Annotated in this window: 57 protein-coding genes, 1 tRNA gene and 1 pseudogene (1 of these 59 running past the window's edge); 9 read left to right on the forward strand and 50 right to left on the reverse strand. The window is 53.3% G+C overall.

From position 1 onward, the window contains the following. Window positions 1-172 precede the first annotated feature (172 nt). From V7028_RS07715 to V7028_RS07755, 9 genes are read right to left on the reverse strand one after another with little or no spacing between them, the layout of a single operon-like run. The gene (locus tag V7028_RS07715) at window positions 173-991 is read right to left on the reverse strand and encodes an MBL fold metallo-hydrolase (protein WP_334119508.1); all 819 of its coding nucleotides are present in this window, start codon (window positions 989-991) and stop codon (window positions 173-175) included. Between the two features lie 5 nt (window positions 992-996). Further along, entirely contained in the window at window positions 997-2,154 is a 1,158-nt protein-coding gene (bamC, locus tag V7028_RS07720) for an outer membrane protein assembly factor BamC (RefSeq protein WP_334119509.1), read from the reverse strand. 24 nt (window positions 2,155-2,178) lie between these two features. Continuing rightward, on the reverse strand, window positions 2,179-3,057 hold the full coding sequence (gene dapA, locus V7028_RS07725) for a 4-hydroxy-tetrahydrodipicolinate synthase (protein WP_334119510.1): 879 nt from the start codon (window positions 3,055-3,057) through the stop codon (window positions 2,179-2,181). Window positions 3,058-3,066: 9 nt separating this feature from the next. Further along, a complete protein-coding gene (locus V7028_RS07730) occupies window positions 3,067-3,618 on the reverse strand; it encodes a class I SAM-dependent methyltransferase (protein WP_334119511.1) in 552 nt (183 codons plus the stop codon). A gap of 1 nt (window position 3,619) precedes the next feature. Beyond that, entirely contained in the window at window positions 3,620-4,657 is a 1,038-nt protein-coding gene (gene trpS / locus V7028_RS07735; protein ID WP_334119512.1) for a tryptophan--tRNA ligase, read from the reverse strand. Between the two features lie 6 nt (window positions 4,658-4,663). Continuing rightward, complete coding sequence (locus V7028_RS07740) at window positions 4,664-5,320, reverse strand: site-2 protease family protein (RefSeq protein ID WP_334119513.1); 657 nt, start codon at window positions 5,318-5,320, stop codon at window positions 4,664-4,666. Continuing rightward, window positions 5,320-5,976: an L-threonylcarbamoyladenylate synthase gene (locus V7028_RS07745; protein ID WP_334119514.1), complete on the reverse strand. Its 657-nt coding sequence runs from the start codon at window positions 5,974-5,976 to the stop codon at window positions 5,320-5,322. Before V7028_RS07745 ends, V7028_RS07740 begins: the two co-directional genes overlap by 1 nt. An 11-nt stretch (window positions 5,977-5,987) precedes the next feature. Next, window positions 5,988-6,872 (reverse strand): 3',5'-nucleoside bisphosphate phosphatase, encoded by an 885-nt coding sequence (locus V7028_RS07750; protein ID WP_334119515.1) that lies wholly within the window; start codon window positions 6,870-6,872, stop codon window positions 5,988-5,990. A gap of 15 nt (window positions 6,873-6,887) precedes the next feature. Beyond that, complete coding sequence (locus V7028_RS07755) at window positions 6,888-7,706, reverse strand: ferritin-like domain-containing protein (protein WP_442918709.1); 819 nt, start codon at window positions 7,704-7,706, stop codon at window positions 6,888-6,890. Between the two features lie 81 nt (window positions 7,707-7,787). Here V7028_RS07755 and V7028_RS07760 point away from each other — a divergent pair, with 81 nt between their 5' ends. Beyond that, a complete protein-coding gene (locus V7028_RS07760; protein ID WP_334119517.1) occupies window positions 7,788-8,312 on the forward strand; it encodes a gamma carbonic anhydrase family protein in 525 nt (174 codons plus the stop codon). Between the two features lie 23 nt (window positions 8,313-8,335). Then, on the forward strand, window positions 8,336-9,256 hold the full coding sequence (gene hslO / locus V7028_RS07765) for an Hsp33 family molecular chaperone HslO (protein ID WP_334119518.1): 921 nt from the start codon (window positions 8,336-8,338) through the stop codon (window positions 9,254-9,256). An 18-nt stretch (window positions 9,257-9,274) separates the two neighbouring features. On the opposite strand, the gene ftsB is transcribed toward hslO, so the two are convergent. The 6 genes from ftsB to V7028_RS07795 form a co-directional block, all read right to left on the reverse strand. Continuing rightward, on the reverse strand, window positions 9,275-9,595 hold the full coding sequence (gene ftsB / locus V7028_RS07770) for a cell division protein FtsB (protein ID WP_334119519.1): 321 nt from the start codon (window positions 9,593-9,595) through the stop codon (window positions 9,275-9,277). A 46-nt stretch (window positions 9,596-9,641) separates the two neighbouring features. Next, window positions 9,642-10,925, reverse strand: a complete 1,284-nt coding sequence (eno, locus tag V7028_RS07775) for a phosphopyruvate hydratase (RefSeq protein ID WP_334119520.1) — start codon at window positions 10,923-10,925, stop codon at window positions 9,642-9,644. A gap of 34 nt (window positions 10,926-10,959) precedes the next feature. Continuing rightward, window positions 10,960-11,817, reverse strand: coding sequence for a 3-deoxy-8-phosphooctulonate synthase (gene kdsA, locus V7028_RS07780; protein ID WP_334119521.1), 858 nt, complete (start codon window positions 11,815-11,817; stop codon window positions 10,960-10,962). A gap of 25 nt (window positions 11,818-11,842) precedes the next feature. Further along, a complete protein-coding gene (locus V7028_RS07785) occupies window positions 11,843-13,489 on the reverse strand; it encodes a CTP synthase (protein WP_334119522.1) in 1,647 nt (548 codons plus the stop codon). Window positions 13,490-13,600: 111 nt separating this feature from the next. After that, window positions 13,601-14,245 (reverse strand): 3-oxoacid CoA-transferase subunit B, encoded by a 645-nt coding sequence (locus tag V7028_RS07790; RefSeq protein WP_334119523.1) that lies wholly within the window; start codon window positions 14,243-14,245, stop codon window positions 13,601-13,603. A 12-nt stretch (window positions 14,246-14,257) separates the two neighbouring features. Then, the gene (locus V7028_RS07795) at window positions 14,258-14,962 is read right to left on the reverse strand and encodes a CoA transferase subunit A (RefSeq protein ID WP_334119524.1); all 705 of its coding nucleotides are present in this window, start codon (window positions 14,960-14,962) and stop codon (window positions 14,258-14,260) included. 211 nt (window positions 14,963-15,173) lie between these two features. On the opposite strand from V7028_RS07795, the gene V7028_RS07800 reads away from it, so the two are divergent. Next, window positions 15,174-16,826, forward strand: a complete 1,653-nt coding sequence (locus tag V7028_RS07800; protein ID WP_334119525.1) for an electron transfer flavoprotein-ubiquinone oxidoreductase — start codon at window positions 15,174-15,176, stop codon at window positions 16,824-16,826. Window positions 16,827-16,976: 150 nt separating this feature from the next. On the opposite strand, the gene V7028_RS07805 is transcribed toward V7028_RS07800, so the two are convergent. The 25 genes and pseudogenes from V7028_RS07805 to V7028_RS07925 form a co-directional block, all read right to left on the reverse strand. Further along, complete coding sequence (locus V7028_RS07805; protein WP_334119526.1) at window positions 16,977-17,408, reverse strand: hypothetical protein; 432 nt, start codon at window positions 17,406-17,408, stop codon at window positions 16,977-16,979. Window positions 17,409-17,483: 75 nt separating this feature from the next. Next, window positions 17,484-17,786, reverse strand: coding sequence for a DUF2818 family protein (locus V7028_RS07810; RefSeq protein ID WP_334119527.1), 303 nt, complete (start codon window positions 17,784-17,786; stop codon window positions 17,484-17,486). Window positions 17,787-17,816: 30 nt separating this feature from the next. Next, window positions 17,817-19,286 (reverse strand): NADH-quinone oxidoreductase subunit NuoN, encoded by a 1,470-nt coding sequence (gene nuoN / locus V7028_RS07815; RefSeq protein ID WP_334119528.1) that lies wholly within the window; start codon window positions 19,284-19,286, stop codon window positions 17,817-17,819. A gap of 22 nt (window positions 19,287-19,308) precedes the next feature. Continuing rightward, the gene (locus V7028_RS07820) at window positions 19,309-20,790 is read right to left on the reverse strand and encodes an NADH-quinone oxidoreductase subunit M (protein ID WP_334119529.1); all 1,482 of its coding nucleotides are present in this window, start codon (window positions 20,788-20,790) and stop codon (window positions 19,309-19,311) included. Window positions 20,791-20,829: 39 nt separating this feature from the next. Continuing rightward, a complete protein-coding gene (gene nuoL / locus V7028_RS07825) occupies window positions 20,830-22,824 on the reverse strand; it encodes an NADH-quinone oxidoreductase subunit L (protein WP_334119530.1) in 1,995 nt (664 codons plus the stop codon). A gap of 6 nt (window positions 22,825-22,830) precedes the next feature. Beyond that, window positions 22,831-23,136 (reverse strand): NADH-quinone oxidoreductase subunit NuoK, encoded by a 306-nt coding sequence (nuoK, locus tag V7028_RS07830; RefSeq protein WP_008251215.1) that lies wholly within the window; start codon window positions 23,134-23,136, stop codon window positions 22,831-22,833. 16 nt (window positions 23,137-23,152) lie between these two features. Then, a complete protein-coding gene (locus V7028_RS07835) occupies window positions 23,153-23,785 on the reverse strand; it encodes an NADH-quinone oxidoreductase subunit J (RefSeq protein WP_334119531.1) in 633 nt (210 codons plus the stop codon). A 30-nt stretch (window positions 23,786-23,815) separates the two neighbouring features. Further along, a complete protein-coding gene (gene nuoI / locus V7028_RS07840; protein WP_334119532.1) occupies window positions 23,816-24,307 on the reverse strand; it encodes an NADH-quinone oxidoreductase subunit NuoI in 492 nt (163 codons plus the stop codon). A gap of 13 nt (window positions 24,308-24,320) precedes the next feature. Continuing rightward, complete coding sequence (nuoH, locus tag V7028_RS07845; RefSeq protein ID WP_334119575.1) at window positions 24,321-25,370, reverse strand: NADH-quinone oxidoreductase subunit NuoH; 1,050 nt, start codon at window positions 25,368-25,370, stop codon at window positions 24,321-24,323. A gap of 14 nt (window positions 25,371-25,384) precedes the next feature. Continuing rightward, the gene (nuoG, locus tag V7028_RS07850; protein ID WP_334119533.1) at window positions 25,385-27,661 is read right to left on the reverse strand and encodes an NADH-quinone oxidoreductase subunit NuoG; all 2,277 of its coding nucleotides are present in this window, start codon (window positions 27,659-27,661) and stop codon (window positions 25,385-25,387) included. 20 nt (window positions 27,662-27,681) lie between these two features. Beyond that, on the reverse strand, window positions 27,682-28,977 hold the full coding sequence (gene nuoF / locus V7028_RS07855) for an NADH-quinone oxidoreductase subunit NuoF (RefSeq protein WP_334119534.1): 1,296 nt from the start codon (window positions 28,975-28,977) through the stop codon (window positions 27,682-27,684). Next, the gene (nuoE, locus tag V7028_RS07860) at window positions 28,974-29,453 is read right to left on the reverse strand and encodes an NADH-quinone oxidoreductase subunit NuoE (protein WP_334119535.1); all 480 of its coding nucleotides are present in this window, start codon (window positions 29,451-29,453) and stop codon (window positions 28,974-28,976) included. The genes nuoF and nuoE overlap by 4 nt, the downstream gene beginning before the upstream one ends. A gap of 15 nt (window positions 29,454-29,468) precedes the next feature. Further along, window positions 29,469-30,722 (reverse strand): NADH-quinone oxidoreductase subunit D, encoded by a 1,254-nt coding sequence (locus V7028_RS07865; RefSeq protein WP_334119536.1) that lies wholly within the window; start codon window positions 30,720-30,722, stop codon window positions 29,469-29,471. 2 nt (window positions 30,723-30,724) lie between these two features. Then, complete coding sequence (locus tag V7028_RS07870; protein WP_334119537.1) at window positions 30,725-31,324, reverse strand: NADH-quinone oxidoreductase subunit C; 600 nt, start codon at window positions 31,322-31,324, stop codon at window positions 30,725-30,727. Window positions 31,325-31,336: 12 nt separating this feature from the next. Beyond that, window positions 31,337-31,813, reverse strand: coding sequence for a NuoB/complex I 20 kDa subunit family protein (locus tag V7028_RS07875; RefSeq protein WP_305561850.1), 477 nt, complete (start codon window positions 31,811-31,813; stop codon window positions 31,337-31,339). Between the two features lie 41 nt (window positions 31,814-31,854). Further along, entirely contained in the window at window positions 31,855-32,214 is a 360-nt protein-coding gene (locus tag V7028_RS07880; protein WP_334119538.1) for an NADH-quinone oxidoreductase subunit A, read from the reverse strand. Window positions 32,215-32,301: 87 nt separating this feature from the next. Then, a tRNA-Leu gene (locus V7028_RS07885) sits at window positions 32,302-32,387 on the reverse strand. 7 nt (window positions 32,388-32,394) lie between these two features. Beyond that, on the reverse strand, window positions 32,395-32,757 hold the full coding sequence (gene secG / locus V7028_RS07890; RefSeq protein ID WP_334119539.1) for a preprotein translocase subunit SecG: 363 nt from the start codon (window positions 32,755-32,757) through the stop codon (window positions 32,395-32,397). A gap of 7 nt (window positions 32,758-32,764) precedes the next feature. Further along, window positions 32,765-33,550, reverse strand: coding sequence for a triose-phosphate isomerase (tpiA, locus tag V7028_RS07895; RefSeq protein WP_334119540.1), 786 nt, complete (start codon window positions 33,548-33,550; stop codon window positions 32,765-32,767). 2 nt (window positions 33,551-33,552) lie between these two features. After that, window positions 33,553-34,578 carry an NAD(P)H-quinone oxidoreductase gene (locus tag V7028_RS07900; protein WP_334119541.1) on the reverse strand — a complete coding sequence of 342 codons (1,026 nt, stop codon included), beginning with the start codon at window positions 34,576-34,578 and terminating at the stop codon, window positions 33,553-33,555. Continuing rightward, window positions 34,578-36,722, reverse strand: coding sequence for a polyribonucleotide nucleotidyltransferase (pnp, locus tag V7028_RS07905; RefSeq protein ID WP_334119542.1), 2,145 nt, complete (start codon window positions 36,720-36,722; stop codon window positions 34,578-34,580). The genes V7028_RS07900 and pnp overlap by 1 nt, the downstream gene beginning before the upstream one ends. A 132-nt stretch (window positions 36,723-36,854) precedes the next feature. Continuing rightward, window positions 36,855-37,118: a 30S ribosomal protein S15 gene (rpsO, locus tag V7028_RS07910; RefSeq protein ID WP_008251166.1), complete on the reverse strand. Its 264-nt coding sequence runs from the start codon at window positions 37,116-37,118 to the stop codon at window positions 36,855-36,857. Window positions 37,119-37,240: 122 nt separating this feature from the next. Further along, window positions 37,241-38,783 (reverse strand): annotated as a pseudogene (locus tag V7028_RS07915) (2-isopropylmalate synthase). Between the two features lie 134 nt (window positions 38,784-38,917). Beyond that, complete coding sequence (pssA, locus tag V7028_RS07920) at window positions 38,918-39,688, reverse strand: CDP-diacylglycerol--serine O-phosphatidyltransferase (protein WP_334119576.1); 771 nt, start codon at window positions 39,686-39,688, stop codon at window positions 38,918-38,920. A gap of 50 nt (window positions 39,689-39,738) precedes the next feature. Then, a complete protein-coding gene (locus tag V7028_RS07925; RefSeq protein ID WP_334119543.1) occupies window positions 39,739-40,383 on the reverse strand; it encodes a phosphatidylserine decarboxylase in 645 nt (214 codons plus the stop codon). 214 nt (window positions 40,384-40,597) lie between these two features. On the opposite strand from V7028_RS07925, the gene V7028_RS07930 reads away from it, so the two are divergent. Next, window positions 40,598-42,673: an inositol phosphate phosphatase SopB gene (locus tag V7028_RS07930; protein WP_334119544.1), complete on the forward strand. Its 2,076-nt coding sequence runs from the start codon at window positions 40,598-40,600 to the stop codon at window positions 42,671-42,673. Window positions 42,674-42,690: 17 nt separating this feature from the next. On the opposite strand, the gene V7028_RS07935 is transcribed toward V7028_RS07930, so the two are convergent. The 4 genes from V7028_RS07935 to V7028_RS07950 form a co-directional block, all read right to left on the reverse strand. Further along, on the reverse strand, window positions 42,691-43,161 hold the full coding sequence (locus tag V7028_RS07935) for a cupin domain-containing protein (RefSeq protein WP_334119545.1): 471 nt from the start codon (window positions 43,159-43,161) through the stop codon (window positions 42,691-42,693). Between the two features lie 229 nt (window positions 43,162-43,390). Next, window positions 43,391-44,407: a ketol-acid reductoisomerase gene (gene ilvC / locus V7028_RS07940; RefSeq protein ID WP_334119546.1), complete on the reverse strand. Its 1,017-nt coding sequence runs from the start codon at window positions 44,405-44,407 to the stop codon at window positions 43,391-43,393. 80 nt (window positions 44,408-44,487) lie between these two features. Continuing rightward, entirely contained in the window at window positions 44,488-44,979 is a 492-nt protein-coding gene (ilvN, locus tag V7028_RS07945) for an acetolactate synthase small subunit (protein ID WP_305564722.1), read from the reverse strand. 16 nt (window positions 44,980-44,995) lie between these two features. Next, window positions 44,996-46,708: an acetolactate synthase 3 catalytic subunit gene (locus V7028_RS07950; RefSeq protein ID WP_334119547.1), complete on the reverse strand. Its 1,713-nt coding sequence runs from the start codon at window positions 46,706-46,708 to the stop codon at window positions 44,996-44,998. 40 nt (window positions 46,709-46,748) lie between these two features. Between V7028_RS07950 and V7028_RS07955 the strand changes: the two genes are divergently transcribed. From V7028_RS07955 to V7028_RS07975, 5 genes are all read left to right on the forward strand, one after another. Beyond that, window positions 46,749-46,880: a hypothetical protein gene (locus V7028_RS07955; protein WP_008251157.1), complete on the forward strand. Its 132-nt coding sequence runs from the start codon at window positions 46,749-46,751 to the stop codon at window positions 46,878-46,880. Between the two features lie 249 nt (window positions 46,881-47,129). Then, complete coding sequence (locus V7028_RS07960; RefSeq protein ID WP_334119548.1) at window positions 47,130-47,690, forward strand: RNA polymerase sigma factor; 561 nt, start codon at window positions 47,130-47,132, stop codon at window positions 47,688-47,690. Continuing rightward, complete coding sequence (locus tag V7028_RS07965; RefSeq protein WP_334119549.1) at window positions 47,687-48,175, forward strand: DUF3619 family protein; 489 nt, start codon at window positions 47,687-47,689, stop codon at window positions 48,173-48,175. Before V7028_RS07960 ends, V7028_RS07965 begins: the two co-directional genes overlap by 4 nt. Window positions 48,176-48,195: 20 nt before the next feature. After that, on the forward strand, window positions 48,196-48,618 hold the full coding sequence (locus V7028_RS07970; RefSeq protein WP_334119550.1) for a DUF3106 domain-containing protein: 423 nt from the start codon (window positions 48,196-48,198) through the stop codon (window positions 48,616-48,618). Window positions 48,619-48,663: 45 nt separating this feature from the next. Beyond that, window positions 48,664-49,131 (forward strand): RDD family protein, encoded by a 468-nt coding sequence (locus V7028_RS07975; RefSeq protein ID WP_334119551.1) that lies wholly within the window; start codon window positions 48,664-48,666, stop codon window positions 49,129-49,131. Here the strand turns inward: V7028_RS07975 and V7028_RS07980 are convergent. The 6 genes from V7028_RS07980 to V7028_RS08005 form a co-directional block, all read right to left on the reverse strand. Then, entirely contained in the window at window positions 49,128-50,105 is a 978-nt protein-coding gene (locus V7028_RS07980) for an aminotransferase class I/II-fold pyridoxal phosphate-dependent enzyme (RefSeq protein ID WP_334119552.1), read from the reverse strand. The genes V7028_RS07975 and V7028_RS07980 overlap by 4 nt on opposite strands. Continuing rightward, on the reverse strand, window positions 50,095-51,561 hold the full coding sequence (locus tag V7028_RS07985) for a SpoVR family protein (protein WP_334119553.1): 1,467 nt from the start codon (window positions 51,559-51,561) through the stop codon (window positions 50,095-50,097). The genes V7028_RS07980 and V7028_RS07985 overlap by 11 nt, the downstream gene beginning before the upstream one ends. 11 nt (window positions 51,562-51,572) lie before the next feature. Continuing rightward, window positions 51,573-52,835, reverse strand: a complete 1,263-nt coding sequence (locus V7028_RS07990) for a YeaH/YhbH family protein (protein ID WP_334119554.1) — start codon at window positions 52,833-52,835, stop codon at window positions 51,573-51,575. 27 nt (window positions 52,836-52,862) lie between these two features. Further along, window positions 52,863-54,827: a PrkA family serine protein kinase gene (locus V7028_RS07995; protein ID WP_334119555.1), complete on the reverse strand. Its 1,965-nt coding sequence runs from the start codon at window positions 54,825-54,827 to the stop codon at window positions 52,863-52,865. Between the two features lie 206 nt (window positions 54,828-55,033). Next, window positions 55,034-56,833 (reverse strand): MFS transporter, encoded by a 1,800-nt coding sequence (locus tag V7028_RS08000; RefSeq protein WP_334119556.1) that lies wholly within the window; start codon window positions 56,831-56,833, stop codon window positions 55,034-55,036. 116 nt (window positions 56,834-56,949) lie between these two features. After that, on the reverse strand, window positions 56,950-57,671 hold the 3' end of the coding sequence (locus V7028_RS08005) for an acyl-CoA dehydrogenase (RefSeq protein WP_334119557.1). Its footprint extends 1,774 nt past the window's final position; 722 of the gene's 2,496 nt are visible here — the last part of the coding sequence; the start codon falls outside the window, past its right edge — the gene reads right to left on this strand; the stop codon is at window positions 56,950-56,952.

Consider the following 57,671-nt stretch of genomic DNA (forward strand, 5'->3'; position numbering starts at 1 on the left):
AGCACCTGCTGAGCCAACACCTGCAGAACCAGCAGCAACTGAGCCAGCAGCAACTGAGCCAGCTGCAACGCCTGCTGAAGAAGAAAAGAAGTAATTTCAATTCGCTTGTAAAAGCGGTTGAAACAAAAACCCCACGCGCAAGCTGTGGGGTTTTTTTATGCCGGAATGTGTTTCAAGCCGCCAGCTGGCCGGGATCCAAAGTCACCCAGTCCACACCTTCGGCCTGGCAGGCAATCTCGAAGGGGATGCCCCGCGGTTGCAGCACCTCGTTCCACATGCTTTGCACAACATCCGGGCAATTGGTTGTTTTGCTCAAATGCGCAGCCACCACAAACTTCAAATTGCCGGAATCCAGACTGCGAAGAATTTCACACGCCACTTGATTGCTTAAATGCCCATAGTCACCCCCTACCCTTTTCTTCAGGCTGGGCGGATAAGGCGAATTGGACAGCATTTCCGGACAGTGGTTGGATTCCAGAATCAAGGCATGTGCACGGTTCAGCATGCCCACCAAATGCGGCGTAGCGCTGCCACAATCGGTCAGAATGCCCGCAATGAATCCGGACAGGGATTCAATCAGCAATTGAACAGGCTCGGCTGCATCATGCGGCACAGGAAAGGGATGAAGCTTGAGGTGTTTGATCTGAAAAGGCGAATGGCTGTCAATTAACACCACCCGCCCCGAATGAAGATAGTCGTTGTCGGTTAATCTGGATCGCAGGGCAGCGCGCCAGGTGCCGTGCGTAAGGTACACAGGCGTTCCGAACTTTCGGCTGAACTTGAATACACCGCTGATGTGGTCGCCGTGCTCATGGGTAACCACAATGGCATCCACTTGCGTCGGGGGCACACCCACCCTTTCAAGTCGGCTTACGGTTTCCTTTACGGCAAAACCACAGTCAACCATCAAGCGGGTGGGGGCACTGCCCAGCCGGCATTCAAACAGCCAACTGTTGCCCTCACTGCCACTGCCTAAGCTTGCAAAACGCACACCAGTTACCGCAATTTGCCCGCAAGCTTCGTCGCTGCTTCCTCTGATATTGCAGCATCCACCGCCGCACCGCGTTCAGAAGTAAATTTCACTGAAGTGGACTTGTCGCCCTCGGGTGCTACAACCACCTGGAAGCGTTGATCTGCTTTCAGACTTTTGTCATCGGATGAACCACCAAATACTTTCCCGAAGAAACCTTTCTTTTCACTTTCCTTGGCGGCTGAGTCTGGAATGTACTTCACGTAATACACGCCATTGGAACGGTCACGATCTTCAACAATGAAACCCGCGCGGTCCAGGGCAAACCCCACACGGCGCCACGCCAGGGGGAAGTCTTCAGCAAGAATAATGGATGTGCCTTCGGACTTTTTCTGAACCGAAACAAGCTCTTGGCCAGCAGGTCGTCCAGACGCAGCGGCGGCTTGCTCATCGCCAGTCAGCTTGGCCATCAAACGGTTCAGCATTTCGGCTTCAAGTTCGGGGTCGGACGGACGATTCATCCAGATCAGGTTGGATTGAGCCTGATCTGTGTAGTTTTCTTCCATGCCGCGGTGGGTCACGAAAATTTCCACACCACCCTCAATGGGCTCGACACGGGTGCGGTAACGGTCGCGGGTGTTACTGGAATAAATGCCATCAAACACCGTACCGATCACCTTGCGAATGCCGTCCATTGGAATGTTCGCGCGGTTCTCGGCCCAGTTGGTTTCCATCAGGCCAATCTTGGGATCGTCCACAGACAATTCAAAACCGGTTTCTTTCCAGAATTCGCGCAACTTGGGCCACAGTTGTTCCGGAGGCATTTTTACCTCCAGAGAACGCAAGTTGCCCACACGCTTGATTCTCACATCCTCGGAAGCGACCAACACCGGCTCAGTGGGTGCCTGGGCACGCGTTCCCGAAGGTCGGGTGCCACCACCGCTGTAAAACTCGGTAGCAGACACGGCGCCTGAACCAGACTCGCCGGGAATCAAAAACTGTTCATCGGCAGACTGTGCAGTCAAATCTGGAGGTACTTCCAGCCCCTGCTCGCGTTTCTCGGCGGTGCGGTAAGCCGTTTTCTGGCCCTCTACGGCCTCTTTGTAGGAGGCGCAGCCCGCAGCGGAGGAAACTGCCACGGCGATCAGCAACAGCTTGTAAGGGGTTGTCTTGTTCAATTCCATGTCTTTAACAGCCTTAAGTGATCTTTAGTCAATCAACCGATGCGCGCGCAAAGCAACGTCTACGGTCTGGTGAAAATTCGATTCCAGTCGGGTCAAGGGCAGGCGCACGCCGGGTGCCATTCTGCCCATTTTGCTTAATGCGTACTTCACGGGAATCGGGTTGGCCTGCACAAACATGGCCTGGTGCAAATCCAGCAGGCTCAGGTTCAGGGCGTGCGCTGTTTTCGCATCGCCTTCAATGGCGGCTGCGCACAATTCGTGCATCAGCTTGGGGGCCACGTTGGCAGTCACCGAAATATTGCCCTTGCCACCCATCAACATCAGGTGCACTGCAGTGGGGTCATCACCGCTGTAAACCGCAAAATCGGGCGACGTGTCGCGGATCAACCAGGCACCACGTTCCAGATTGCCTGTGGCTTCCTTGATGCCCACAATGCCATCGACCTGGCTTAAACGCACCACGGTGGAATGTGCCATGTCGGCAACCGTACGGCCGGGCACGTTGTACAAAACAACCGGCAAATCCACGGCCTCGGCGACCTTGCGCATGTGCAGGTAAATGCCTTCCTGTGTGGGCTTGTTGTAGTAAGGCACAACCTGCAGACTGGCGGCGGCACCCACCTTGCGGGCGTATTCGGTCAGCTCGATGGCCTCGGTGGTGGAATTGCCACCAGTGCCCGCAATAATGGGTATGCGCCCCGCTGCCTGTTCCACGGCCACGCGAATCAATTCGCCGTGCTCTTCCACATCCACAGTCGGCGATTCGCCGGTGGTGCCTACGGCCACGATGGAATCGGTGCCTTGTTCAATGTGCCAATCAATGAGCTGACGGTAGCTGTCATAGTCCAGTGAACCGTCTTCAAACATCGGCGAAACAATCGCGACAATGCTGCCAGTGATCATTTAATCCCTTTAAGTGAGTGTTATTGTTTCAGATTGTATCCCAGACCATGCGCCTGTAATGCCCATGGCCCGTTGAATCATTGCAGGGCTTGGAATGCCTCGCAGCCCCTGTTCAAAACGCAGAATGTTCAATGACGACATACGCGCCAGCAACTCCCCCGGTTGAAGCAGGAATTCAGGGCTTCGGGGCGCCCCGAATTGCGCATTGCCATCCATGAAAGTTTCGTACACCAACACTGCATTTTCAGACTTCAGGTTTTGCAAAAAGTTCGCAAAATGTGGCCGGTGCAGGTAGTTGGTAACCACAATCAAATCATATTGCTGCCCTGCCAGCGGCCAGTGTTCCTGCTCCAGGTCCAGGGCTTCAAACTGTACATTCGCAGGCCACACCTTTTCCGGCGTGTTTTTGTCCACAGCGTGCACGCTGTAACCCAGGCTGGCCAGGTACAAGGCATGGCGGCCGCCACCGCAAGCAAGGTCAAGCGCCCGCAAGCCTGGCTTGACCACGCCATCCACGTGAAGACGTTCAAGGCAACCACGGACCCAAGATGAAGGGGCCATGTCAGGAATAGTCCAGGCCCATGTGCTTGCGCACGTCTTTCATGGTGTCATTGGCCATGGCGCGTGCCCGCTCGCACCCTTCGTCAATGATTTTTCGCACCAATGCCGGGTTTTCTATATAGGCGGCGGCACGTTCACGCATCGGGGCCAACTCGTTGGTCACGGCTTGAATAACCGGCTCTTTGCACTGAATGCAACCAATGCCAGCCGACTTGCAACCTTCTTGCACCCACTGCTTGGTGCTGTCATCGGAATACACCTGATGCAACTGCCACACGGGACACTTGGCAGGGTCACCTGGGTCGGTGCGGCGCACACGGGCCGGGTCGGTGGGCATTTTGCGAATTTTCCGGGAAATGTTTTCCGGCGTTTCGCGCAAAGCCAGGGTGTTTTGGTAGCTCTTGGACATTTTCATGCCGTCCAGCCCGGGCATCTTGCTGGCCTCGGTCAACAAGGCTTTGGGTTCCAGCAAAATCGGCTTGCGGCCAATTTCAGCGCCCTTTGCATCCAGCAATTTTTCTTTGCTGTAAAAGTGGTTGAAGCGCCGTGCAATTTCGCGCGTCAGCTCGATGTGCGGCACCTGGTCTTCGCCCACTGGAACTTGTGTTGCGCGGTAAATCAAAATGTCAGCCGACTGCAGTAACGGATAACCCAAAAAGCCGTAGGTACCCAAGTCTTTGTCGCTCAACTTTTCCTGCTGGTCTTTGTAGGTGGGCACGCGCTCGAGCCAGCTCAAAGGCGTATTCATCGACAACAGCAAATGCAGTTCAGCATGCTCAGGCACTTTCGACTGAATGAACAAGGTGGCCTTTTCCGGGTCAACACCCGCGGCCAGCCAGTCAATAACCATGTCCCACACGTTTTCCTTGATCACTTCCGGCGTTTCATAGTGCGTGGTCAACGCGTGCCAATCGGCCACGAAGAACAGGCAGGGAAATTCGTTTTGAAGTTTCACCCAGTTTTTCAACACACCGTGGTAATGGCCAAGGTGCAGCAAACCGGTTGGGCGCATGCCCGACAATACGCGTTCAGGAAACATGGTGACTTAAAAGTTAAACAAAAAAGTTAACGCACCCAGCCCGATGCTGACAATGGGCTGAATGAACATGGGCAAAATACCCAGCATCAAGAGTGCGATGAGCACGATCATGCCATAGGGCTCGGTTCTGCTGAAACTGTACGCTGCAGAACTGGGCAGGAAGCTGAACAGAATTCGGCCCCCGTCCAGCGGCAAAATCGGCAACAGATTCAACGCCGCCAGCACCAGGTTGACCACAATGCCGGCCTTGGCCATTTCGGCAAAAAACGGTTCACTCAGGCCAGTCATGAACTGCAGCTTCAGGCTGAGTGCCCACATCAAGGCCATGAAAAAATTCGCGCCTGGCCCGGCAAAAGCCACGTAACGAATATCTTTCTTCGGGTTCCGCAAATTGCCGAAATTCACCGGCACCGGCTTGGCCCAGCCAAACAGAAAGGCACCAACTCCCATCAGGCTAGAGGACACCAGAATAAGGATCGGCACCACGATGGTTCCAACCGGGTCAATGTGCTTCAACGGATTCAAGGTAATGCGCCCCGCCTCCAAGGCTGTGTTGTCACCATACATGCGGGCCACATAACCGTGCGCCGCCTCGTGCAGGGTGATGGCAAACAGCACGGGCAAGGCATACACCGCAATGGTTTGAATAATGCTTGCGTCCATCACAGTTCTTCCTGTTCTTCAACGTTCACGGGCTCCAACGGCCCTGTCAACGGACCTGCACCCACGCGCACCACCAGCGGTTCTTCACCGGTCCAGTCAATCACGGTGGTGGGAAATGCGCCACAGTATTCGCCATCATCTACGATCAAATCCACATCGTTGCCTACTGCCTCTTCGGCTTCCCAACCGCTGCGTGCGGGCTCTTCCATGCCTGGCAATTGCAGCGTGGTGGCAATCAGGGCGCCTTCAATGTGTTCCAGCAGCCCCTGTACAACGGCGTGCGCGGGCACACGCAGGCCAATCGATTTTTTGGACGGGTGTGAAACACGCTTCGGTACTTCTTTCGTGGCTTCAAGAATGAAAGTGTACGGCCCGGGAAACACCGATTTCAACAAGCGGTATTGAACGTTGTTCACTTTGGCATAGCTGCCCAGTTCGCTTAAATCCTTGCACAGCAATGCCAAATGCTGCTTCTCGGAAATACCCTTCAGCCTGCGCAAACGCTCCACCGCATTTTTGTCGTCGAGGTGGCACACCAGTGCATAGCAACTGTCGGTTGGAATGGCGGCGATGCCACCTGCATTGATAAGTTCGGCAGCCTGCTTGCACAAACGCGATTGCGGGTTTTGAGGGTGAACATTAAATAACTGCGCCAATGGGGATCCTGTTAGCTGAACAACTTGCCCCAATTATCCCAGATTGGCACGCAACCATCCGGCAAGCGGGGCAATTCACCCAAATTAACCCGTGATTCGGTGGGGCCATGGAAATCGGACCCACGTGAGGCCTTCAAGCCCGACCGCACAGACTTCCTCGCATAGGTGGCGTACTGATCGGTGGTGTGGCTGCCCGTGACCACCTCGATGCCCTCTCCGCCAAGTTTCACAAACTGGTCGACCAGTTCGTCCATCTGCATGGGGTTCAAATCGTAACGACCGGGGTGCGCAATCACGGCCTGGCCATTTGACTCAAGAATCCACTGCACCGCCTGCTTCAGGCTGGCCCACTCATGCGGCACGTAGCCGGGCTTACCGGGTGTCAGAAAGCGCTCAAACACGTCGCGAATGTCGGTGCACACCTTTCGTTCAACCAAACAACGCGCAAAGTGCGTGCGGCTGATCAGGTTCGGGTTGCCCACGTATTTCAGAGCACCTTCATACACGTTGTCAATGCCCACTTTTTCCAGTTGGCGCGACATTTCCATGGCCCGCTCGGTGCGTCCGTTTCGCACGCTGGCCAAACCCTTGTCCAGTGATGAATCGATGTAATCCACATTCAACCCCACAATGTGCAAGGTTACTGCAGACCAAGTCACCGAAATTTCGACACCAGGTACAAAAATCATGTTGTGCCCAGCGGCGGCTTTTGCAGCGCGGGCAAGCCCGCCCACTTCATCGTGGTCGGTCAATGACCACATTTGAACACCATTGGCAGCAGCGCGTGCCGCCAGCTCTTCCGGGGTCAAGGTGCCATCAGACACGGTGGAATGACAATGCAAATCCGCATTGATCAAATGCGGGTCGCTCCAATTGATTTGTGCTGCTATCACCATACTTTTGCAATCGGCTTATTGGGCGGATTGCTCCAATTCAACTTGCATCAACCAGGCCAGTTCTTCTTCCGAAAAACCGGCTTGTGCGCGGGCCTTGAAATTGAATGGCGAGCGGGGATGCGGTGCGGCGTACTCACGCAAACAACGCTCAAACGCTTCAATCGGGTCGCACAGTTCATTGTTGCACACTTCGTTGAACCAGCGGTTGCCTATGGCCACATGGCCTATTTCATCCCGCAGAATAATGTCCAGCACTTCGGCACTCTCCATGTCGCCTGCAACGGCCAGTTTTTCACGAATGGCGGGCGACACATCCAGCCCACGCGCCTCCAAAAGCCTTGGCACCAGGGCCAGCCGCGCCAGCAAACTGCCTTTGGTTTTCTCGGCCATTTGCCAAAGCCCGTCGTGGGCCAGGTAGTCGCCGTAACTCAAGCCGTGTGCAGCAAGGCGATCGCACAACAAGGTGTGGTGGTAAGCCTCTTCTTTGGCCACCTTCAACCAATCGACGTAAAACTGCGTCGGCATGTCTGGAAAACGCACCAGCAAATCAAGCGCCAGATTGATCGCATTGAACTCGATGTGGGCAAGCGAATGCAACAACATGCCGCGCCCTTCGGGCTGACTTATCTTGCGGGTGGGAACACGGGCCGGGTGTACCAGTTCGGGCATGTCTGGGCGCCCCACCGTGGATTGCAGAACTTCGCGCGCGCCGATTGGCAGATCACCTTGAATTGCGTGCACCAAGCGTACCTTTTCCACAGAATTTTTGCATTCCAAGGCCTGCAAGGCGGCACGCCTCAAGGTGACTTCCATTACTTCCTGTTCACTGCCCATGTAAGCACACTGCATAAGGGTTCGATGCATGTTATTTTAAGCCAAACAGGCAAAGGCACCACCCCGAAACAGGAGACGAATGTGGCCAAATACAAAATCAATGGAAAAGAACCCAACATCCACCCCAGTGCGTATGTCGCTGAAATGGCCAGCATCATTGGTCAGGTGCAACTGGACGAAAACACCTCGGTGTGGGATTTCGCCGCCATTCGCGGCGACAACGAACTGATTCACATCATGGAAGGCAGCAATGTGCAGGAAGGCGCCGTGCTGCACACCGACATTGGCTACCCCATGGTGGTTGGCAAGCATGTCACCGTGGGCCATCAGGCTTGCCTGCATGGTTGCACCGTGGGTGAAGGCAGTTTGATCGGCATTCGTTCCGTGGTGTTGAACGGTGCAAAGATCGGAAAAAACTGTATCATCGGCGCCGGCGCCCTGATCACTGAAGGCAAGGAAATTCCCGACCGCTCGCTGGTGGTGGGCTCGCCCGGCAAGGTGATCCGCACCCTGAATGATGATGAAGTGGCCGGCCTGATCGGCGCTGCGTTCTATGTGCAAAAAGCCAAGCTGTTCAAAGACACACTAGAAAAAATTGACGATTAACTTCAGTACCCACTTGCCCACCCATGACAGACACACTACGCACCCTGATATTTGATCAATCCAGTTGCCGTGCACACCTTGTGCACCTGACCGACGCCTGGCAACAGGTGCTCAGCCACAACACCTACCCCGCACCTGTACAAAAAGTGTTGGGTGAACTGGTGGCAGCCAGCACCATGCTGTCGTCCTCGCTCAAATTCGAGGGTTCGTTGATCATTCAAATACAGGGTGATGGGCCCATTCGCCTGTTGGTGGCCGAATGCAACAGCCGCCTGGGGCTGCGCGCCACAGTCAAACTGGCTGAGAACACCCAAATTGCCGAGAACGCGACCTTCAAGGATTTGGTCAACGCCACAGGCAAAGGCATTTGCGCAATTATTCTGGATCCGCGCAACCGCCTCCCGGGACAGGAACCCTACCAGGGTATCGTGCCATTGGCTGGTAACACCGTGGCCGACTCGCTGGAAGCCTACATGCACAGCAGCGAACAGCTTGAAACCCGCCTGATTCTGAATGCAGACGAAAACGCAGCAGCAGGCGTCATGCTTCAACAAATGCCGCAGCATGGCGGCATTGTGTCCAGCAAGGAATTTGATGCCGACGGCTGGGACCGGCTACAAGCCCTGGTCAACACCCTGCAAACACCCGAACATTTGAACACCGACACCGATGAACTGGCCAAACGGCTTTTCTGGGAAGAAGACCCCGATGGGCTGGCACAACGCCAGGCGCATTTTGAATGCACTTGTTCACGGGATAAGGTCGAACGCATGCTGGTGTCACTGGGACAGGCTGAACTGGACGATGCCTTGTCTGAAACGCCCACGGTTGAAATTCAATGTGATTTTTGCAACGCCAACTACTCGTTCACGCGCGATGAATGCAATGCCATGTTTGCAAGCGGCCCAGATTGCCCTGATACACCACCGCCAACCGTGCATTGATTGTTTGGTGCAGCACTGCTATTGGGTTGGGGCTGTCCTGGATTCTGCCCGAGGTTCGCTTCGTGGCTCAATGAGCTGGATAAACAATTCGTTTTTTTTGATCATGCCAAAGTCGTTTCTGGCGCGTTCCTCAATCGCCTCAACCCCTTCAGACAAACTGCGCACATCCCCTTCAAGCTGCTGATTGCGCAAGCGCAAAGACTCATTGACCTGCTTTTGTTGTTCAAGGCGGCCTTCAAGATCGCTCACGCGCAGCAATCCGCCTTTGCCAAACCACAAGGGGTATTGAAGCAAAATCAGCAGTGCAAAAAGGACAAGTGAAATCAGCCTGGGGTTCATATACAAGAAGGCCCCGCAGAGCGGGGCCACCTTCGATTAATACCGATTAATCCAGGTTGTAAAAGGCTGAACGGCCTGGGTAGTAGGCGATATCGCCCAAGTCTTCTTCAATGCGCAACAGCTGGTTGTACTTGGCAACGCGGTCTGAACGGCTCATGGAACCGGTCTTGATCTGCATGGCATTGGTGCCCACAGCGATGTCAGCAATTGTGCTGTCTTCCGTTTCACCGGAACGGTGAGAAATTACTGCGGTGTAACGCGCACGTTTGGCCATTTCAATGGCAGCAAAAGTTTCTGTCAAAGTACCAATCTGGTTAATCTTGATCAGAATGGAGTTGGCAATGTTCTTCTGAATGCCTTCGGCCAGAATTTTGGTGTTGGTCACAAACAAATCGTCGCCCACCAGTTGCACCTTGCGGCCCAGTGTTTTGGACAGGTACGCCCAACCATCCCAGTCATCTTCGGCCATGCCGTCTTCAATAGAAATGATGGGGTACTTGTTGCACCAGCTTTCCAGCATGTGTGCGAATTCCTGCGAACTCAGCTCCATGCCCTCGCCGGCCAGCTTGTACTTGCCGCCCTTGTAGAATTCTGAAGCGGCGCAATCCAGGCCCAAAGCCACCTGAGTTCCGGGCTCAAAGCCAGCTGTTTCAATGGCCTGGATAATCATTTGAATGGCCGCTTCGTGGTTGGCAACCGATGGTGCAAAACCACCTTCGTCACCCACGGCAGTGGACATGCCCTTGTCGTGAATGATTTTTTTCAAAGCGTGGAACACTTCTGCGCCGTAACGAACGGCTTCACGGAAAGAAGGCGCTCCCACGGGCAAAATCATGAACTCTTGCAAGTCCAGGTTGTTGTTGGCGTGTGCACCACCGTTGATCACGTTCATCATGGGCACGGGCAGGCTCATGCCACCCATGCCACCGAAATAGCGGTACAAAGGCAAACCGGTTTCTTCAGCAGCAGCACGGGCCACGGCCATCGAAACTGCCAATGTGGCGTTGGCACCCAGGCGCGATTTGTTTTCCGTGCCGTCCAGGTCGATCAGGTTCTGGTCCAGAAACACTTGTTCCTGGGCATCCAGACCCAGAATCGCTTCGGAAATTTCAGTGTTGATGTGTTCAACCGCGCGCAACACGCCTTTGCCCAGGTAACGGGATTTGTCGCCATCACGCAGCTCGACAGCCTCGCGGGTACCTGTGGATGCACCAGATGGTACGGCCGCACGGCCCATCGCGCCGCTTTCCAGCAACACGTCACATTCCACAGTGGGATTGCCACGGGAATCAATCACCTCACGGCCAATCACGTCAACAATTGCGCTCATAGTTTCCTCTAGGATGGATTAAATTTTTATTGGATTACTGCATCAGGTCTGTTTCAGCCAATGGACCCGACTTGACCAAACGGTCCAGTTCCTGCAACGTGGCCAGCAAAGCCTTCATGCGGGGCAAGGGCCACGCGTTGGGGCCGTCTGACATGGCCTTGGCCGGGTCAGGATGGCTTTCCATGAACAGACCTGCCACACCCACAGCCACGGCAGCACGCGCCAACACCGGCACGAATTCACGCTGACCACCGCTGGCGGTGCCCTGCCCGCCTGGCAATTGCACGCTGTGCGTGGCATCAAACACCACCGGACAACCGGTATTGCGCATGATTGCAAGGCTGCGCATGTCGGACACCAGGTTGTTGTAACCGAAGCTGACGCCACGCTCACACACCATGATGTTTTTGCCGTCACCACCCGCCTCAATGGCAGCAGCACGGGCTTTGTCCACCACATTCACCATGTCGCCGGGAGCCAGAAACTGCCCTTTCTTGATGTTCACTGGCTTGCCACATGTGGCCACCGCTTCAATGAAATCGGTTTGGCGACACAAAAATGCAGGGGTTTGCAGCACATCGACCACGCTGGCCACTGCCGCAATTTCTTCAATCGCGTGAACATCGGTCAACACGTTCACATTCAGGGTTTTTTTCACATTAGCCAGAATATCCAGGCCCTTTTCCATGCCCAAACCGCGGAAACTTTTGCCTGAACTGCGGTTGGCTTTGTCGTACGAGCTTTTGTAGATGAACGGCACGCCAAGCGACTCACAAATTTCCTTGAGTTGCCCGGCCGTGTCCATGGCCATCTGTTCGCTTTCAATGACGCAGGGGCCTGCGATCAGGAAAAAAGGCTGGTTCAAACCCACTTCAAAATTGCAAAGTTTCATACGATATTCTCCTATTGGTTCCAGCTTATAACGCTTTACCCAATTTGTGGGCCAAAGCAGCTTTCACGTAGGCCAGGAACAGGGGGTGGCTGTCCCGTGGGGTGCTGGTGAACTCGGGGTGAAACTGAACACCGAAGAACCACGGGTGATCTGGCAATTCCATGATCTCCGGCAGGTTTTCAGTGGGTGTACGGGCTGAAATGCGCAAGCCTGCGGCTTCAAGCTGCGGCACGAAGTTGTTGTTCACTTCATAACGGTGACGATGGCGCTCATTCACTTCAGGGCCATAAATGGATTCAGCCAGCGTGCCAGGCTTGATCGGGCAACGTTGTGAACCCAAACGCATGGTGCCGCCCAAATCGCTTTGATCTGTGCGCACTTCAACCTTGCCGGTGCTGTCTTTCCATTCCGTGATCAACGCCACAACCGGGGTTTCAACCAAGCTATCGAATTCAGTTGAATTGGCCTTGGGCAGGTTGGCACAATGACGGGCAAATTCAATCACGGCCAGCTGCATGCCAAGGCAAATGCCCAGGTAAGGCACCTTGTTTTCGCGGGCGTATTGAATGGCCTTGATCTTTCCTTCCGTTCCGCGCTTGCCAAAACCACCCGGCACCAGAATGGCATCCAGCTTTTTCAGGGGTTCGGTGCCATGGGCCTCAATTTCTTCAGAATCGATGTAATTGATGTTCACTTTGGTGCGGGTGTGCAAACCGGCATGGTTCAAGGCTTCGATCAAGGACTTGTACGATTCGGTCAAATCCACATACTTGCCCACCATGCCAATGGTAATCGCCTGCTCCGGGTTCTCTTGGGCGTACACAATGTCTGCCCATTTGGACAAATCAGCACGGGGTGCGTCAATGTTAAGCTTCTCCAACACAATGTCGTCCAGCTTCTGGGCTTCCAGCATGGCTGGAATTTTGTAAATGGTGTCCGCATCCCAAACCGAAATAACAGCTTCCAGCTGCACATTCGAGAACATGGAAATTTTTGCGCGCTCGTCGTCGGGAATCCGGCGGTCTGCCCGGCACAGCAGTGCATCTGGATAAATACCGATCTCGCGCAATTTCTGTACGCTGTGCTGGGTTGGCTTGGTTTTCAGTTCACCTGCAGACGCGATGAATGGCACCAAAGTAAGGTGCACAAAGCAGGCGCTATTACGGCCCATTCGCAAGCTCATCTGGCGAACGGCCTCGAGAAACGGCAGTGATTCAATGTCACCCACCGTGCCGCCAATTTCAACAATGGCCACATCTGTTTCACCCCCCCACGCTGCACGGGCACCTTTTTCAATAAAGGCCTGAATTTCGTTGGTGATGTGCGGAATCACCTGCACGGTCTTGCCCAGATATTCCCCACGGCGCTCTTTGCGCAACACGGATTCGTAGATCTGGCCGGTGGTGAAGTTGTTGGACTTTTTCATCTTGGTGGAGATGAATCGTTCGTAATGGCCCAAATCCAGGTCAGTTTCTGCGCCGTCTTCGGTTACAAAAACTTCGCCGTGCTGAAATGGGCTCATGGTGCCTGGGTCCACGTTGATGTACGGGTCCAGTTTCAACATGGTAACTTTCAGGCCACGACTTTCTAGAATCGCGGCCAATGATGCTGCGGCAATGCCTTTGCCAAGGGACGAGACAACCCCGCCGGTAACGAATACATATTTGGTCATGGTGCCAGGCGGCGCTCAGATAGGCGCTCAGTTGGGCGCGCAATTGAACGAATTGTGCGCTGTTTGAAAGCAGAATTATAACCTGAGCGCGCTTGGTTCATGACAGTGAACTTACCTAAACTTCAGCTCGCAAGCTGTTTTTTCTTGCAGTTCTTCTCTGGACACACCCGGCGCAATTTCCAGCACCTTCAAACCTTCCGGGGTCACGTCCATCACGGCCAGGTCGGTGATAATGCGGTTCACCACAGCCTTGCCGGTCAATGGCAATGTGCATTCAGGCAGAATTTTCAGATCGGTTGTGCCGTCTTTCTTGCGGGCCACGTGCTCCATCAGCACCACAACCCGGGAAACACCCGCCACCAAATCCATCGCACCGCCCATGCCCTTGACCAATTTGCCTGGAATCATCCAGTTGGCCAAATCACCTTTCTGACTAACCTGCATAGCCCCCAGAATGGCCAGATTAATGTGCCCGCCACGGATCATTGCAAAGGATTCAGAGCTTGAGAAGAAAGCCGAGCCATCCAGCGTTGTCACGGTTTGCTTGCCCGCGTTGATCAAATCGGCATCTACCTGGTCTTCTGTCGGGAATGGCCCAATACCCAGTAGACCGTTCTCACTTTGCAACATCACATCCATGCCTGCCGGAATGTGGTTGCTCACCAAGGTCGGCAAACCGATGCCCAGGTTCACGTAAAAACCGTCTTGCAATTCACGGGCAGCACGCGCTGCCATTTCGTCGTGATTCCACGCCATTTTTAATTCTCCTTATTGTGCAATGCTGGACAGGGTTCGCTTCTCAATCCGCTTCTCGGGATTGACGTTCAACACCAAACGCTGCACATAAATGCCGGGGGTGTGAATGAAATTGGGATCAAGTGCGCCCACTTCCACAATTTCTTCCACTTCCGCAATCGTAAACTTCGAGGCTGTAGCGCATTCCGGGTTGAAATTGCGCGCAGTCAAACGGTAAATCAAGTTGCCAGACGTATCAGCCTTCCATGCTTTCACCAGCGAAATGTCCGCTTTCAAGCTGTGCTCCAACACGTAATTCTCGCCATCGATCAGCCGTGTTTCCTTGCCATCGGCAATCACCGTGCCAAAACCGGTTTTGGTGAAGAACGCAGGAATGCCCGCGCCGCCCGCCCGAAGCTTTTCAGCCAAAGTACCTTGTGGTGTGAATTCAAGTTCAAGTTCACCACTGAGGTATTGGCGCTCGAACTCTTTGTTCTCGCCCACATAAGAAGAAATCATTTTGTGAACCTGACGGGTTTCCAGCAGGCGGCCAAGGCCAAAGCCATCCACGCCAGCATTGTTTGAAATCACCGTCAGGTTTTTCGCACCCGAAGCACGCACCGCCTCGATCAGCGCTTCCGGAATGCCGCACAGGCCAAAACCACCCACAGCCAGGGTCATGCCATCCCTGATTTTGCTGGCCAAGGCTTCTGTGGCGCTGGCCGAAACTTTGTTCATCCCCATATCCTGATTCCTTATGCTTTGAATTTGTGCAGATAGTTTAACGTTTTAGAGCTTACAATCTTCTTGCTGCAACGCACAAAAGCAAGTTTCTCAGACTAGAGATCAAAGTCAACTATTTTTTCCCGATATGCAATAAGCTTTCGGCTTAAAATCAAAGCTGCACCTCGCTGTAGCACTTGCGACAAACTTTAAGGAGACGCACCCAATGTCGGCTGTCGAAAGAGACATGATGGAATACGACGTGTTGGTAGTTGGTGGAGGCCCCGCAGGCCTGTCAACAGCCATCCGCCTGAAACAAGTGGCCGCTGAAAAGGGCCAGGAAATCAATGTCTGCGTGCTTGAAAAAGGCTCTGAAGTGGGCGCACACATCCTTTCAGGCGCAGTGATGGACCCCCGCGCAATCGCTGAATTGTTTCCCGACTGGAAAGAACGCGGCGCGCCATTGAACACCGAAGTAAGCGAAGACCAGTTTTTGTTCCTGACAGAAACGTCAGCCAAGAAAGTGCCCAACGCACTGTTGCCCGAATGTTTTCAAAACCACGGCAACTATGTGATCAGCCTGGCGAACGTGGTTCGCTGGCTGGGTGAACAAGCCGAAGCATTGGGCGTTGAAGTATTCCCGGGCTTTGCGGGTGCCGAAGTGCTGTACCACGAGAACGGCGCAGTGAAAGGCGTTCAAACAGGCGACATGGGCATAGGCAAGGATGGCGAACACACCCACGCCTACCAGCCAGGCATGGAACTGCACGCCAAGTACACCGTGTTTGCAGAAGGTGTGCGGGGTCATTTGGGCAAGCGGGTCATTGAAAAGTTCAACTTGAACGAAGGCCGTGACCCACAGGTTTATGGCATTGGCTTGAAAGAACTCTGGGAAATTGACCCAGCCAAACACAAGCCTGGTTTGGTAATTCACTCGGGCGGTTGGCCGCTCAATTCCAGCACCTATGGCGGTTCGTTTTTGTACCACCTTGAAAACAATCAGGTTGCTGTGGGCTTCGTGGTTGGTTTGGCTTACGACAACCCCTACCTGTCACCGTTCGAAGAATTCCAGCGTTACAAAACACACCCGGAAATTCGCAAGTATTTCGAAGGTGGCAAGCGCATTTCCTACGGCGCACGTGCCATTGCAGCGGGTGGTTTGATGAGCCTGCCCAAGCTGGTATTTCCCGGTGGCGCACTGGTGGGTTGCGACGCAGGTTTCCTGAATGCATCAAGAATCAAAGGTTCGCATGCAGCGATCAAGAGTGGCATGCTGTGTGCTGACGCGATTGCCGATGCCCTGGCTCAAGACCGCGCTGGCGACGAATTGGAAGCCTATCCAAAAGCATTCCACGATTCATGGCTGTTCGATGAACTGTACCGCGCCCGCAATTTCAAACAATGGATGAGCAAAGGCCTGTACACCGGCACCATGATGGTGGGTATTGAACAAAAGCTGTTCAAAGGCAAGGTGCCCTGGACCTTGCACCACAAGCACGCAGACCATGAATGCCTGCGCCCTGCTTCCGAATTTCAACCGATCAACTACCCAAAGCCAGATGGCAAAATTACGTTTGATCGCTTGAGCTCCGTGTTCATTTCCAACACGAACCACGAAGAAAACCAGCCTGCACACCTGACCTTGAAAAATGCAGAGGTACCCGTGGCCACCAACCTGGCCACGTATGCTGGCCCCGAGCAGCGTTACTGCCCGGCTGGCGTGTATGAATATGTAAAAAAGGAAGATGGCAAAGACCAGTTGCAGATCAACGCCCAGAACTGCGTGCACTGCAAAACCTGTGACATCAAAGACCCGACACAGAACATCGTGTGGGTGACACCGGAAGGTGGTGGTGGGCCGAACTACCCGAACATGTAATTGCAGATGAAACGCCGACCACCTGGTCGGCGTTTTTGCTTGGGTGGTGCGCTCTCGCAAAACCAGCGAGCAAAAATGCATGCGCCGCTAGCGCGGTGCTGTGTTCATTTTGCCGATTCAGGCGCCCCCCCGCATGCCCCGAGCCAGCAATCAAGACGCCAGGTCGCTCGTGGTTTCGTTCAGCAGCCTGGAGTTTTCATTCGCATCAATCTCAAAGGTGTATTCGCCTTTCACGACATGGGTGATGTACGTGAAACGGCCATTCACCGTGACCCGATCCAGGCTCAGCTCGTAATAGCAGCCTGCCGTTTGCCCACACCCATTTTCAAACAGGTAACGGCTGGTTTCTTCATCAATCCAGTTCACCGAATATTTTTGATCATCGATGAAAACCTTCACAGGTTTCCACTCGGTTTCACAAAAATTCTCGATCACTTGCGCGCCACGCGCTTTGTAAACCAACTCACAATCGGTCTTGGCAAGAAACTGCAATTTGCGCGTTGTTACTTCAGGCGAATTCGTGCAGGCAACAAGAATCATCAATACACACGCGCCGACGAGTCCGTTAAGCAAACGTTTCATGATATGAATCCTTGGAAGAGCGTTTACTTTGAACGCAACACAGCGACAGCGGGTGTACAAGGCGGGATCTTGCCTTCAGCCTTTTGGCGAGCGCCACAAGAAGCGGTAAACAAAACCGGGAAATGCGAACACCAGAAACAGGCAAGCCGTGAGCGCGAAAAACTCCCAACGCTGCGGTGTGACCTGGCTTAAGCTGCCCTCAATGGCAAAGCCGATCAAACCCACGATGAAGTAGCCCGCAATGACTTCAAGCACGCGGGTCCAGCCACCTTTTTTGACCACAGGCAGAACACCCATGATGCGGTTGCTCACAAAAGGCAGATTCGCAAACAGCAAGGCCAAGCCAAACAACAACCAATGCCCAATCGTCTGCGTCAAAACCCGCCCCTTGTGAATTCGTGAATACTATTAACCCGCCAGCGTTTGCTGGATGGCAGCCATACAGTATGCCATCAAAGGCGCAGGCAACAAGCCCAGCACGATCACGGCCAAACCATTTATACCAAGCACGGCGCGCGCGTCATTGCCCATCACAATCTCAGTTTCATCCGCGGGTGCTTCAAAGTACATTGTTTTCACAATGCGAATGTAATAGAAGGCACCCACCAGGCTGAACATGACCGCATAAACCGACAACCACACCTGACCAGTGGCCAACAAGGCTTTAAGCACCAGCAACTTGGCAGCGAAGCCAACCATGGGTGGAATGCCTGCCAGCGAGAACATCAAGAGCAACATGATCAATGCCAACCAGGGCGCACGCTTGTTCAAACCCTTCAGGTCGCTGATTTTTTCTACCTCAAAGCCCTTGCGGGACATCACCATGATCACACCGAAGGTGCCCAGTGTGGTCAACACATACGTGATGCTGTAGAACATGGCCGATGAATACGCTTGCGCGGCGTTGCCTGTCTCTTCCCCAGTTACACCGGAGAGAAAACCCAACAACATGAAACCCATTTGCGCAATGGTTGAATAGGCCAGCATACGCTTCAAACTGGTTTGTGCAATCGCTGTCAGGTTACCGATGGCAAGTGAAGCAATGGCCAACACCATCAGCATGTTTTGCCAATCGAAAGCCATGACAAACAGGCCATCGACCAACAAACGCATCAACATGGCAAAGGCTGCCAATTTTGGCGCACCACTGATCAGCAATGTGGCAATTGAAGGCGAACCTTCATACACATCAGGCACCCACATGTGAAACGGCACTACACCCAGTTTGAACGCAAGGCCCGCCACCAGAAACACGATGCCGAAGATGAAGATGATCGACTTCTCACCAGACACCGCCGCAGTGGCTGCGAATGCGATGTCAGAATGATTCAACGAGCCTGTTGCACCGTAAATCATCGACATGCCGTACAGCAAAAAGCCCGAAGCCAAGGCACCCAGCACAAAGTACTTCATCGATGCTTCCGTAGCGCGCACATTGTCGCGCTGCATGGCCACAGCCGCATACAAGCTGAGTGACAACAGTTCAACGCCCAGATACACCAACAACAGGTTGTTGGCAGAAATCATGACCATCTGGCCCAGCAAAGTGAATAACACCAATGCGTGCAACTCGCCTTTGAACATGTCGCGGTCTTTCGCATAGTTCGCCCCCACAATCAGGGTGAAAGCAATGGCCAAGGCGGAAAAGCCTTTCAAGGCCAATGCCATGCTATCTGCGATGTACATATTGGTAAAAGCCAGCTCGGTGCCAGTGGTGGGTACTTGCGCCAGGCAATACACACCCAGGCCGATACAGAACAACACCACGATGTTGTGCAGCATCGGCAAAATGCGACCCTTGGTCACGCTGTCGGCAATCAGAAAAGCGCAGGCGAAAAGCGCCAGGGCAATTTCAGGAATAGCGAGTGAGAGATTCATCTGATCCACGAACATTCCTCAATTAAAGCTTGGACTGAGCCACATGTTGCAACAGGGCATCGACAGACACCTGCAACACATCAGTAAAGGGTTTGGGGTACAGGCCCATGGCCATCACCAGAATTGCCAATGCACCCAACATCAGAAATTCACGGGTGTTCACATCGGTCAATTGTTTCACGTTGTCATTGGCCACTTCACCAAACACCACGCGCTTGTACATCCACAGCGAATAAGCTGCACCTAAAATCAGGGTGCTTGCAGCCAGCAAACCAATCCAGAAGTTGTACTTCACCGCGCCCAGAATCACCATGAATTCACCGACAAAACCACTGGTTGCAGGCAAGCCTGCGTTGGCCATGGCGAACAGCAGAAAGAAGGCTGCAAACTTGGGCATGGTGTTGACCACACCGCCATAGGCTGAAATTTCACGGCTGTGAACGCGGTCGTACAGTACACCAATACACAGGAACATCGCGCCCGACACAAATCCGTGAGAAATCATCTGGATGATGGCGCCCTGCACTGCCAGGTCCTGAAACATGAAGAAACCAAGGGTGACAAAACCCATGTGCGCAATCGATGAATACGCCACCAGCTTTTTCATGTCTTTCTGAACAAGCGCAACCACTCCGATGTAAATGACAGCAATCAGCGACAAGGTGATCATGAAGCCCGCCAGTTCATGGCTTGCATCTGGCGCAATCGGCATGCTGAATCGCAGGAAGCCATAAGCACCCAGCTTCAACATGATGGCTGCCAGTACCACCGAACCACCAGTGGGCGCTTCCACGTGGGCATCGGGCAACCAGGTGTGCACCGGCCACATGGGTACCTTCACGGCAAAGGCCATGAGGAAAGCCAGGAAGATCAGTATTTGCTCGGTCATGCCCAATGGCAGCTTGTGCCAGGCAGCAATTTCAAAAGTACCAGACTGGAATTGCAAGTAAATAAGCGCGACCAGCGTAAGCAAAGAACCCAGCAGCGTGTACAGGAAAAACTTGAACGCTGCATAGATGCGATTGGGGCCACCCCATACACCCACGATGATGTACATCGGGATCAGGGTTGCCTCGAAGAACACATAGAACAACAAACCATCGGTGGCGGCGAATACACCTACCATCAAACCCGACAAAATCAGGAATGCGGCCATGTACTGCGCCACTTTTTCAGTGATCACTTCCCAGGCTGCAACAACCACGAAAACGGTGATCAAGGCGGTCAGGATGATGAACCACACCGACAAACCATCGACACCCAAACCGTAGGACGCACCGAAGGCTTCAATCCATGGCAGATTCTCAACAAACTGCAGTTGTGCAGTGCTGGTGTCAAAACCAAAATACAGGGGCAAGGTGACCACAAAGCTGACCAAGGCAGTCAACAGCGCTGCACCACGAACCATGCCCGCGTTCTTGTCATTGCCCAAGGCCATGATCAGCACACCAAAGGCGATTGGCAGCCAGATCGCCAAACTTAGAAAAGGAATATTGTTAGACATTGATATTTTCCAATCGTAAGAACCGAAGTTCCGCCTTCGTTATTTGAGTGTGATGAAAGTAATGATCATGGCCAACACGCCAAGAATCATCGCAAACGCGTAGTGATAAATAAAACCACTTTGCGCGAAACGAACCACACCCGAGATCAAACCGACCAATCTGGCGCTGCCATTGACCAACAACCCGTCGATCAACATGCGGTCACCGAACTTCCACAGTGCTTCACCCAGGCCGCGTGCGCCGCCCGCGAAAACCACTTCGTTGAATTTATCCATGTAGTACTTGTTGTCCAGCAGCGTGTGCACAGGCTTTAGCACTTTCATGAATGCAGCCGGAATGGCTGGCACCCACAGATAACACACGGCAGCTGCCACCACACCGGCCAAAGCCAGCCAGAATGGTGCTGTTTGCAGGGAATGAACACCCATGGCTGCGGCACCGTGGAAAATGCGGCTAAGGCTGGCCATTGCGCCATGTTCTGGCTTGATGGTGATCACACCTTCAAAGAAGGTGCCATGCAACATGGGTTCGACAGCAATGTAACCAATGATGACGGAAGGAATCGCCAGCAAAATCAAAGGCAATGTAACCACCCAGCGAGATTCATGCGGCTGCACGGGGCCGTGGTGCGCATGGCTGTCGTGATGATCGTCATGGCCATGGTCATCATGGTGCTGAATGTCATGGAAACGTTCTTTGCCATGAAACACCAGGAAGTACATGCGGAAGCTGTAGAAAGCAGTGATAAACACACCTGCAACCACGGCGAAGTACGCGAAATCGGCTGCTGGAAGGGTGCTGAAATGCACGGCTTCAATGATGCTGTCTTTTGAGTAGAAACCCGAGAAGAACGGTGTACCAATCAGCGCCAGCGAACCCAACAAAGAAGTTAGCCAGGTGATTGGCATGTACTTCCACAGGCCGCCCATATTGCGAATGTCCTGATCGTGGTGCATACCGATAATCACAGAACCCGCGCCAAGAAACAGCAAGGCCTTGAAGAACGCGTGCGTCATCAGATGGAAAATCGCAACCGGGTAGGCAGATACACCCAAAGCCACTGTCATGTAACCCAACTGAGACAAGGTGGAATAAGCCACCACACGCTTGATGTCGTTCTGAATAATGCCCAGGAAACCCATGAACAGTGCGGTGATTGAACCAATCACCAACACAAAGTTCAAGGCGATGTCGCTGAGTTCAAACAAGGGCGACATGCGGCTGACCATGAAAATACCCGCGGTCACCATGGTGGCGGCGTGAATCAAGGCAGAAATTGGAGTTGGGCCTTCCATGGAATCGGGCAGCCACACGTGCAGCGGGAACTGGGCCGATTTGCCCATGGCACCGATGAACAGGCAGATACAGGCCACGGCCAGCAAAGGCCAATCGGTGCCGGGCATGGTTTGCCCAGCCAGATTATCAGCTTGTGCAAACACTTCAGCGTAATTCATGGAACCGGCCGATGCCATGATCAAACCAATGCCCAGAATAAAACCAAAGTCGCCGACGCGGTTCACAAGAAACGCTTTCAGGTTGGCGTAAATGGCGGTGGGTTTGGTGTACCAGAAACCAATCAACAAATAGGAAACCAGGCCCACTGCTTCCCAGCCAAAAAACAACTGCAGGAAGTTGTTGCTCATCACCAGCATCAACATCGAGAACGTGAACAGCGAGATGTAAGAGAAGAAGCGTTGATAGCCATCGTCTTCTTCCATGTAGCCAATGGTGTAAATGTGCACCATCAGTGACACACTGGTGACCACCAGCATCATGGTCGCGGTCAGCGTGTCGACAAGGAAACCAACCTCGAACACCAACGTGCCAACCGCAGCCCATTCATAGAGGGTGCCGTTGAAGGTGTTGCCCTCCATCACATCCATGAACACCAGGATGGAGGCAATCAAGGAAATGGCAACGCCAGCGATGGTGACTGTGTGTGCGCCTGTTCGGCCAATCTGCTTGCCAAAAAAACCGGCCAGAATGGAGCCTACTAGCGGAGCGAACGGAACGATCAAATACAAGGGATTCATTCGCGCTTACCCCTTCAGTTGGTCGAGGTCTTCGACATTGATTGAATTCATGTTACGGAAAAGGACCACCAAAATTGCCAAACCAATTGCAGACTCGGCAGCGGCCACTGTGAGAATGAAGAAAACGAACAACTGCCCGGACAAGTCGCCCAGGAAGTGTGAAAACGCGACGAAGTTCATGTTCACGGCCAGCAGCATCAGTTCAATGGCCATCAGGATCACGATCAGGTTCTTGCGGTTCAAGAAAATTCCGATCACGCTGATCGAGAACAAAATCGCGCCCAGCACGAGGTAATGAGACAGTGAAATCATTGTTGTTTATTCCCGGTTAGGCCTGGCGACCGCTGTTGGAGTCGCTCTTGGTTTGTTTGCGGTCCAGCTCTGCAGGCATGCTGACCAGCTTCACGCGGTCAGTTGACTTCACGCGAACCTGGTCTGAAGGCACCTGGCCTTTCGTGTCCTTGCGCTTGCGCAGGGTCAATGCAATTGCCGCAACCATTGCGACCAGCAAAATCAGGGCCGCCACTTCAAACGGATACAAATACTCGGTATACAGCAACTTACCCAGTGCCTGCGTGTTGTTGGCGGCCTGCTCGGGCGTTTCCAGATTGGGGTCCCAAAAGCCGCGCAGCAACACCACCGACATTTGGAAAGCAATCAGCGAACCGACAATCGCGGCCACGGGCAGGTTCTTCCAGAAACCCGCACGAACCTTGTCCATGTTCACGTCCACCATCATCACGACGAAGAGGAACAACACCATCACCGCGCCCACGTACACCAGCACCAGTGAAATGGCCAGGAACTCTGCTTCCAGCAGCATCCACAAGGCTGCGGCAGAAAAGAAAGAAAGCACCAGGTACAGGGCAGCATGCACAGCATTGCTGGCGGTGATCACGCGCAACGCTGCGAACACCAAAATGGCGGCGAACACATAAAAGAAACCGGTTATTGCATCCATTGCATCAAGTCTTCTAAGTTTTGTATCGGTTTAACGGTAGGCCGCATCGGCTTCGCGGCTGGCTGCAATTTCAGCCTCATAACGGTCGCCCACAGCCAGCAGCATTTCCTTGGTGAAGTACAAATCACCACGCTTCTCGCCGTGGTATTCGTGAATGTGGGTTTCAACAATTGAATCAACAGGGCACGATTCTTCACAGAAGCCGCAGAAAATACACTTGGTCAAATCAATGTCGTAACGAGTGGTGCGGCGGGTGCCGTCCTCGCGTTGCTCGGACTCGATCGTAATGGCCAAGGCCGGGCACACTGCTTCACACAGCTTGCAGGCGATGCAGCGTTCCTCGCCGTTTTCGTAGCGGCGCAGTGCATGCAATCCACGAAAACGCGGCGACATCGGCGTTTTTTCCATGGGGTACAACACGGTAATAGGCTGAGTGAACATGTAGCTCATGGTCAACGCCATGCCCTTGAGCATTTCGCGCAACAACAAACTGTTCAAAAACTCTTTAACAACTTGAAACATGGTTCGCTCTCAATTAATTCCAGATGTTCCAGGGAGTTTGCATCCAGGCAGCAACCACCACCAGCCAAACCAGTGTCAGCGGAATGAATACCTTCCAGCCCAGACGCATGATTTGGTCATAGCGATAACGCGGGAATGACGCACGGAACCAGATGAACATGGACACCAGCAGGAAGGTTTTCAAACCCAGCCAGATCCAGCCCGGTATGAAGCTGAGGAATGCAACCGGTGCGTCCCAACCACCGAAGAACATGATTGCAGCCAGGCAGGACAGCAAAATCATGTTGGCGTATTCAGCAAGGAAGAACACGGCAAAGGTCATGCCGGAATATTCAACCATGTGGCCAGCCACAATTTCAGATTCGCCTTCCACCACGTCAAACGGGTGGCGGTTGGTTTCAGCCACTGCGGAGATCATGTAGATCACCAGCAACGGCAACAACGGCAACCAGTTCCAGGACAGGAAGTTCAAGCCCATGTCGGCAAACTGGCCAGTGGTTTGCGTCATCACAATGTCGGTCATGTTCAGGCTGCCTGCCACCAACAACACGGTGACCAGCACAAAACCAATGGCCAATTCATAGGACACCATTTGAGCCGAAGCGCGCATGGCAGCCAGAAACGCATACTTGGAATTCGATGCCCAACCCGCAATGATCACACCGTACACTTCAAGCGACGTAATGGCCATCAGGTACAACAAACCCGCATTCACATCGGCCAGCACGGTTTCAGGGCCGAATGGAATAACAGCCCATGCCGCCAGGGCGGGCATGATGGTCATGATCGGCGCAATGATGAACAAACCTTTGTTGGCGTTCATCGGAATGATGATTTCCTTGAACATCATCTTGACCGCATCAGCAATCGGCTGCAGCAAACCCATGGGGCCCACGTAACTTGGACCCATGCGAATGTGCATGCGACCAATCATCTTGCGTTCCCAATAAGTAAGATAGGCAACCAGGCCCAACAGCGGCAAGGTAATGCACAAAATCTTGACCAAAGTCCACACTGGCACCCAGGCAGGCCCCAGCAAGTCAGCACCCAAGGTGGTGATCATTTCAACCGGTGAAGTCATGCCTGCACCTCACTGGCCACAACTGCTTCAACAGTGGCACCGCCAAATACGGTACGCAGACTTTGGGTTTCAGTGCGGCCCATTGGAACCAACACGGCGTTTTCGGCAATGGTTTTGTTCACAAGTACTGCGGCTTGCAAGGTGCCGCCCTCGGAGTCTGTCAATTGAATTTGATCGCCTGATTTCAATCCCAGCACTTCGGCCGTTTGCACACCGATTTGCGCCAAGGCAGGTTTGGCCGCCTTGGTTTTGCGCAGTGAATCGGCACGGCGAACCAGTGAATCCGTGTCGTAAATGGGTGCAAAAGCAGCCAGTTCCAGTTTGCCATTCAAGGCCACGCCTGCAACGGTTTGTTCGGAAACCGAGTTGTTCAACGTTGCTGCCAAATCAGCGGGCATAAACGCTTTCAACACTTCTTCGGAACTGTTGAATTCGAAGCCATCCAGACCCAACAGGTTACCCAGTACACGCAGCACTTTCCAGCCCGGGCGGGTTTCACCCAAGGGGCGAACAGCCGCCTTGAATGTTTGCGCAGTGCCCGCGATGTTGATGAAGGTACCGGACGTCTCAGTGCTTGGCGCGATTGGCAAGAGCACATCGGCATACTGCTTGGCATTGCCCACAAAGGCACTGGCCTGCACCACGAATTCTGCGTCGATCAGACCGCGCACAATTTTCTGGCCTTGCACGCTGTCCAGGTCGGGTTCAGCACCAAACACAATAGCAGCCTTGACCTTGCCTTGCAGCATGGCTTGTGCATTCTTGCCCCCATGGGCGCTGGCTTGAACGCCAGCCACGAATGAACCCACCCAGTTGGCGCCGTCGCCCAGGAAGCCAAATGTTGCACCTGTCGACTTGGCCAATTCTGCAGCTTTGGCCACAACCTGGCCTGCAAACGGGCTCATCAGCACCTGCTGGCCAATCAACACAAATTTGCTGCCTTCAGGTGCACTCAGCGCATTGGCCACCGCGTCATGGCCCAAAGTGTCTGCCCACTTGGAAGGTGCGGCTTTCAGCCACACCGCTTTTGGCATCAAGGGGTCAAGACCACCTGCGTTTACCAACACGACACGGGCGCCCTGCTTCGCAGCCTGACGAATGCGCTGGGTCAGCAAAGGCTGGTCATTGCGGGGGTCGGTGCCCACCACAACAATCGATTCTGCATCGGCCAGTTGCTGAACAGAGGCACCCAACCAAGGCGTGGCGCCAGTCAAATTCAGGTTCGCGCTTTGGCGCAAGCCGGCATCAATACTTGTTGAACCGATGGCAGTCATCAAGCCTTTGGCCAGTGCCATTTCCTCGAAGGTGCTGTTCGGTGAAACCAGCATGGCAATGCTGTTCAGGTCAGTCGATTCACGGCGGGCTTTTTTCAAACCTTCAAATGCCACATTCAAGGCAGTTTGCCAATCGGTGGTCACCCACTGACCATTCTTCTTGATCATGGGTTCGGTCAGGCGATCGGCGGCCTGCAAACCTTCGTAGCTGAAGCGGTCACGATCGGAAATCCAGCACTCGTTCACGCCTTCATTTTCCTGCGGAACAATGCGCATCACTTTGTCGGCCTTCACCTGCACCACCACGTTGGAGCCCAGGCTGTCGTGCGCCGAAATTGACTTGCGGCGTGCCATTTCCCAGGTGCGGGCGTTGTAACGGAAAGGCTTGGATGTGAGTGCGCCCACAGGGCACAAGTCAATCATGTTGCCAGACAATTCAGAGTCCACTGAATTGCCCACGAAACTCAGAATTTCGGAATGCTCGCCACGGTTGGCCATGCCCAGTTCCATCACGCCAGCCACTTCCTGGCCAAAGCGCACGCAACGTGTGCAGTGAATGCAACGGGTCATTTCCTGTGCGGAAACCAGTGGGCCGATGTCTTTGAAAAACACCACGCGCTTTTCTTCCTGATAGCGCGAGGACACACCACCGTAACCCACGGCGATGTCTTGCAATTGGCATTCACCACCCTGATCGCAAATCGGGCAATCGAGTGGGTGGTTGATCAGCAAAAATTCCATCACGCTTTTTTGCGCGTTCACGGCCTTTTCACTCTTGGTGCGAACAATCATGCCGGGCGACACGGGTGTAGCGCACGCAGGCAAAGGCTTGGGGGCTTTTTCTACGTCCACCAGGCACATGCGGCAGTTCGCCGCAATCGACAACTTCTTGTGATAGCAAAAGTGCGGCACATAGCTGCCCGCTTTTTCGGCGGCGTCCATGAGCATGCTGCCCTCGGCCACTTCAACTTTTACACCATCAATCTCTAGTTCAACCATTTGTATCTACCCGCAGGGAATCAAACGTAAGCCGGCACAATGCACGACTTGTGTGTAATGTGATGCTCAAATTCTTCATGGAAATGTTTCAGGAAGGCGCGAACCGGCATGGCCGCAGCGTCACCCAGTGCGCAAATGGTGCGGCCCTGAATGTTGTCTGCAATCGAGTTCAGCATGTCCAGATCTTCAGGACGGCCTTCACCGTGTTCAATGCGGTTGATGATTCGATACAACCAGCCTGTGCCTTCACGGCAAGGCGTGCACTGGCCACAGCTTTCTTCGTAGTAGAAGTAAGACAGGCGCAACAGGCTTTTCACCATGCAACGTGTTTCATCCATCACAATGACCGCGCCTGAACCCAGCATGGAACCGGCCTTGGCAATGGAATCGTAGTCCATGTCGGTGGCCATCATCACATCGCCGGGCAATACAGGCATGGATGAACCGCCTGGAATTACGGCCTTGATTTTGCGGCCACCCTTCATGCCACCTGCCATTTCAAGCAGGGTTGCAAACGGAGTGCCCAAGGGAATTTCATAGTTGCCGGGTTTTTCCACGTCGCCAGAAATCGAGAAAATTTTCGTACCGCCGTTGTTGGGCTTGCCCAGTTCCAGGAACCAATCGCCACCGTTTTGAATAATGAACGGCACCGCTGCAAATGTTTCGGTGTTGTTGATGGTGGTGGGCTTGCCGTAAATGCCGTAAGAAGCCGGAAATGGCGGCTTGAAACGGGGCTGGCCTTTCTTGCCTTCAATCGACTCAATCAATGCAGTTTCTTCACCGCAAATGTACGCGCCATAACCCTGGTGCGCATGCAACTGGAAACTGAAGTTTGAGCCCATGATATTGTCGCCCAGATACCCCGCTGCACGAGCCTGCTCCAGCGCTTCTTCAAAGCGTTCATAGGTTTCCCAAATTTCGCCGTGAATGTAGTTGTAACCCACAGTAATGCCCATGGCGTAGGCGGCAATGGCCATGCCTTCGATCACGGAATGCGGGTTGTAGCGCAGAATGTCGCGGTCTTTGAATGTACCTGGCTCGCCTTCATCGGAATTACATGCCAAATACTTCTGACCGGGAAACTGGCGGGGCATGAAGCTCCACTTCAAGCCGGTTGGGAAGCCCGCACCCCCGCGACCGCGCAAAGCCGATTTTTTCACCTCGGCAATCACATCCTCTTGAGAAATACCCTCAGTCAGGATTTTGCGCAGGGCCTTGTAACCACCACGTGCTTCGTAACCTTTCAGGTCCCAGTTGCTGCCATCGAGACCGGCCAGAATCACCGGGTTAATGTGTCGTCCGTGCAAACAAGTCATGACTTCAACTCCTCTACCAGCGCATCGATTTTCTCGTTGCTCATGAAACTGCACATGCGGTGGTTGTTTACCAACATCACTGGGGAATCGCCGCAGGCGCCCATGCACTCGCCCTCTTTCAGGGTGAACAGGCCGTCTTTGGTGGTTTCGTTGTAATCAATACCCAGCTTCTTTTTCAAGTATTCCGCCGCGTCAGTGCCGCCCGACAAGGCGCAAGGCAGGTTGGTGCACACAACAATCTTCGAGTTGCCCACTTTCCTGGTGTCGTACATGTTGTAGAACGTGGCCACTTCATAGGCAGCGATTGGCGGAATTCCAAGGTACTCAGCCACAGCCTCGATTGCGTCGGTGGGCAGCCAGCCCAATTCAACCTGCACAATGCGCAAGCCAGCCATGACTGCAGAAATTTTCTGGTCAGCAGGGTACTTGGTCAGTTCTTTGTCGATCAGGCGACAGGCGTTTTCGCTCAACTTCATGATTCAATTCAATCCTTAGCGATCAATTTCACCGAACACAATGTCTTGGGTACCAATGATGGTGACCACGTCGGCCAGCATGTGGCCGCGCGACATTTCGTCCAATCCTTGCAGGTGCGCAAAACCAGGCGCACGAATCTTCAGGCGGTATGGCTTGTTCGCGCCATCGGCCACCAGGTAAATGCCGAACTCGCCCTTGGGGTGTTCTACCGCCGCATACGATTCGCCTTCAGGCACATGCATGCCTTCGGTGAACAGCTTGAAGTGGTGAATCAGTTCTTCCATATTGGTTTTCATGTCCACGCGCTTGGGCGGCGTTACCTTGTGGTTGTCGCTCATCACGGGGCCGGGGTTGGCGCGCAACCATTGCACACATTGCTTGATGATTTTGTTCGACTGGCGCATTTCTTCAACACGCACCAAATAGCGGTCGTAGCAGTCGCCGTTCTTTCCCACTGGAATGTCGAAATCCAGGCGATCATACACTTCATACGGCTGCTTCTTGCGCAGGTCCCAGGCAATGCCGGAACCACGCAACATGGGGCCGGTAAAGCCCATGGACAAGGCACGTTCAGGCGTAACCACACCCACACCCACCAAACGCTGTTTCCAGATCCGGTTGTCGGTCAGCAAGGTTTCGTATTCATCCACGTAGTTTGGAAAACGCTTGGTGAAGTCGTCGATGAAATCGAGTACAGAACCTTGGCGGTTCTTGTTCAACTGATCCACTTTCTTGGCAGAACGCACCTTGGAAGGCTTGTACTGGGGCATGTGGTCTGGCAGGTCGCGGTACACGCCACCCGGGCGGTAATAAGCGGCATGCAAACGTGCACCTGAAACGGCTTCGTAGCAATCCATCAGGTCTTCGCGTTCGCGGAAGGCATACAAAAACACCGCCATTGCACCCACATCCAGGCCATGCGCACCCAACCACAGCAGGTGGTTCAAAATGCGGGTGATTTCGTCAAACATCACGCGAATGTACTGCGCGCGAACAGGCACTTCAATGTTCAACAACTTTTCAATGGCCATGCAATAGGCATGCTCGTTACACATCATGGACACGTAATCGAGGCGGTCCATGTAAGGCAGCGATTGAATAAACGTTTTGTGCTCAGCCAGCTTTTCGGTACCACGGTGCAGCAAACCAATGTGCGGGTCGGCACGTTGCACCACTTCGCCATCCAGTTCAAGCACAAGACGCAACACGCCGTGCGCTGCCGGGTGCTGGGGGCCAAAGTTCAGTGTGTAGTTTTTAATTTCAGCCATGATTATTTCGCTCCACCGTATTGAGGTTCGCGAATGATGCGGGGTGTAATTTCACGCGGCTCGATGGTGACCGGCTGGTACACCACACGGCCCAGTTCAGGGTCGTAGCGCATTTCAACGTGGCCAGACAGCGGAAAATCTTTGCGGAACGGGTGACCCACAAAGCCATAGTCGGTCAAAATACGGCGCAAGTCGGGGTGCCCTTCAAACACAATGCCGTACAAGTCGAAGGCTTCGCGTTCGTACCAGTTTGCTGAGGACCACACATCAATGATGGAGGCCACGGTGGGCAAATCATCATCAGGGCAGCACACCTTCAGGCGCACACGCTGGTTTTTCGACACAGACAACAACTGGCACACCACCCAGAAACGCTGGGATTCATTCAATTCGTTGCCGTATTCGCTGCGGTCCAGGCCACACAGGTCGATCAATTGCTCGAACTGCAGGTTTACATTGTCGCGAAGAATGGTGCACGATTCAAAATATGAATCGGCTTTCACAGTCAGATTGATTTCGTTGAAAGCAACTTTGCATTCAACAATGCGGTCACCCAAAGCGGCTGCCAATGCTGCGCAAAGTTGCTCATGGTTCTGAGACATTGAAAGAACCCCTTAACGAGCAATGGTGGAAGTGGTTTTGATCTTGTTCTGCAACTGCAGCAGACCATACATGAGCGCTTCCGCGGTGGGTGGGCAACCTGGCACGTAGATGTCGACGGGAACAATGCGATCACAGCCACGAACCACTGAATAAGAGTAGTGGTAATAACCACCGCCGTTGGCGCACGAACCCATGGACAGCACCCAGCGGGGCTCGGCCATTTGGTCATAAACCTTGCGCAAGGCAGGTGCCATTTTGTTGCAAAGTGTACCGGCCACAATCATGAGGTCGGATTGGCGCGGGCTTGGGCGAAAAATAATGCCAAAGCGGTCCAGGTCGTAGCGACTTGCACCCGCATGCATCATTTCAACCGCGCAGCATGCCAAGCCAAAGGTCATCGGCCATAGCGAGCCGGTGCGACCCCAATTAATCAATTTATCAGCCGTGGTGGTGATAAAACCTTCGTTTAAAACGCCGTCAATACCCATTGCTTACAACCTTCACGAAAGTGGTGCGATCATCAGACCGCTTATTCCCAATCCAGCGCACCGCGGGTCCATTCGTAAATGAAACCCACCACCAGAACACCCAGGAAAATCATCATGGCCCAGAAACCAACAGGACCAATTTCCCGATAGGCCACAGCCCAAGGGAACAGGAACGCGATTTCCAGATCGAACAAAATAAACAGGATGGCAACGAGGTAGTAGCGCACATCGAACTTCATGCGGGCGTCTTCAAACGCCTCAAAACCACACTCGTAGGGGGAGAGCTTTTGCCCGTCCGGACGATGGGGGGCGAGGATACGACCAACCAGCATGGCGCCACCGCCAACACTGATCCCCACAAGGATAAACAACAACACTGGAAAATAAGACTCTAAATTCACTGTGACTCCCGTGTAAACCCTAATGGCCTTCGATAAGCCCGAAAAAAAGCCGGTCGTTGCGTACTAGACCGGCTTTGATTTAAATCCTGGTGCCGACGACGAGACTCGAACTCGTACAGCCTGTGGCCACTACCCCCTCAAGATAGCGTGTCTACCAATTCCACCACGTCGGCGAAGTTATTATTTTGGAATATCCTGCACCGGTGTTTTTGGTTCAGACGGCTTGTTCTCAGCAGGGGTTGCCGTTCCCTCCACTGGAGAAGCCTCAATCGACTCCATTACACCGCCAGATTCCGCTTCAACGCCAGCCCTTGAGTAAAAGGCCAAACCCAGTGTGCAAAGCAGGAAAATTGTAGCACAAAAGCCCGTGGCCCGGCTCAAGAAATTCGCCGATCCGGTGGCACCAAACAGGCTGCCAGAAGAGCCACTACCAAAGGCTGCGCCCATGTCTGCGCCTTTGCCATGCTGCAACAAAACCAGAACAATGACGGCGATTGCAGAGATGATCTGCATGACGACCAAAAATGTATTGAAAATGCTCATAAATTATTTAACCTCTCGCGGCGCGTATTATTCCAGAGAATTCATCGGAAGACAAAGCGGCACCTCCAATTAGGCCCCCATCGATGTCAACTTTTGCAAAAATTTCACTTGCGTTGCCCGGCTTCACACTTCCACCGTACAAAATTCGTGTGCTTTGGGCAACTTCACTTCCCAACATTGCATTCAATCGCGCCCGAATCATGGCGTGCACTTCCTGCGCCTGTTCGGGGCTGGCTGTCACGCCGGTACCAATCGCCCACACGGGCTCGTAGGCAATCACAAGGTTCCATGCACCGTTTCCAACAAACTTCGAACAACGCTCGATGACAGGGTCAAGCTGGGAAGCAATGACGGCTTCAACCAGCCCAGCCTGGCGCTCGGCCAGGGTTTCGCCCACACACACGATGGGCGTAATTCCACCAGCCATGGCGACCACAGCCTTCTCAGCCACGGCCACACTGCTTTCAGCATGATACTGACGACGCTCGGAATGCCCCACCAATACCTGCGTCACACCAAATTCGTTGAGCATGCTGACCGACACCTCGCCCGTGTAGGCTCCGCTGGCCTTGGCAGATACATCTTGCGCGCCATATGCAACGCCTTGATCTTCCAGCAGCTTGGCCACTTGGGTCAGGTACGGAAACGGACAAAACACAGACACGTCGACCTGGTCGTCCACTTCAGCCAGGAAACCGAGAATCAGCGCTTCGTTGGAATCGAAGCTACCATTCATTTTCCAGTTGCCTGCCACCAATTTCTTTCTTGGCTTTTGTTCGGTTGTCTCGCTCATGCTTATCCTTGATTCTTGACTTTCAACACAATTTTCCCCTGTGAGTCGCCCGACTCCATCAGCGCGTGCGCCCTGGCAACTTCTTCAAGCGTAAAAGTGGCCTGCACCAACGATTTCAACGCCCCAGCAGAAAATCCTTCTTTCAATTGCTGATCAACCTGCCGCGCCAATTCTGCCTTGAATTCCAGCGAACGTGGCCGTAACGTAGTGCCGGTCAGCACCACCTGTTTGGTCATCAGTTTTGCCGCATCAATATTGGCAAAACGACCGCCCAACAAGGCGATAACAATCACCATACCCTGCGGCTTGGCACAACTTAAATCTTTGTTCAGGTAATCGCCAGCCACCATGTCGAGAATCAAATCGACACCCTGCTGCTGCGTGTCTTCCAACACAAGCTGTTCCCAGTCCTGGGATTTGTACAGGTAGGCCTTTTGGGCACCCAAACCAGTACAAAAGTCTGCTTTTTCCTGACTGCCCACCGTAACGAAAGTGCGCAATCCATGTTTTTTGCACAACTGGATGGCAGCAGTGCCAATGCCACTGCTGCCCCCATGGATTAATACCGTTTGACCTGCTTTGGCACCGCCTTTGATAAAAAGGTTTTGCCACACGGTCATGTACACCTCGGGCAGACTTGCCGCCTCGGTGAAACTCAAACCTTCCGGTATTTGCATGCATTGCCCGGCAGGCACGCATGCATATTCCGCATAACCACCGCCATTGCACAAAGCCATGACGGGTTTATTCAACATGCTTTCAGAAACACCCTGCCCCACAGCCACAACCACACCCGACACTTCCAAACCCAAATCTGGATTGGCATCGGGGGGTGGCGGGTACAAGCCCAAGCGTTGCAGCACATCGGGGCGATTTACCCCGGCCGCCCTGACCTGAACAAGCACCTCGCCCGGCTTGGGTGAAGGCACAGGCAGTTCAATCAGCTCAAGCTGATCCACACCACCCGGCGCCTTCACACGCACCGCCCTCATGCTGACAGGCGGTTGCGTGGCCGTTGCCTTGCTCATCAGCCCTCGCTGGAACCTTCAGACGCTTGCTCAGCAGGCGCTTCAGGAGTCAACAAGGCTTTCATGGACAAACGCAGACGACCTTTTTCATCAGCCTCCAGCACTTTGACCTTCACAACCTGGCCTTCCTTCAGGAAATCGCCCACGGTGTTCACGCGCTCGTTGGCAATCTGGGAGATGTGCAACAAACCATCTTTACCTGGCAGCACGCTAACGATTGCGCCGAAATCGAGCAACTTCAACACGGTGCCTTCATAAACCGCACCAACCTCAACTTCAGCAGTGATGTCTTCGATCAGTTTCTTGGCGCGCTCGCCAGCATCACCGTCAACAGAGGCGATGGTAATAGAACCATCTTCCTTGATGTCGATGCTTGCGCCGGTTTGCTCGGTGATGCCGCGAATAGTTGCACCGCCCTTGCCAATCACATCACGAATCTTTTCAGGGTTGATTTTCATGGTGATCATGCGGGGGGCGTATGCGGACAATTCGCCCACGCTACCACCCGTTGCTTCTTTCATGATGCCCAGAATATGCATGCGGCCTTCACGGGCCTGCGCCAACGCAACCTGCATGATTTCTTTGGTGATGCCCTGAATCTTGATGTCCATCTGCAGAGCAGTCACACCGTTTTCAGTACCAGCCACCTTGAAATCCATGTCGCCCAGGTGATCTTCGTCACCCAGAATGTCGGTCAACACGGCGAACTTGTTCTCTTCCTTGATCAAACCCATGGCAATACCGGCCACCAGCTGCTTCAGGGGAACACCCGCGTCCATCAACGACAATGCGCCACCGCATACTGAAGCCATGGAGCTTGAACCATTGGATTCAGTGATTTCAGACACCACACGCATGGTGTACTGGAAATCTTCTGGTGCGGGCAGCATCATTTCCACTGCGCGACGGGCCAAACGGCCATGACCAATTTCACGGCGCTTTGGCGCACCCATGCGACCACATTCGCCAGTGGCGTACGGGGGCATGTTGTAGTGGAACATGAAGCGGTCGCGGTATTCACCAGCCACAGCGTCAATCATTTGTTCGTCACGACCAGTACCCAGGGTGGTGACCACCAAAGCCTGTGTTTCGCCGCGTGTGAACAAGGCTGAACCGTGTGCACGGGGCAATACGCCAGTGCGAACAGTAATTGGGCGTACGGTGCGGGTGTCGCGACCGTCAATACGTGGCTCGCCGTTCAAAATCTGGCCGCGAACAATTTTCGCTTCCAGACCGAACATGATGTCGCTTACGTCGGCATTGGTAATGCCAGCACGCTGCTCTTCGGTCAACTTTGAAGGCAATTCTGCGGCCACTTCGGCTGAAATTTCTTTCAGACGTTGGCTACGGGCCTGCTTTTCCGTCATTTTGTAGGCAGCGGCCAGCTTCTCGCCAGCCAGTTCTGTTACAGCAGCCACCAAAGGCTCGTTGGCAGGTGCAGCTTTCCAGTCCCATTCGGGCTTGCCCGCTTTGGCGGTCAGCGCGTGAATGGCGTTAATCGCGGCTTGCATTTGCTCGTGTCCGAACATGATGCCGCCCAACATGATTTCTTCAGACAATTCATGGGCTTCGGATTCAACCATCAGCACAGCAGCTTCAGTGCCGGCAACGATCAGGTCCATTTTGCTGTCTTTCAACTGCGTGGCTGTGGGGTTCAACACGTACTGATCGTTGATGTAACCAACACGTGCACCACCCACTGGGCCATTGAAAGGAATGCCTGCGATAGACAATGCAGCAGACGCGCCCAGCATGGCGGGGATGTCTGGGTTGACTTCGGGGTTGATCGACATAACGGTAAGCACAACCTGCACTTCATTGAAGAAGCCTTCAGGGAACATGGGGCGCAATGGGCGATCGATCAGGCGTGCGTTCAGGGTTTCCTGTTCGGTGCCCTTGCCTTCACGCTTGAAGAAACCACCGGGAATACGACCGGCGGCATAGAATTTTTCTACGTAATCAACAGTCAACGGAAAGAAGTCTTGGCCAGGCTTGGCCGACTTGGCAGCCACCACGGTGGCAAGAACAACGGTGTCATCCACCGTTACAACAACAGCTCCACCAGCTTGACGGGCTACTTCACCTGTTTCCAGGGTCACTGTGTGCTGACCATACTGGAACGTTTCTTTATGAATTTCAAACACTTTGTCTTTTCCTTTTAGTAACCTCGCCGGGACAATACCCGGATGCGAGAGCCCGTCAGTTTTAAAACACAAATGCCCACAACCGGGGTTGCAGGCATTTGAGTCAAATCAACGGCTTGTAGCAGCGACCAATTACTTGCGTAGACCCAAGCTGCTGATCAGGTTGCGGTAGGCATCTGCGTTTTTGCGCTTGAGGTAATCAAGCAGCTTACGACGACGAGACACCATGCGCAGCAAACCGCGGCGTGAGTGATGGTCTTTGGCGTTGGCCTTGAAGTGATCGGTCAACGAGTTGATTCGGGCTGTCAACAATGCCACTTGAACCTCGGGAGAGCCTGTGTCGCCCTTGGCGCGTTGATATTCGGCAAGAATTGCCGCTTTATTGATTTCTGACATATTAAAACTCCACTTGCGCGAACTTGCAGCCGAATTTTGTGACCGCAGTTCCGTGTAAAAAGACCACCCTTTTAAAAAGGTGGTCGCCTGAACCCGCTATTGTAGGGGAAATCCAGTAAAAATCAAACCTGTGGGTTCAATTTTTCGTGTTTTGACTGCAATTTATTCAAAGCAGACAGGTAGGCCTTGGCCGAGGCCACCACAATGTCGGGATCTGCACCCACGCCGTTCACGATTCGCCCACCCTTTTGCAGCCGCATGGTGACCTCGCCTTGCGATTCGGTGGTGCCCGACGTAATGCCGTTGACCGAAAACAGCAGCAGCTCTGCGCCACTTTGTACCTCGGCCTCAATAGCCTTGACTGTGGCGTCCACCGGGCCGTTGCCCTCGCTTTGAGACATCACTTCGCGGCCATCCATGGAAAACACCACGCGTGCCTTGGGACGCTCGCCAGTTTCGGAGTGCTGAACAAGCGAGACGTAGCGATAAAACTCGGATTCCCCACCAGCACCATCACCGGAAACCAGCGCATGAATGTCTTCATCGAAAATCTCGGCTTTTCGGTCGGCCAGATCCTTGAAACGCTGGAATGTGTCGTTCAAGGCCTGCTCACTTTCCATTTCAATGCCCAAAGCCTCAAGGCGCTGCTTGAAGGCGTTGCGACCTGAAAGTTTACCCAGCACAATTTTGTTGGCAGACCAGCCCACGTCCTCTGCAGTCATGATTTCGTAGGTTTGACGGGCCTTCAGGACCCCATCCTGGTGAATGCCGGACGCATGCGCAAACGCATTCGCACCCACAATCGCCTTGTTCGGCTGAACCACGAAACCGGTGATGTTGCTGACCAGCCGGCTGGCCGACACAATTTGCGTGGTGTCAATGCCCACATCCAGATCAAAGAAATCACGGCGGGTTTTGACAGCCATCACGATTTCTTCCAGTGAGCAGTTGCCAGCACGCTCGCCCAAACCGTTGATGGTGCACTCCACCTGCCGCGCGCCGCCAATGGCCACGCCTGCCAGGGAATTGGCCACTGCCATGCCCAGGTCGTTGTGGCAATGTACAGACCACACCGCTTTGTCGCTGTTGGGCGTCAGTGTGCGCAGATCACGCATGAATTCCCCCATACAGGGAAGGCACGGCGTAGCCCACGGTGTCGGGGATGTTGATTGTTTTGGCGCCTGCCTTGATGACCGCTTCACACACCTTGGCCAGGAACGGCAATTCAGAGCGGTAGCCATCCTCGGCTGAGAACTCCACGTCGTCGGTGTATTGCAAGGCAAGCTTCACGGCTTTTACGGCCTGCTCCAAAACCTGGTCAGGCGTCATGCGCAGCTTCACTTCCATGTGCAAGGGTGAAGTTGCAATAAAGGTGTGAATGCGGCGACGTTCAGCGGGCGCAAGGGCGTCGCCTGCGCGCATGATGTCTTTGTCGTTCGCACGGGCCAGTGAACACACGGTGGAGTCTTTGATGACCGAGGCGATTGACTTGATGGCCTCGAAATCGCCGTTGCTGGAGGCGGCAAAACCAGCCTCAATCACATCAACTTTCAGCTTCTCGAGCTGCTTGGCAATGCGGATTTTTTCTTCACGGGTCATCGACGCGCCAGGGCTTTGTTCACCGTCGCGCAGGGTGGTGTCGAATATGATGAGGCGGTCTGACATGGTGTTCTCCTGAGTATCCCTCAAGGATACAACAATGCTGGGGGAAAGCGGTATTGCGGCGACTAGCGAAGCACCGTTCCAGGCAAGGTCATGCATGCGCGGAAATTCAGATTGAAACGTGCATCAAATCACAATCAGAAATGCTCATCACGCTCGATATCCAATCCCTTCAAGCCCTGCCCTTTCACCTTCCGCACAACATACACAACATAGCCGGAAAGCCCATACAGCACGAACACGCCGAACAACACCTTGGGCGGATCTTGAGAAACCAGCGCGAACACCAGCGGGATTAAGGCCAGCACAAGGAAAGGAACACTGCGGCGGAAATGGAAGTCTTTGCCACTGAAAAACGGCACATTTGACACCATGGTAATACCCGCATAAAAGGTAATGCCCCACGCCAGCCAGTCAAGTTCTGCACCCGCCATTTTGGCATCGTCCATCACCCACACAAAACCGGTGACCAACGCCGCCGCCGCCGGGCTTGGCAAGCCCTGAAACCAGGCCTTGTCAACCACCGCTGCATTGGTATTGAATCGCGCCAAGCGCAGCGCGGCACCTGCCAAATAAACAAATGCTGCAACCCAGCCCAATTTGCCCATGCCACTGAGCGACCATTCGTAAATGATCAAGGCCGGCGCAGCACCAAAAGACACCATGTCCGCCAGGCTGTCATATTCCGCGCCAAAAGCGCTTTGGGTATTGGTCATGCGGGCCACGCGGCCATCCAGGCTGTCCAGCACCAGCGCGGCGAAAATAGCCACTGCGGCGGCAGTGAACTGCTGCCCCATGGCCATCACGATGCCGTAAAAACCACTGAACAAGGCAGCCGTGGTAAACATGTTCGGCAACAGATACACGCCTTTGTGCGGCTTGCCGGCAGGCCTTGCTGCCGAACCCATGAAGGCGCGTGGCGCCCCAAACCGGTTTTTGTTCCGCTTGAAGCGCATGATCAGGACACCAGTTCGGCCAGCACGGTCGATGAGGCCGATACTTTGTCGCCAATGGCCACTTTGGGCACTGAATCGGTGGGCAAATACACATCAACTCGAGAACCGAAACGGATGAAACCGTAACGCTGACCTTTTTCGACTGTTTCAGAGGGCTTCACGTAGCAAAGAATACGGCGTGCGATCAAGCCCGCAACCTGCACCGCAGTAACCGTTGCGCCGCTGTCGGTGTGAATCACGATTGCGTTGCGCTCGTTTTGGGTACTTGCCTTGTCCAGATCGGCATTGACAAACAAACCGGGGAAGTAATCCACCGACTTGATTTCACCGCCAATGGGAATGCGGTTGGAATGCACATTAAATACGTTCATGAACACGGAAATTTTCAGGGCTTCGCGCTGCGCATAGGGGTCTTCCACACGCTCAACAGCAACAATACGACCATCGGCTGGCGACACCACTGCGTTTTTCTGCGCGGGAACATAACGGGGTGGGTCACGGAAAAACTGCAACACGAAAGCGAACAAAATCCAGGCCACTACAGACAGGAACGTGAGCCCAAACGACTGAAGTGCAAGCGCCAGCAAGGCTACGATCGCAAGGAATGGCCAACCCTCTCGGGCAATAATGGGATGTGGATAGTTCATGGCTCTTTGTTGTGAATGGTTGTGGGGTCGATTTTATAAGCCAAAGAGACCAAACGCGAGAAGTTTTGTACGGATTGGCAATAAGAATCTTGGCTGATGCCTTTAATCAAGAAAATTTTAAGTGAACTTAAGCAAACAACTCATCACATACTCGAACAGCGTTGCCTGCCAAAAACCGCGATACCGAAGCAATAGCCCTCAAACACTTTGACCAATGACCACACCTAACTCGATAAAACCCAATGCATCTGTGCCACATGAGCTAACAACAGGTAATTCCAGAGAACAGGTAACACACGACCCCTTTGTCAATGCTGCCACACGTATTTTGGATCCACTCAGGGATTTCGTGATTCAACTAATTGCGGCCATTCCAAGATCTTTGACTACTGCATTTGAGTTGCAGGAAATCAACAAAGCGATCAGGGCGGAATTTTCTGAAAAGACGCTGCCCGGAGCATTTTCAATTTCAGATGATGAGCGCAGCGACACGGGATCAGAATACTGGAGTGCATGCAACACCCCACGCAGCAGCCAGGTACTTGAACGCACATCATCCACAGACTACACATCAACAGCGGACGCGATTGGCTTCAAACTTATTCACTATCAAGCAGCGCTGCAGGTCGTGAATGATCTGCTGAACAAGGCAAAACTGACAAATACAAATTTGTCGCTCGAGGAACTCACCACTCGAATAAACCAGGCGGCTGGTTCACTGCGAGAAAAACAGTGGAAAAACTTAAGTTACGACAAGGCCTGCATCAAACAGGATAGTGGGGGGAAACACAAACGCAGCAAGTTTTTCGATATTTTTCGACAATTCAAACGAGAACAAACAAAGTTGATATGTGTGGGTAGCCAAGGGGGAAGCATTCCCGAGCAAACTCGACATGTGCACATACGAACCGCACTGGCTTCAATTATTCACGGTAAATTCCGCAGCTTGGGTTTTAGAACGAAAGATGTCAGCGTGGAGACGCTGGACAAACAGATTTTTGATCGATACGTAGACACACTTCAGTCCAGGGAGTGGAGCAACATTTCGCTGCGTCATGCACTGCAGTTTCCAGATCCGGGGGGAACAGTCCGAACCGTCAATTTCAGCACAATCATGACACCAGCCATTGAGCTGGACAGCGTGTTGGCGAAAAAGTATCAAGATGACGGGATCAATGGAGTTTGCAGCTATGCCATTCGGGAACGACGCCATGCGGTCAACCTGTGGAGAACCGAATTTCGTGCTGAACAATCAGGCAACTCCCAAGCAAAAAATGCGTTTTCAGGACTCAGACACGGGGTACACGATGCTTACGGAATTAAAGACCCCTCGGAGCGCGCCGCTGCAAACGATGCCCGTGTTAAAGAGTTTATCCACGCCAGCGTAATTGATCACTTAAAGCGAAATGGTATACCCGCGGATAAAATCGGTGCGAGCCAGCCATTGATTCTTGACATCGTTTCGGTGAACCTGCTGACCCCGGCCAGCAAGGAGAAGACAATGATAAAACAACAGCAACAAGCCTTCGCAAGAGCAAACCAACAAGAAATTCAGGTTCAAATTGGTAGCGGAAAAGACAACTCGCACACAATCACTGTCAAACCGAGAATTATCATGTTCAACACACCGGTCAACCATCTTTCCCTAAGCGCGACAGGAAACCTGATCGGCATTTGGCGAAATGCGGATTTGATCAACAACAAGGCAATCAAGCTTCTGATTGGGTCAACCAACAAAATCGAAACAATCGGTGGAACAACTGGCGCCAAAATACAAAGGTTAAACGCCGAATTGGCGTCAATCACCGGGAACGATGCGGCAAACATGAATAAACGAAGGGAGATTCTCGAGAACATCACTCTTATTGAGCACTTGACGGAGCAAATTCGGGACATCTACGTCTCGAAACGTCACCATCGAGTTGGAAACGAACCATACAAACTTCCGGCAAGACTATTGGCTTTGGCCAATGAAATTGGCGCAACACCCGCATTTAACTGCAAGAGCGGGAAAGACCGCACAGGCCAGCTAAATGTCGAAATTCGGGATCTGTACACACACCTGATCGTCAATAACGGCAATCCGCGCAATGTTGACGCCAGACGGGAAGGCTTGGAAAAAGAAAACTACAAAACTCTGTTCATGACCGGCGGGGACAGGGAGATTCAGGCCCTCAATACGGGAGTAACCGGCAGCAAGGCACAGCTTCCCTACTACCACAAGTTGATGGATGTCCCACCCAAAACCATCGATCAAATCAAGGGGCTGTCCAAATGGGTTGGATCTTGAGACCCAACCCAACAAGGTCATTTTTTCCTGGGATCATCCGCAGGATTGACGTAATTGATTGCCCAAGGCCCCACACCATGCACCTGGATAATGGTTTCACTGCCTGTCCAGGCAAAATGGGTGGTCTGTGGCTGCATGATGGCCGCACTTCCCGCGGCAAGCGGCATGGTTTTTGACGTATCCATTTTGTCCCCGACCCCCATGTGGAACGTGCCGGAAATCACCGTGACGTGTTCAATTGCGGGGTGAGAATGAGGGGGTATTTTGTAGTTTGCCGGAAATTTCAGGCGAAAAGTGAAAGGCTTGGCCTCATTCAGTGGGCCCTCAATCACGGCAACCTTCGCCCCGGCTGGCAATGACGGAACATCTCCCCAGCTCAGGTCTGCCGGGGTGACCATTTTGTGGGCACCTGCATCAGCCCACGCAGCGGACGCACCCGCACAAACAAAACCAGCCGAAACGCACAAAGCAACAAGTCTATTTTTCATGGAACTCTCCTGGTTGGTTTTTACACACCACGACGACGATCCTGCGCACTACGCTTTGAGGCTGAACTTGCTTTGCTGAAAAAATACTACTCCCTATAATTGGTACGCTCAAGCGCTAAATACACCCATCCATTCCATCAGGAATATTGTCCCAATAAAAAAAACCCCACGGCACTTCCGCGCCCTGGGGTTTCGTCAAGCCTGAAAAACCGGTTAACGGTTTTCCGGCTTAGTTTTTGGACTGATCAACCAGCTTGTTCTTGCTGATCCAAGGCATCATGGCGCGCAGCTGAGCACCGACGATTTCGATTGGATGCTGTGCATTCAAGCGACGACGCGCTGTCATTTCCGGGTAGTTGGTTTTGCCTTCCAGAATGAAGCGCTTGGCGTACTCGCCGTTCTGAATATTGTTCAAACATTCTTTCATGGCAGCACGTGCCTGGTCGGCAATCACTCGGTTGCCAGTGACGTACTCGCCATATTCCGCGTTGTTGGAAATGGAGTAGTTCATGTTGGCAATGCCGCCTTCGTAGATCAGGTCAACGATCAGCTTCAGTTCGTGCAGGCATTCGAAATAAGCCATTTCAGGCGCGTAACCAGCTTCAACCAAGGTTTCGAAACCGGCTTTCACCAGTTCAACCGCACCGCCGCACAACACAGCCTGTTCACCGAACAAGTCTGTTTCTGTTTCTTCGCGGAAGTTGGTCTCGATTACGCCACCCTTTGTGCCGCCGTTTGCTGCAGCATAGGCCAGTGCGATGTCGTGCGCATTGCCAGTGGTGTCCTGGTAAATCGCGATCAGTGAAGGTACGCCGCCGCCTTTCAGGTATTCAGAGCGCACGGTGTGGCCTGGGCCTTTGGGGGCGATCATGATCACATCGATGTCGGCACGTGGAATTACCTGGTTGTAATGCACGTTAAAGCCATGGGCAAAAGCCAAAGCAGCGCCAGCCTTGATGTTGGGGGCCACTTCCTTGTTGTACACGTCGGGAATGTTCTCGTCGGGCAACAAAATCATGACTACGTCGGCTTCTTTCACGGCGTCAGCCACTTCTTTCACTTTCAGGCCAGCGCCTTCGGCTTTGGACCAGGAGGCACCGCCCTTGCGCAGGCCAACAACCACTTCAACGCCGGAATCACGCAGGTTTTGCGCGTGGGCATGGCCTTGTGAACCGTAACCAATGATGGATACTTTCTTCTTCTGGATCAGGGACAGATCCGCGTCTTTGTCGTAATAAACTTTCATGTCGATTTCCTTTTTTCAGATATTTAAATTCATCTTTCGGGCCCAGTTACCGGACTCAATTACCGGACTGAGCCCACGGTTCAGACGCGCAGAATTCGTTCGCCGCGGCCAATGCCGGAGCTGCCCGTACGGACAGTTTCCAAAATGGCGGTGCGGTCAATCGAGTCCAGGAATGCATCCAGCTTGGATTTGTTGCCGGTCAGCTCAATGGTGTAGCTTTTCTCAGTGACATCAATGATGCGACCCCGGAAAATATCCGCGGTGCGCTTCAATTCCTCACGCTCTTTGCCCACTGCGCGCAATTTTACCAGCATCAGCTCGCGTTCAATATGCGCACCATCACTTAGATCCACCACTTTCACCACTTCAATCAAGCGGTTAAGGTGTTTGGTGATCTGCTCGATGATGTCATCGGAACCCACAGTGACGATGGTCATGCGTGACAGGGTTTCATCTTCCGTGGGGGCCACGGTCAGCGTTTCAATGTTGTATCCACGGGCGGAAAACAGGCCCACCACACGGGACAACGCACCCGGTTCGTTCTCGAGGAGAACGGAAATAATATGTCTCATATTTGCCATCTCCTTGTTACAGTTCTTCCGAACCCAGCAGCATTTCAGACAATCCCTTGCCGGCTTTCACCATGGGCCACACGTTTTCTGTGCGGTCGGTGATGAAGTCCATGAACACCAAACGGTCTTTGTACTTGCCAAAGGCTTCGCGCAAGGCAGGCTCAACATCCGATGGCTTGGTGATCTGCATGCCGATGTGACCGTAGGCTTCCACCAGTTTCACGAAGTCGGGCAGCGCATCCATGTAGCTTTCGGAATAACGTGAACCGTAATCCAGTTGTTGCCACTGGCGAACCATGCCCAGGTAGCGGTTGTTCAAGTTCACGATTTTCGGCGTGAAATGGTACTGGAAGCAGGTGGACAATTCCTGGATGTTCATCTGGATGGACGCTTCACCGGTAATACAAGCCACCAGGGCGTCGGGATTGGCCATTTGAACGCCCATGGCGTAAGGCAAGCCCACGCCCATGGTGCCCAAACCACCGGAGTTGATCCAGCGGCGGGGTTTGTCGAACCGATAGTATTGGGCAGCCCACATTTGGTGCTGACCTACGTCGGAGGTCACAAAGGCGTCGCCGTTGGTCACTTCCCAGAGCTTTTCAACTACAAATTGAGGCTTGATGACTTCGTCAGACTTGGGGTAATCCAGGCATTTGCGGCCGCGCCACTTCTCAACCTGTTCCCACCAGCCTTGCAGCTTGCCCTGGTCAACGCGTTTGCCGCTTTCTTCCAGCAACTGAATCAGGTCAACCAGCACGTCTTTGATGTTGCCGACAATGGGCACATCCACTTTCACGCGCTTTGAAATGGAAGATGGGTCGATATCAATGTGAATGATTTTGCGTGGAATGGATGCGAAATCTTTGGGGTTGCCGATCACGCGGTCGTCGAAACGGGCACCCACGGCGATCAGCACGTCGCAGTTTTGCATGGCCAGGTTGGCTTCATAGGTGCCGTGCATGCCGGGCATGCCCATGAACTTCCTGTCGCTGGCCTTGAATGCGCCCAAGCCCATCAGGGTGTTGGTGCAAGGCGCCCCCACCCATTCAACCAAGCGGGTCAGCTCGGCCGACGCATCGCCCAAAATCACGCCACCGCCGGAATAGATCATGGGGCGCTCGGCTTCCAGAATCATTTGCACGGCTTTTTTGATTTGACCCTGGTGGCCTTTGACCACGGGGTTGTACGAGCGCATTTTCACGGGCTCGGAATAATCAAAGCGGGTTTTGTGAACGGTGATGTCTTTGGGAATGTCCACCAGCACCGGGCCGGGTCGGCCAGAGCGGGCGATGTAAAACGCTTCTTTCATGACACGCGCCAGGTCTTTCACGTCTTTCACAAGGAAGTTGTGCTTGACGCAGGGGCGTGTGATACCCACGGTGTCGCATTCCTGGAATGCATCCTGGCCAATCGCGTGCGTGGGCACCTGACCAGACAAAATCACCATGGGGATTGAATCCATGTAGGCAGTCGCAATGCCGGTCACAGCATTGGTCAGACCCGGGCCTGAGGTAACGAGACAAACACCCACCTTGTTACTTGAACGTGAGTAGGCATCGGCTGCATGAACCGCAGCTTGCTCGTGACGCACCAGAATGTGTTCGAAACCGTCTTGCTTGAAGATGGCATCATAGATATAGAGAACTGCACCGCCTGGGTAACCGAAAACGTGCTTGACGCCTTCTTCTTCCAGACATTTGACAACGATTTCCGCGCCGGTATATTCCATTTTTAAAAAATCCTGACAAAATCCACGGGACATTGGTCGGATGCCGTCCTGGATCGCATTGCCGTGGGGCACAGGCTTTTTGAAAATGAACAACCTTGTGGGTGTGGACATGTCGCAAAGCGCTGGCGATCACAACCCGATTATGTCGGGCAGGTTGGCCATGGGCTTCTGAACACAAAGTTCAGCGCCCTAGCGCGTCTTTCGCCAAAACAACAAGGGTATGTTGATTAACTTGAGACAAAAACAGGGTAGACCGAGATCTTAGTGCGAAGCCCGCCGCGGGTCAAGAAAAAAGCTCCCGGCTTTGATATGATGCCGTATTGTTAAAAACTGCGAATCATTCTCGCCTTGGCTCAAACAGCCCGAAACCCCGCTTAAAACCGATTGGAAACCCTCTAACACCACCTCGACAAACACAAATATGGCCAGCACGAGAGAATTAGAGGGATTTTTGAAAGAGGTGTCGCACAGGGCTTACCGACAGGCGTTTTTTGCCGTCAAGAATGAAGAAAGTGCGATGGACCTGGTACAGGAAAGCATGATGAAGCTTTCCGACAAGTATGGTGACAAGCCCAAAGAAGAGCTACCCATGCTGTTTACCCGCATTTTGCAGAACACCATTCTGGACTTTCACCGTCGCCAGAAGGTTAGGAACACCTGGACAACCCTGTTTTCCAGCTTCCAGAAGAAAGACGAAGAAGAGTATGACGTGCTTGAGAACCTTCTCGCACACGATGGGTCACAGAATTCAAGCGCCCAGGATGAGATTGAGCAGTCTCAGAATATGGCTGCCATCGAAGAGGCCATCGCAAATTTGCCGGAGCGTCAACGCCAGGCATTCCTTTTGCGTTATTGGGAAGAGATGGACTTGGCGGAAACGGCAGAGATCATGGGGTGTTCCGAAGGCAGTGTAAAAACGCATTGTTCAAGGGCAACAAAGGCACTGGCACAGGTATTAAGGCAACAGGGGTTTCGGGAATGAACGAGGATCGGCTAACCGCAAATGTAGTTAAAAAGCTACTTAACGAGTCAGCGGGACGGGTCTCGCCTGACATTCAGGCACGCTTGAACCTGGCCATCGCCCAGTCAGTGCAATTGCACGCTGAAAAGCATGGTGCGCATGGCAAATCCAAAACGCCGATCAACGGACCCATAAGCGATTTTTTCCAGCACATTTCCGAATGGTTTAATCGCCCTGCCCTGTCGATGGCGGTCAGCGCGCTGTTTATTGCCGGTGCGGCACTGGGTGTTGCACAATTCGGCCTGGAAAATTACGATGCGCGAATTTCTGAGACTGCGGATCTGGATGCGGCAATTTTGTCTGATGACTTGCCGCCTGACGCCTATCTGGACAATGGCTTCATCAATTACGCCACCGAGCTACAGAAAAACAATACGATTCCAGCCGAAGACGGTCTTGAGCAATGGATGGACTCCTTGCCCGCCGACTTCACGACATCAATCTAGTGCTTTGAGGGGTGAAGGACATGGCTGCCACTAGACTTTATTCCGGATTACTGACGCTGGGTCTGATTTTGGTACTGGGCATCCAGAGCGCCGATGCATTGGCCTCCACTTCATGGTCCGAACTTTCCGGCAAACAACAGGAATTGCTGGAACCATTGAAAGATGAGTGGGGCTCAATGACCAACGCCCAACGGGAACGCTGGTTGAAGGTGGGCCGAAAGTACGAAAGCGAACCGCAAGAGCGACAGGCGATCATGCGTGAACGCGTCAGCACCTGGAGTGAGTTAAGCCCCAGAGACAAAGCCGCAGCCCGCCAGAACTACAAGGCACTGAAGGAAAAGCGCCAGGGTGAACGAAATTCCACCTGGAACAGCTACCAAAGCCTGGACCAGAAAAAGCGGGATGAATTCAAGGTTAGGAACAACAAACCATCCCTGAATTAAACCTTGTCAGCATTTCGGTTGCGTGTGCAGCGATAAAATACCGGAATGGAACGACTACTCAACAATGGCTTGATCAGCCCAAGCAGAAAACGCCGACTGGCCAGCATGCTGTATGAAAGCATGCTGCTGTTCGGCGTTCTTTTTATTGCAGGCTACTTTTTCGACACACTAACCCAGAGCCGGCATGCCCTTTACCTGCGGGAAGCCCGCCAGTGGTGGTTTTTCGCGGTACTGGGGCTGTATTTCGTGTGGTTTTGGCGCCATGGCGGGCAAACGCTGGCGATGAAAACCTGGCATCTTCGATTAGTCAATGAAAACGGCGAGCGGGTCGGCTGGCTGCAAGCCCTGTTTCGCTACGTGCTTTGCTGGTTTTTTACCCTCACAGGCATTGGCTTCATTTATTCGTTTTTTGACAAAAACGGGCAGTTTCCCCAAGATCGATTGGCCAAAACCCTGCTGGTGTCTTCAAAACCCCGGGAACGGGGTGTTGAAGAAGTGATGCGGCACAGCTAGACGTCCAAGGCTTTGATGGCCTTGCCCAATCGCAGCCAGTCCGCTTCGTTTTTGGGTACGCCGCAACGCAGAATGCAGGCTTCACTGGCATAGGTGCGAACAAGAACGCCAAGCTCTTCCAGCCGGGTGGCCCACCGGTCGTTGTTGGGGTGTTCAAAACTGATGAAGTATCCGCCTTTGTAAATCTCGACTGTGGCACCAAGCCGTTCACGCCACAACGCTTCAAGCCGAACACACACGTCGGCAAGCCGTTGCAACTGGTCTTCACGCCATCGTTCCGCCTCAAAGTACTGCAAAGCCAGCCACCACTGCGGCGATGACACGGCCTGCGTGCCAACTTCGTTCAATAACGCGGTACACACGGCCTTGGGGCCGCACACAAACGCAAGGTTGGCCCCGGCCAAACCTGAAAACGGTGCGACAGACCGCAACACGATGGCGGGTTCTGCTTCAATGAACGATGCGTAGGATTCTTCACCGGTCCAGTCCAGATAGGCTTCGTCAAGAATCAGCCACCCGCCCTGTTCGCGCAGCCTTCGGGCAAGTGGCTTGATCTGTTTGATGCCGATCATTTGGCAGGTAGGGTTGACCGGACGCCCCAGCACCACCACATCACATTCCGGAATATCGCCTGCAAGGATCAGGTCAACAGGCCAATCCAGCACCACGTGGTTGGCACGGCGAAAACGCTTGTCCCATTGATCAAAACTGGGCTCGGCCAGAACTACCCGCATGGCCCCATACCAGGTTTGGAACAAGCGGGCCAAGGCGGAAATTCCGCTTTCAATGCCGGTTACAGCCAACACAGATTCACATTCGAAATAACGCGCGGCTTCCAGATGAAAACGCGAACGAAGCGTATCCGGGCTTGCCCACACATGGGCAGGCATGTCGGGAAGTGGCAACTCGAACGGTGCCACTGAACCCGACAAATCCAGCTTGGCCTGTTGCTGAATCCGGGTTTCAATGAACATCCGATGTTTCCAGATAAACGGGGAAACCCCAAAGCCGCTCAACCTGGGCGAGGGTTTTTTCTGCCTCTTCGTCATTCAACGGGCGGCCTCGACGGCTCATGTGGGTCAGGGTAAGTGAACGGTCGGTCATTCTTGCATACGATGTAACCTGGATGTCGGGCACCATGGTTTCCCGGGAGTACTGGTTGGCCAGCAAGGTTCGGATGCGCTTGTAGCCCTCGTCGTTGTGGATGCAATCGATAAACAAGTCGGATTCATTCTTGTGGTCGGCAATGGCAAACAGGCGAAAATCGCGAATGACTTTGGGCGACAGGAATTGGCGGATAAAGGATTCATCCTTGAAGTTGCGCATGGCAAAGTCCACGGCCTTTAGCCAGTTGCCACTGCCCGCCAGTTCGGGGAACCAGCGCCTGTCTTCCTCGGTGGGCTTTTCGCACATGCGCCGTATGTCACTGAAAATGGCAAAACCCAATGCATAGGGGTTCAAGGCACGGAACCGGCCGTCACGGGAATCGGGCTGAAACACCACGTTGGTATGCGATGTCAGGAATTCAAGCATGAAACCATCCGACACCCGTTTGTCATCGTACAGTGCGTTCAGCAGGGTGTAGTGCCAAAAACTGGCCCACCCCTCGTTCATGACCTTGGTTTGCCCTTGCGGGTAAAAATACTGCGACATTTTACGCACAATGCGCACAAGTTCGCGTTCCCAGTCGCGCAGCTTGGGTGCCTCTTTTTCAATGAAGTACAGGATGTTTTCCACGGGATCATGCGGGTAGTTGTCTTGCCTGCGCTCAATTTGCGCGGCCTCGACTGGTGACACCTTGGCCATGATTTCATCGTACTGGCGTCGCTTTTCTTCGGCCAGATCATCGCGCTTTACCTTCAGCGAGGCTTCCGATTCATAGCGGCGCTTGTAACGGTCTACACCAAAGTATTGAAGGGCATGCGCGGCATCCAGTACTTCTTCAACCGCATCGAAACCGTACTTTTCCTCACATTCCATCACGTATTTTTTGGCAAACACGAGGTAATCGATAATGGCATCGGCCTGCGTCCACTGGCGAAACAGGTAATTGCCCTTGAAAAACGAGTTGTGGCCGTAGCAGGCATGGGCAATCACCAGGGTCTGCATGGTCATGGTGTTTTCTTCCATGAGGTAGGAAATGCAGGGGTTGGAATTGATCACCACTTCGTAAGCCAGGTTCTGCTGACCGGTTTCATACAGGTGTTCATTCACGGAAAATGATTTGCCGTAGCTCCAGTGCGGGTACATGACGGGCATTGCACCGCTGGAATAGGCGTCAAGCATTTGCTCGGCAGTGATCACCTCGATCTGGTTCGGGAAGGTATCAAGCTTGAATTTGTTGGCCGCAATGTCGTGTACCTGTGCATCGATCTCCCGAAGCAAATCGAAGGTCCATTCATTGCCTGCCGCATCCAGTTGTTTGGCCATGCGTGCCACTCCTAGCGCCCAAAGGCGACTTCTTTTTTCTCAAACAAACCACGAAATACCGGATAGATGTCGCGGCGATTGAACAGTTTGCGCATCGCAAAATGTCCTTCACAACGTTCTTCAAGCGGTTCGAAACTTTCCCAAAGATCCGATGCACGCGCCATGCCGAACATCGGTGTGGGCATGGTCTCCACATAGGCGTAGTAACGCACATGCGGCATGATTTTGGAAGAGAGATACTCCGCGCTGGCCCGCGCGTCGCGGGATGTGGCATCGCCATCAGAGGCCTGTGCCACGTAAACATTCCATGCGCTGCCCGGATAACGGGTTTCGATGATGTGGTGCATCAGTTCCATGGCAGGCATGATTTCGGTACCGCCACTTTTCTTGCCATAGAAGAAATCTTCTTCGCTCACCTCCTCGGCTTCGTCGGTGTGGCGAATGAAAACCAGCTTCACCTCTTCGTATTTGCGGGTGAGAAACAGGTACAGCAAGGTGTAAAAGCGCTTGGCCAGGTCTTTCTTGGCCTCGTCCATAGAGGCAGACACGTCCATCAGGCAGAAAATAACTGCGTTGGTAGAAGGTTCGGGGTAACTTATGCGGTTGCGGTAACGCAAATCCACTTCGTCCAGAAACGGCACGTAGGGCTTTTTCTTTGCATCCTCAAGCAGGTCAAGCTGACATTTTTCCTCGTCATCGTCATCGTCCTCTTCATCGTCGTCTTTGGGTTCCAGGGCAACGCGGCGCATCAACGACGCTTTCATGGTGCGCAATACGGACAGGGAAGTGGGTGCGCCCGTTCGCGAGTAACCCGCATTGCGACTTTTCATGCGTTTGACCGATGATATTTCGCGCTTCAACAGCTCGGGCAGCTCCAAGTCATCGAAATAGAGATTCAAAAACTCTTCACGGGACAACACAAAGGTGAAGGTGTCTTCGCCCTCGCCTTTGCCGGGCTTTCCACCACCCTGTCCCTCACCACCGCCACTGGGACGTGGAATGCGGTCGCCGGGCACAAAGTCACGGTTGCCCGGAACTACATGTTCGGTGCTGCCACCCGGGCCAAAAATGAAGGTTGGTTCGGAAACCTCGCGGGTGGGAATGCGTACTTTGACTTTGCCGTCGCCGCTGACATCGGAAATGGAGGATTCGCCCGCCACATCCGAAACCGCTTTTTTCAATTGCGTTTTGTAACGCCGAATAAAGCGCTCGCGGTTGGGCAAGCTTCTGTTTTTGCCGTTGAGCCTGCGATCAATAATGGTTGAATCGCCCATGGCAAACTCCTTATGCGTTTTGCGTGATCAAGACGCCTTTTTCACGCGCAAATGCCACTCGACGAGCAGGCGAACCTGCTTCTCGGTGTAACCCTTGGCAACCATGCGGTCCACAAAGTTCTCGTGCTTTTCCTGGCTTTCCTTCGAACCTTTGTGATCGAAAGAAATAACGGGCAGCAGGTCCTCGGTTTTGGAGAACATGCTTCGCTCGATGACTTCGCGCAACTTTTCGTAGCTGGTCCATGCGGGCATGGTGCCGGAATTGCTGGCCTGCGCACGCAGCACGAAATTGACCACTTCGTTTCGGAAGTCTTTGGGGTTGGCAATTCCGGCAGGCTTCTCGATGCGGTTCAGTTCATCGTTCAAGGAGTCGCGGTCGAAAATCTGACCGGTGGCCGGGTCGCGGAATTCTTCGTTCTGAATCCACTTGTCGGCAAACTGGATGTAACGTTCGAACAGGTTCTGGCCATACTCACTGTAACTTTCCAGATAAGCCGTTTGAATTTCCTTGGCCACGAATTCGGCGTATTTGGGCGTCAGGTAGCTTTTGATGAAGTCCAGGTATTTTCGGGTTTGTTCCTCGGGCAGGTTGTCCTTAATGACTTGCTGTTCAAGTACGTAGAGCAAGTGCACCGGATTGGCCGCCACTTCCTGGTGGTCAAAGTTGAACACCTTGGACAACACTTTGTAAGCCCAGCGGGTGGACGAGCCATTCATGCCTTCGTCCGGACCGGACTGGTCGCGGTATTCCTGGATGGGCTTGGCGTGCGGGTCTACGTCCTTCAGGTTTTCACCGTCATACACACGCATCTTGCTGAACAGGTTGCTGTTGGCTGGTTCTTTCAAACGGGTCAGCACGCTGAACTGCGCCATCATGTTCAGGGTGCCGGGTGCGCAAGACGCCTTGTTCAAGGAAGAATTTTCCATCAGCTTTTCGTAAATCTTGACTTCCTCAGACACGCGCAAACAGTAAGGCACTTTCACGATGTACACGCGATCAAGAAACGCTTCGTTGGTTTTGCTGTTGCGGAACTGTTGCCATTCCGATTCGTTGCTGTGTGCCAGAATAATGCCGTCAAAGGGAATCGAACCAAAACCTTCCGTGCCCTTGAAGTTGCGTTCCTGGGTAGCGGTCAGCAAGGGGTGCAGCATCTTGATTGGGGCCTTGAACATTTCCACGAATTCAAGCAAGCCCTGGTTGGCCAGACACAGGCCGCCACTGAAGCTGTAGGCATCGGGGTCATCCTGGCTGAACTGGTTCAACATCCGAATGTCGACCTTGCCCACCAAGGCGGAAATGTCCTGGTTGTTCTCGTCGCCGGGTTCGGTCTTGGTAATTGCGATCTGGTTCAAGGTAGACGGCATCAAGCGAACTACGCGGAATTTGCGCAAGTCGCCACCGAATTCATCAAGACGCTTGGTGGCCCAAGGGCTGGCAATGCCGGTCAGGTAGCGGCGCGGAATGCCGTATTTGTCTTCCAGCGATGCGCCGAACTGAACCGGGTCAAACAAGCCCAGTGGCGATTCATTGACGGGCGAGCCTTTGAGTGCATAGATCGGCTGTTGCTCCATCAGGGCTTTCAGGCGCTCTGCCAAAGAAGACTTGGCACTGCCCACAGGCCCAAGCAGATAAAGCACCTGCTTGCGTTCTTCAAGGCCTTGGGCAGCATGCCGGAAGTAGGCAACGATGTTCTCAATCACCTCTTCCATGCCGTAAAATTCTTTGAATGAGGGGTAGCGACGCACCACACGGTTGGCGAAAATTCGAGAAAGCCGCGGGTCATGCCGGGTGTTGATGACCTCAGGTTCACCAATGGCATGCAGCATGCGCTCGGCGGCGCTGGCATAGGTAAGTGGATCGGCCTTACACAGTTCGAGATATTCTTCAAGGCTCATCTCGGTTTGCTGCAAAGCTGCAAACCTGGATTGAAACTGACCAAAAATGTCAGCATTACCGGAATTCGAATCACGTTTCTCAAGCTCTGTGTTCATGATGTCCTCCTGCACAACGCGCTTTTGCTTTCGCCTTTTTACTTCGGCCGTGAATCTATTTCGCGCCCAAAGCAATCAATTTCATCTGTTGAAAAAGTTGCAAAAAACAGGCCAGCTCGTTTATTTACATTATTGTGCCGTTTTGGTGCCTGCAACACTTTTCAGTCAACTCTCCTGTTACTACTATCGCCCCAACAATGGGGTTTTTAAACCCCTGAAGTAATTAGAGTCTCTCGTTTGGTTAGACGCCATACCGTTTGAGAAATTTCACGCCTTGTGAAATTTTCTTTGACGTTTTCTTCAGAAAACTCCAGTACGTTCATGACAACACCCTTTTTGGCCAACACGCCGGGCATGTCGTCCAGACGATATTGTTTGCGCAACAACTCAAACATGGGCTTGTCGATGGCAATGGACCTACCCTGTTGAATATGTGACGCAATCGACTTGATTAATTCCTTCTGAGTATCAATTTCAGACAATTTATTGAATTCCAGAACAAAACCGTGTTTGCGCAGACGATTGACAAAACGGGAGGGCTTGAGCCGACCAGAGAGCACCACCGTCATTTCCAGCGGCAGCGCGGCCATTCGAAGCAAATAATTTTCATGAAGCAACGTGGGAAACACAATCAGGTTGCCGCCCTTCTCGCCCAAGTGATCCAGGTTCTCGATGTGTGGCACATATTTGCCCTGCACTTTGAACAGCAACTGCGCCCGCAGCACCACGTAAGGTTGCTTGATCACCCACAAGCCCAACACCACCACATTGATCACGGTGACTGCGGCAAACACCCACAACACCTGCCCTTTGATGGCCAACAAAATGGCAATCGCAAACCCGGCTGAAACCACCATGAAAAAAGAATTGATGATGTTGTTGGCCGACACCACCCGTGAGCGGCTTTCCCTAGGGGCGAACGCCTGCATGGTGGCGTAAAGCGGCACGCTGTACAAACCAACACCGATACTGATGAGCACAAACAAACCCAGCACAGCCAGGTTGTTGAGTTGACTGAAGAAGGCAAATACGGTTTGCTGGGCCGCACTGGTTTGATAGGCAACAAGTACGGCATGCAACAACACACCAGCCAGAATCATGACCACCAAACCACACAACACCAGACCCATTTCAATGCGCTTGCGTGACCACTTTTCACACAGAAAGGCCCCAATACCCAAACCCACGGTGAACGCGAACAGCAACACCGTGGCCACACCGGGGCTGGCATTCAACAGGGTTTTGGACAACAGAGGAAACTGGGTAAGGTAGGTTGCACCCACAAACCACAACCATGAAATGCCCAACAAGGCGGGCCAAACCGCTGGAAGCTGTGTGGCAAAGCGCACATTGCGCCACGTCTCTGTGAACAGGTTCCAGTTCACCCGCAAATCAGCGCAATGTGAAGGTGTTAATGGCATGCGATGTGCTTGGTATACACCCAGCATGGCCACCACAAAACCAAAGCCACACACGATGTACACAACGGCATTGCCGGCATCTTGACTCATCAGGCTGCCCGCGGCAATCGTGCCCAGCAAAATGGCCATGAATGTGGCTGATTCAACCAAGGCATTGGCCATCACCAACTCGCTGGACTTCATGTGTTCGGGCAAGTAGGCATACTTCGCAGGACCAAAAAATGCAGACTGGGTTCCGAGCAGAAAAACACCGAGAATCAGCAGTTCCACGGAATTCAACAAGAAGCCCACGGCGGTGATCAGCACAATGGGGGGCTCAAGCCACTTGGCAAGACGCATCACTTTGGTTTTGTCGTATTTGTCAGCTAGCTGCCCGCTGGTTGCGGAGAAAATAACAAACGGAAGGATGAACAATGCAGCGATCAGATTGATCAGCAAACCGGGGGAGAAACTGCCGCGAAGCGTATCGTTGTATGTCACTGCGAGCGTGACAGCGAACTTCAAAAGATTGTCGTTGAACGCGCCCAGAAACTGCGTCCAGAAGAATGCGCCAAAACGATTGTCACGAATCAATTGAATTGCCATGCATTGAGCATAGCGCAAAATATTCAATGCGAGTAACAAAAAAAGGCCTTGCTTGAGCAAGGCCTTTTGGTGTTTTCACGACAACTTAAGAACCGTGAAAAACTTCCTTTTTAAAATCAAGCAGCTGCCTTGTATTCAGTCACGGGCTTGGCTTCAATGATTTCATCCGGAATTTGACCGTTGGTGCGCAGGTAATCCTTGCTGAAGTCGTCGGTCAAAATTGCGTCGAAACGAATCGGCTCGAATTCCCGAATACCCTGGGCCAAATCGGGGCTGATCAGGTTCTTGGCAACCGCGTCTTTCAACTGGTCTTCAAGGCCCTCACCAGTCACCTTGCCGGAGGAAACAGCTTTCAGGAAGTTGCTGTAACCGGGTTCGATGGACAACAACTTGTCGGCCGCTTCCAGAATTCGACCGGTGGGGTCGGACAGGCCTTCGCCCACAAACACCTTGTCCAGCAGACGTTCTGCAAACGCGTTGCGGGTCATCAGCAATTCGGCCACTTCTGCATTCAGCATGTCGCTCGGGCCTTTGGTTTTGCCCATGCCCAGCGGGTAGGCCACGAAGTTCAGCAAGGAGCCCACTGCCTTGTTGGGGAAGTTGCGGTTGAACTCGGTGAACGCTTTATCGATCTCGAACAATGAGTCTTCAATCGCCCATTGTGCGTGTGGCAGTTCATCGGCCAAACGGCCGTTGGTTTCAAAATACTTCAACACGGCGGTGGCCATGTAAAGGTGGCTCAACACGTCACCCAGGCGGGCAGACAAACGTTCGCGGCGCTTCAGTTCACCACCCAACACACCCATCGCCACGTCGGCTGTGAAAGCCAGCGCTGCTG

Origin of the sequence: Limnobacter sp., from assembly GCF_036846585.1 — a bacterium.
In the GTDB taxonomy this organism is placed as follows: Bacteria; Pseudomonadota; Gammaproteobacteria; order Burkholderiales; family Burkholderiaceae_B; genus Limnobacter.

Excerpts from the sequence above, each read along its gene's own strand:
- bamC (WP_334119509.1), bottom strand. The coding sequence starts at position 2,154 with ATGGAATTGAACAAGACAACCCCTTACAAGCTGTTGCTGATCGCCGTG.
- dapA (WP_334119510.1), bottom strand. The coding sequence starts at position 3,057 with ATGATCACTGGCAGCATTGTCGCGATTGTTTCGCCGATGTTTGAAGAC.
- V7028_RS07730 (WP_334119511.1), bottom strand. The coding sequence starts at position 3,618 with ATGGCCCCTTCATCTTGGGTCCGTGGTTGCCTTGAACGTCTTCACGTG.
- trpS (WP_334119512.1), bottom strand. The coding sequence starts at position 4,657 with ATGTTTCCTGAACGCGTATTGTCGGGCATGCGCCCAACCGGTTTGCTG.
- V7028_RS07740 (WP_334119513.1), bottom strand. The coding sequence starts at position 5,320 with ATGGACGCAAGCATTATTCAAACCATTGCGGTGTATGCCTTGCCCGTG.
- V7028_RS07750 (WP_334119515.1), bottom strand. The coding sequence starts at position 6,872 with ATGGTGATAGCAGCACAAATCAATTGGAGCGACCCGCATTTGATCAAT.
- V7028_RS07755 (WP_442918709.1), bottom strand. The coding sequence starts at position 7,706 with ATGGGCAGTGAACAGGAAGTAATGGAAGTCACCTTGAGGCGTGCCGCC.
- hslO (WP_334119518.1), top strand. The coding sequence starts at position 8,336 with ATGACAGACACACTACGCACCCTGATATTTGATCAATCCAGTTGCCGT.
- ftsB (WP_334119519.1), bottom strand. The coding sequence starts at position 9,595 with ATGAACCCCAGGCTGATTTCACTTGTCCTTTTTGCACTGCTGATTTTG.
- eno (WP_334119520.1), bottom strand. The coding sequence starts at position 10,925 with ATGAGCGCAATTGTTGACGTGATTGGCCGTGAGGTGATTGATTCCCGT.
- kdsA (WP_334119521.1), bottom strand. The coding sequence starts at position 11,817 with ATGAAACTTTGCAATTTTGAAGTGGGTTTGAACCAGCCTTTTTTCCTG.
- V7028_RS07785 (WP_334119522.1), bottom strand. The coding sequence starts at position 13,489 with ATGACCAAATATGTATTCGTTACCGGCGGGGTTGTCTCGTCCCTTGGC.
- V7028_RS07790 (WP_334119523.1), bottom strand. The coding sequence starts at position 14,245 with ATGGCGTGGAATCACGACGAAATGGCAGCGCGTGCTGCCCGTGAATTG.
- V7028_RS07795 (WP_334119524.1), bottom strand. The coding sequence starts at position 14,962 with ATGAACAAAGTTTCGGCCAGCGCCACAGAAGCCTTGGCCAGCAAAATC.
- V7028_RS07800 (WP_334119525.1), top strand. The coding sequence starts at position 15,174 with ATGTCGGCTGTCGAAAGAGACATGATGGAATACGACGTGTTGGTAGTT.
- V7028_RS07805 (WP_334119526.1), bottom strand. The coding sequence starts at position 17,408 with ATGAAACGTTTGCTTAACGGACTCGTCGGCGCGTGTGTATTGATGATT.
- nuoN (WP_334119528.1), bottom strand. The coding sequence starts at position 19,286 with ATGAATCTCTCACTCGCTATTCCTGAAATTGCCCTGGCGCTTTTCGCC.
- V7028_RS07820 (WP_334119529.1), bottom strand. The coding sequence starts at position 20,790 with ATGTCTAACAATATTCCTTTTCTAAGTTTGGCGATCTGGCTGCCAATC.
- nuoL (WP_334119530.1), bottom strand. The coding sequence starts at position 22,824 with ATGAATCCCTTGTATTTGATCGTTCCGTTCGCTCCGCTAGTAGGCTCC.
- nuoK (WP_008251215.1), bottom strand. The coding sequence starts at position 23,136 with ATGATTTCACTGTCTCATTACCTCGTGCTGGGCGCGATTTTGTTCTCG.
- V7028_RS07835 (WP_334119531.1), bottom strand. The coding sequence starts at position 23,785 with ATGGATGCAATAACCGGTTTCTTTTATGTGTTCGCCGCCATTTTGGTG.
- nuoI (WP_334119532.1), bottom strand. The coding sequence starts at position 24,307 with ATGTTTCAAGTTGTTAAAGAGTTTTTGAACAGTTTGTTGTTGCGCGAA.
- nuoH (WP_334119575.1), bottom strand. The coding sequence starts at position 25,370 with ATGATCACCACCTTGGGTGCTGACTTGCTGGGGCCTGCCTGGGTGCCA.
- nuoG (WP_334119533.1), bottom strand. The coding sequence starts at position 27,661 with ATGGTTGAACTAGAGATTGATGGTGTAAAAGTTGAAGTGGCCGAGGGC.
- nuoF (WP_334119534.1), bottom strand. The coding sequence starts at position 28,977 with ATGACTTGTTTGCACGGACGACACATTAACCCGGTGATTCTGGCCGGT.
- nuoE (WP_334119535.1), bottom strand. The coding sequence starts at position 29,453 with ATGAAGTTGAGCGAAAACGCCTGTCGCCTGATCGACAAAGAACTGACC.
- V7028_RS07865 (WP_334119536.1), bottom strand. The coding sequence starts at position 30,722 with ATGGCTGAAATTAAAAACTACACACTGAACTTTGGCCCCCAGCACCCG.
- V7028_RS07870 (WP_334119537.1), bottom strand. The coding sequence starts at position 31,324 with ATGTCTCAGAACCATGAGCAACTTTGCGCAGCATTGGCAGCCGCTTTG.
- V7028_RS07875 (WP_305561850.1), bottom strand. The coding sequence starts at position 31,813 with ATGGGTATTGACGGCGTTTTAAACGAAGGTTTTATCACCACCACGGCT.
- secG (WP_334119539.1), bottom strand. The coding sequence starts at position 32,757 with ATGAGCATTTTCAATACATTTTTGGTCGTCATGCAGATCATCTCTGCA.
- tpiA (WP_334119540.1), bottom strand. The coding sequence starts at position 33,550 with ATGAGCGAGACAACCGAACAAAAGCCAAGAAAGAAATTGGTGGCAGGC.
- V7028_RS07900 (WP_334119541.1), bottom strand. The coding sequence starts at position 34,578 with ATGAGCAAGGCAACGGCCACGCAACCGCCTGTCAGCATGAGGGCGGTG.
- rpsO (WP_008251166.1), bottom strand. The coding sequence starts at position 37,118 with ATGTCAGAAATCAATAAAGCGGCAATTCTTGCCGAATATCAACGCGCC.
- pssA (WP_334119576.1), bottom strand. The coding sequence starts at position 39,688 with ATGGGTTCGGCAGCAAGGCCTGCCGGCAAGCCGCACAAAGGCGTGTAT.
- V7028_RS07925 (WP_334119543.1), bottom strand. The coding sequence starts at position 40,383 with ATGAACTATCCACATCCCATTATTGCCCGAGAGGGTTGGCCATTCCTT.
- V7028_RS07930 (WP_334119544.1), top strand. The coding sequence starts at position 40,598 with ATGACCACACCTAACTCGATAAAACCCAATGCATCTGTGCCACATGAG.
- V7028_RS07935 (WP_334119545.1), bottom strand. The coding sequence starts at position 43,161 with ATGAAAAATAGACTTGTTGCTTTGTGCGTTTCGGCTGGTTTTGTTTGT.
- ilvC (WP_334119546.1), bottom strand. The coding sequence starts at position 44,407 with ATGAAAGTTTATTACGACAAAGACGCGGATCTGTCCCTGATCCAGAAG.
- ilvN (WP_305564722.1), bottom strand. The coding sequence starts at position 44,979 with ATGAGACATATTATTTCCGTTCTCCTCGAGAACGAACCGGGTGCGTTG.
- V7028_RS07950 (WP_334119547.1), bottom strand. The coding sequence starts at position 46,708 with ATGGAATATACCGGCGCGGAAATCGTTGTCAAATGTCTGGAAGAAGAA.
- V7028_RS07955 (WP_008251157.1), top strand. The coding sequence starts at position 46,749 with ATGCCGTCCTGGATCGCATTGCCGTGGGGCACAGGCTTTTTGAAAATG.
- V7028_RS07960 (WP_334119548.1), top strand. The coding sequence starts at position 47,130 with ATGGCCAGCACGAGAGAATTAGAGGGATTTTTGAAAGAGGTGTCGCAC.
- V7028_RS07965 (WP_334119549.1), top strand. The coding sequence starts at position 47,687 with ATGAACGAGGATCGGCTAACCGCAAATGTAGTTAAAAAGCTACTTAAC.
- V7028_RS07970 (WP_334119550.1), top strand. The coding sequence starts at position 48,196 with ATGGCTGCCACTAGACTTTATTCCGGATTACTGACGCTGGGTCTGATT.
- V7028_RS07975 (WP_334119551.1), top strand. The coding sequence starts at position 48,664 with ATGGAACGACTACTCAACAATGGCTTGATCAGCCCAAGCAGAAAACGC.
- V7028_RS07980 (WP_334119552.1), bottom strand. The coding sequence starts at position 50,105 with ATGTTCATTGAAACCCGGATTCAGCAACAGGCCAAGCTGGATTTGTCG.
- V7028_RS07985 (WP_334119553.1), bottom strand. The coding sequence starts at position 51,561 with ATGGCCAAACAACTGGATGCGGCAGGCAATGAATGGACCTTCGATTTG.
- V7028_RS07990 (WP_334119554.1), bottom strand. The coding sequence starts at position 52,835 with ATGGGCGATTCAACCATTATTGATCGCAGGCTCAACGGCAAAAACAGA.
- V7028_RS07995 (WP_334119555.1), bottom strand. The coding sequence starts at position 54,827 with ATGAACACAGAGCTTGAGAAACGTGATTCGAATTCCGGTAATGCTGAC.
- V7028_RS08000 (WP_334119556.1), bottom strand. The coding sequence starts at position 56,833 with ATGGCAATTCAATTGATTCGTGACAATCGTTTTGGCGCATTCTTCTGG.